This window comes from Desulfotruncus arcticus DSM 17038 (genome assembly GCF_900113335.1).
Classification (GTDB): Bacteria; Bacillota; Desulfotomaculia; order Desulfotomaculales; family Desulfallaceae; genus Desulfotruncus; species Desulfotruncus arcticus.
Genome location: NZ_FOOX01000025.1, coordinates 1 through 56,717 on the forward strand (window position 1 = coordinate 1; position 56,717 = coordinate 56,717).

70 protein-coding genes (1 of these 70 running past the window's edge) are annotated in these 56,717 nt (G+C 41.9%); 1 reads left to right on the forward strand and 69 read right to left on the reverse strand.

Annotated features, from left to right (window positions below):
• Positions 1-416: 416 nt before the first annotated feature.
• From BM056_RS23455 to BM056_RS23565, 25 genes are all read right to left on the reverse strand, one after another.
• Positions 417-827, reverse strand: coding sequence for a hypothetical protein (locus BM056_RS23455; RefSeq protein WP_092475310.1), 411 nt, complete (start codon positions 825-827; stop codon positions 417-419).
• 37 nt (positions 828-864) lie between these two features.
• Positions 865-1,329, reverse strand: coding sequence for a DUF6573 family protein (locus tag BM056_RS23460; RefSeq protein ID WP_092475312.1), 465 nt, complete (start codon positions 1,327-1,329; stop codon positions 865-867).
• 101 nt (positions 1,330-1,430) lie between these two features.
• Positions 1,431-1,784, reverse strand: a complete 354-nt coding sequence (locus BM056_RS26580; protein WP_174550005.1) for a rubredoxin-like domain-containing protein — start codon at positions 1,782-1,784, stop codon at positions 1,431-1,433.
• 65 nt (positions 1,785-1,849) lie between these two features.
• A complete protein-coding gene (locus tag BM056_RS26450; RefSeq protein ID WP_165613690.1) occupies positions 1,850-2,026 on the reverse strand; it encodes a hypothetical protein in 177 nt (58 codons plus the stop codon).
• Between the two features lie 32 nt (positions 2,027-2,058).
• Positions 2,059-2,376 carry a hypothetical protein gene (locus tag BM056_RS23470; RefSeq protein WP_092475315.1) on the reverse strand — a complete coding sequence of 106 codons (318 nt, stop codon included), beginning with the start codon at positions 2,374-2,376 and terminating at the stop codon, positions 2,059-2,061.
• 70 nt (positions 2,377-2,446) lie between these two features.
• Positions 2,447-3,175, reverse strand: a complete 729-nt coding sequence (locus BM056_RS23475) for an ArdC family protein (RefSeq protein ID WP_238456636.1) — start codon at positions 3,173-3,175, stop codon at positions 2,447-2,449.
• Positions 3,176-3,238: 63 nt separating this feature from the next.
• On the reverse strand, positions 3,239-5,107 hold the full coding sequence (ltrA, locus tag BM056_RS23480; RefSeq protein WP_092475321.1) for a group II intron reverse transcriptase/maturase: 1,869 nt from the start codon (positions 5,105-5,107) through the stop codon (positions 3,239-3,241).
• 692 nt (positions 5,108-5,799) lie between these two features.
• Positions 5,800-5,994 carry an ArdC-like ssDNA-binding domain-containing protein gene (locus BM056_RS23485; RefSeq protein WP_238456637.1) on the reverse strand — a complete coding sequence of 65 codons (195 nt, stop codon included), beginning with the start codon at positions 5,992-5,994 and terminating at the stop codon, positions 5,800-5,802.
• A gap of 114 nt (positions 5,995-6,108) precedes the next feature.
• A complete protein-coding gene (locus tag BM056_RS23490; RefSeq protein ID WP_092475324.1) occupies positions 6,109-6,303 on the reverse strand; it encodes a hypothetical protein in 195 nt (64 codons plus the stop codon).
• Positions 6,304-6,318: 15 nt separating this feature from the next.
• Entirely contained in the window at positions 6,319-7,023 is a 705-nt protein-coding gene (radC, locus tag BM056_RS23495) for a RadC family protein (protein ID WP_238456638.1), read from the reverse strand.
• 118 nt (positions 7,024-7,141) lie between these two features.
• Entirely contained in the window at positions 7,142-7,405 is a 264-nt protein-coding gene (locus tag BM056_RS23500; protein WP_131820830.1) for a hypothetical protein, read from the reverse strand.
• Positions 7,406-7,511: 106 nt separating this feature from the next.
• On the reverse strand, positions 7,512-7,994 hold the full coding sequence (locus BM056_RS23505; RefSeq protein ID WP_092475332.1) for a hypothetical protein: 483 nt from the start codon (positions 7,992-7,994) through the stop codon (positions 7,512-7,514).
• Positions 7,978-8,598, reverse strand: a complete 621-nt coding sequence (locus BM056_RS23510; RefSeq protein WP_092475335.1) for a CHC2 zinc finger domain-containing protein — start codon at positions 8,596-8,598, stop codon at positions 7,978-7,980. The genes BM056_RS23505 and BM056_RS23510 overlap by 17 nt, the downstream gene beginning before the upstream one ends.
• 98 nt (positions 8,599-8,696) lie before the next feature.
• Entirely contained in the window at positions 8,697-8,843 is a 147-nt protein-coding gene (locus BM056_RS26455; RefSeq protein ID WP_165613691.1) for a hypothetical protein, read from the reverse strand.
• Between the two features lie 132 nt (positions 8,844-8,975).
• A complete protein-coding gene (locus BM056_RS23515; protein ID WP_131820831.1) occupies positions 8,976-9,179 on the reverse strand; it encodes a hypothetical protein in 204 nt (67 codons plus the stop codon).
• Positions 9,176-9,643, reverse strand: a complete 468-nt coding sequence (locus BM056_RS23520; RefSeq protein WP_092475340.1) for a hypothetical protein — start codon at positions 9,641-9,643, stop codon at positions 9,176-9,178. Before BM056_RS23520 ends, BM056_RS23515 begins: the two co-directional genes overlap by 4 nt.
• 320 nt (positions 9,644-9,963) lie before the next feature.
• Complete coding sequence (locus BM056_RS23525; protein ID WP_092475341.1) at positions 9,964-10,209, reverse strand: LA_3696 family protein; 246 nt, start codon at positions 10,207-10,209, stop codon at positions 9,964-9,966.
• Between the two features lie 80 nt (positions 10,210-10,289).
• Positions 10,290-10,622: a single-stranded DNA-binding protein gene (locus tag BM056_RS23530; protein WP_092475343.1), complete on the reverse strand. Its 333-nt coding sequence runs from the start codon at positions 10,620-10,622 to the stop codon at positions 10,290-10,292.
• Between the two features lie 690 nt (positions 10,623-11,312).
• A complete protein-coding gene (locus tag BM056_RS23535; protein WP_131820833.1) occupies positions 11,313-11,915 on the reverse strand; it encodes a hypothetical protein in 603 nt (200 codons plus the stop codon).
• Positions 11,916-12,060: 145 nt separating this feature from the next.
• Entirely contained in the window at positions 12,061-12,705 is a 645-nt protein-coding gene (locus BM056_RS23540) for a hypothetical protein (protein WP_092475348.1), read from the reverse strand.
• Positions 12,689-13,663 carry a hypothetical protein gene (locus tag BM056_RS23545; RefSeq protein ID WP_092475349.1) on the reverse strand — a complete coding sequence of 325 codons (975 nt, stop codon included), beginning with the start codon at positions 13,661-13,663 and terminating at the stop codon, positions 12,689-12,691. Before BM056_RS23545 ends, BM056_RS23540 begins: the two co-directional genes overlap by 17 nt.
• A gap of 17 nt (positions 13,664-13,680) precedes the next feature.
• The gene (locus tag BM056_RS23550; RefSeq protein WP_092475350.1) at positions 13,681-16,122 is read right to left on the reverse strand and encodes a VirD4-like conjugal transfer protein, CD1115 family; all 2,442 of its coding nucleotides are present in this window, start codon (positions 16,120-16,122) and stop codon (positions 13,681-13,683) included.
• Positions 16,112-16,498 (reverse strand): hypothetical protein, encoded by a 387-nt coding sequence (locus tag BM056_RS23555; RefSeq protein WP_092475351.1) that lies wholly within the window; start codon positions 16,496-16,498, stop codon positions 16,112-16,114. Before BM056_RS23555 ends, BM056_RS23550 begins: the two co-directional genes overlap by 11 nt.
• Before the next feature lie 4 nt (positions 16,499-16,502).
• On the reverse strand, positions 16,503-18,863 hold the full coding sequence (locus tag BM056_RS23560; protein ID WP_238456639.1) for a DNA topoisomerase III: 2,361 nt from the start codon (positions 18,861-18,863) through the stop codon (positions 16,503-16,505).
• Positions 18,864-18,889: 26 nt separating this feature from the next.
• Entirely contained in the window at positions 18,890-19,360 is a 471-nt protein-coding gene (locus BM056_RS23565) for a hypothetical protein (RefSeq protein WP_131820834.1), read from the reverse strand.
• Between the two features lie 306 nt (positions 19,361-19,666).
• On the opposite strand from BM056_RS23565, the gene BM056_RS25940 reads away from it, so the two are divergent.
• Entirely contained in the window at positions 19,667-20,119 is a 453-nt protein-coding gene (locus BM056_RS25940; RefSeq protein WP_131820835.1) for a hypothetical protein, read from the forward strand.
• 332 nt (positions 20,120-20,451) lie between these two features.
• Here the strand turns inward: BM056_RS25940 and BM056_RS23580 are convergent, their stop codons facing one another.
• The 44 genes from BM056_RS23580 to BM056_RS23805 form a co-directional block, all read right to left on the reverse strand.
• Positions 20,452-21,594 carry a helix-turn-helix domain-containing protein gene (locus BM056_RS23580; RefSeq protein ID WP_165613692.1) on the reverse strand — a complete coding sequence of 381 codons (1,143 nt, stop codon included), beginning with the start codon at positions 21,592-21,594 and terminating at the stop codon, positions 20,452-20,454.
• Between the two features lie 147 nt (positions 21,595-21,741).
• Positions 21,742-22,056, reverse strand: coding sequence for a hypothetical protein (locus tag BM056_RS23585; protein ID WP_092475366.1), 315 nt, complete (start codon positions 22,054-22,056; stop codon positions 21,742-21,744).
• Positions 22,019-23,110 (reverse strand): ParM/StbA family protein, encoded by a 1,092-nt coding sequence (locus tag BM056_RS23590; RefSeq protein WP_092475368.1) that lies wholly within the window; start codon positions 23,108-23,110, stop codon positions 22,019-22,021. Before BM056_RS23590 ends, BM056_RS23585 begins: the two co-directional genes overlap by 38 nt.
• A gap of 426 nt (positions 23,111-23,536) precedes the next feature.
• Complete coding sequence (locus BM056_RS23600; protein WP_131820836.1) at positions 23,537-24,142, reverse strand: HD-GYP domain-containing protein; 606 nt, start codon at positions 24,140-24,142, stop codon at positions 23,537-23,539.
• Between the two features lie 77 nt (positions 24,143-24,219).
• Positions 24,220-25,893, reverse strand: a complete 1,674-nt coding sequence (locus BM056_RS23605; protein WP_092475376.1) for a hypothetical protein — start codon at positions 25,891-25,893, stop codon at positions 24,220-24,222.
• An 8-nt stretch (positions 25,894-25,901) separates the two neighbouring features.
• Positions 25,902-26,687 carry a hypothetical protein gene (locus BM056_RS23610; protein WP_092475380.1) on the reverse strand — a complete coding sequence of 262 codons (786 nt, stop codon included), beginning with the start codon at positions 26,685-26,687 and terminating at the stop codon, positions 25,902-25,904.
• A gap of 53 nt (positions 26,688-26,740) precedes the next feature.
• The gene (locus tag BM056_RS23615) at positions 26,741-27,976 is read right to left on the reverse strand and encodes a hypothetical protein (protein ID WP_092475382.1); all 1,236 of its coding nucleotides are present in this window, start codon (positions 27,974-27,976) and stop codon (positions 26,741-26,743) included.
• Between the two features lie 157 nt (positions 27,977-28,133).
• Positions 28,134-28,754, reverse strand: coding sequence for a CHAP domain-containing protein (locus tag BM056_RS23620; RefSeq protein ID WP_092475384.1), 621 nt, complete (start codon positions 28,752-28,754; stop codon positions 28,134-28,136).
• Between the two features lie 50 nt (positions 28,755-28,804).
• Entirely contained in the window at positions 28,805-29,341 is a 537-nt protein-coding gene (locus BM056_RS23625) for a TadE/TadG family type IV pilus assembly protein (RefSeq protein WP_092475386.1), read from the reverse strand.
• Positions 29,338-29,826, reverse strand: a complete 489-nt coding sequence (locus BM056_RS23630; protein ID WP_114319316.1) for a TadE/TadG family type IV pilus assembly protein — start codon at positions 29,824-29,826, stop codon at positions 29,338-29,340. The genes BM056_RS23625 and BM056_RS23630 overlap by 4 nt, the downstream gene beginning before the upstream one ends.
• Entirely contained in the window at positions 29,823-30,005 is a 183-nt protein-coding gene (locus tag BM056_RS23635) for a Flp family type IVb pilin (RefSeq protein WP_092475390.1), read from the reverse strand. The genes BM056_RS23630 and BM056_RS23635 overlap by 4 nt, the downstream gene beginning before the upstream one ends.
• 12 nt (positions 30,006-30,017) lie before the next feature.
• Positions 30,018-30,218, reverse strand: a complete 201-nt coding sequence (locus BM056_RS23640) for a Flp family type IVb pilin (protein WP_092475392.1) — start codon at positions 30,216-30,218, stop codon at positions 30,018-30,020.
• 25 nt (positions 30,219-30,243) lie between these two features.
• Entirely contained in the window at positions 30,244-30,942 is a 699-nt protein-coding gene (locus tag BM056_RS23645) for a type II secretion system F family protein (protein WP_092475395.1), read from the reverse strand.
• Positions 30,943-31,046: 104 nt separating this feature from the next.
• On the reverse strand, positions 31,047-31,961 hold the full coding sequence (locus BM056_RS23650; RefSeq protein WP_092475401.1) for a type II secretion system F family protein: 915 nt from the start codon (positions 31,959-31,961) through the stop codon (positions 31,047-31,049).
• Positions 31,958-33,178: a TadA family conjugal transfer-associated ATPase gene (locus BM056_RS23655; protein WP_092475403.1), complete on the reverse strand. Its 1,221-nt coding sequence runs from the start codon at positions 33,176-33,178 to the stop codon at positions 31,958-31,960. Before BM056_RS23655 ends, BM056_RS23650 begins: the two co-directional genes overlap by 4 nt.
• Complete coding sequence (locus tag BM056_RS23660) at positions 33,108-33,818, reverse strand: CpaB family protein (protein WP_092475405.1); 711 nt, start codon at positions 33,816-33,818, stop codon at positions 33,108-33,110. The genes BM056_RS23655 and BM056_RS23660 overlap by 71 nt, the downstream gene beginning before the upstream one ends.
• 50 nt (positions 33,819-33,868) lie before the next feature.
• On the reverse strand, positions 33,869-34,669 hold the full coding sequence (locus tag BM056_RS23665; protein WP_092475408.1) for a GGDEF domain-containing protein: 801 nt from the start codon (positions 34,667-34,669) through the stop codon (positions 33,869-33,871).
• Positions 34,666-35,352: a hypothetical protein gene (locus BM056_RS23670; RefSeq protein WP_131820837.1), complete on the reverse strand. Its 687-nt coding sequence runs from the start codon at positions 35,350-35,352 to the stop codon at positions 34,666-34,668. Before BM056_RS23670 ends, BM056_RS23665 begins: the two co-directional genes overlap by 4 nt.
• 81 nt (positions 35,353-35,433) lie before the next feature.
• A complete protein-coding gene (locus BM056_RS23675; protein WP_092475414.1) occupies positions 35,434-36,141 on the reverse strand; it encodes a TadE/TadG family type IV pilus assembly protein in 708 nt (235 codons plus the stop codon).
• Positions 36,142-36,162: 21 nt separating this feature from the next.
• Entirely contained in the window at positions 36,163-36,597 is a 435-nt protein-coding gene (locus tag BM056_RS23680) for a TadE family protein (protein ID WP_092475417.1), read from the reverse strand.
• Positions 36,560-36,979, reverse strand: a complete 420-nt coding sequence (locus BM056_RS23685; RefSeq protein WP_092475419.1) for a TadE/TadG family type IV pilus assembly protein — start codon at positions 36,977-36,979, stop codon at positions 36,560-36,562. Before BM056_RS23685 ends, BM056_RS23680 begins: the two co-directional genes overlap by 38 nt.
• Positions 36,980-37,421: 442 nt before the next feature.
• The gene (locus BM056_RS23690) at positions 37,422-38,759 is read right to left on the reverse strand and encodes a hypothetical protein (protein ID WP_092475422.1); all 1,338 of its coding nucleotides are present in this window, start codon (positions 38,757-38,759) and stop codon (positions 37,422-37,424) included.
• Between the two features lie 2 nt (positions 38,760-38,761).
• Positions 38,762-39,856 carry a stalk domain-containing protein gene (locus BM056_RS23695; RefSeq protein ID WP_238456640.1) on the reverse strand — a complete coding sequence of 365 codons (1,095 nt, stop codon included), beginning with the start codon at positions 39,854-39,856 and terminating at the stop codon, positions 38,762-38,764.
• Between the two features lie 72 nt (positions 39,857-39,928).
• On the reverse strand, positions 39,929-40,360 hold the full coding sequence (locus BM056_RS23700; RefSeq protein ID WP_092475430.1) for a PIN domain-containing protein: 432 nt from the start codon (positions 40,358-40,360) through the stop codon (positions 39,929-39,931).
• Positions 40,341-40,622 (reverse strand): AbrB/MazE/SpoVT family DNA-binding domain-containing protein, encoded by a 282-nt coding sequence (locus BM056_RS23705; protein ID WP_238456641.1) that lies wholly within the window; start codon positions 40,620-40,622, stop codon positions 40,341-40,343. The genes BM056_RS23700 and BM056_RS23705 overlap by 20 nt, the downstream gene beginning before the upstream one ends.
• A gap of 116 nt (positions 40,623-40,738) precedes the next feature.
• Complete coding sequence (locus BM056_RS23710; RefSeq protein ID WP_092475432.1) at positions 40,739-41,269, reverse strand: prepilin peptidase; 531 nt, start codon at positions 41,267-41,269, stop codon at positions 40,739-40,741.
• Between the two features lie 210 nt (positions 41,270-41,479).
• Positions 41,480-41,809, reverse strand: a complete 330-nt coding sequence (locus tag BM056_RS23720; RefSeq protein WP_092475436.1) for a DUF192 domain-containing protein — start codon at positions 41,807-41,809, stop codon at positions 41,480-41,482.
• A 72-nt stretch (positions 41,810-41,881) separates the two neighbouring features.
• A complete protein-coding gene (locus tag BM056_RS23725) occupies positions 41,882-42,040 on the reverse strand; it encodes a Flp family type IVb pilin (RefSeq protein WP_435050982.1) in 159 nt (52 codons plus the stop codon).
• Positions 42,041-42,122: 82 nt separating this feature from the next.
• Positions 42,123-42,947, reverse strand: coding sequence for a type II secretion system F family protein (locus BM056_RS23730; RefSeq protein WP_092475440.1), 825 nt, complete (start codon positions 42,945-42,947; stop codon positions 42,123-42,125).
• 17 nt (positions 42,948-42,964) lie between these two features.
• Complete coding sequence (locus BM056_RS23735; protein ID WP_092475442.1) at positions 42,965-43,807, reverse strand: type II secretion system F family protein; 843 nt, start codon at positions 43,805-43,807, stop codon at positions 42,965-42,967.
• Positions 43,804-45,147, reverse strand: coding sequence for a TadA family conjugal transfer-associated ATPase (locus BM056_RS23740; RefSeq protein ID WP_092475444.1), 1,344 nt, complete (start codon positions 45,145-45,147; stop codon positions 43,804-43,806). Before BM056_RS23740 ends, BM056_RS23735 begins: the two co-directional genes overlap by 4 nt.
• Positions 45,148-45,158: 11 nt before the next feature.
• The gene (locus BM056_RS23745; protein WP_092475446.1) at positions 45,159-46,049 is read right to left on the reverse strand and encodes a CpaE/TadZ family protein; all 891 of its coding nucleotides are present in this window, start codon (positions 46,047-46,049) and stop codon (positions 45,159-45,161) included.
• Positions 46,046-46,699 carry a CpaB family protein gene (locus BM056_RS23750; RefSeq protein WP_092475449.1) on the reverse strand — a complete coding sequence of 218 codons (654 nt, stop codon included), beginning with the start codon at positions 46,697-46,699 and terminating at the stop codon, positions 46,046-46,048. The genes BM056_RS23745 and BM056_RS23750 overlap by 4 nt, the downstream gene beginning before the upstream one ends.
• 19 nt (positions 46,700-46,718) lie before the next feature.
• Positions 46,719-48,746, reverse strand: coding sequence for a hypothetical protein (locus BM056_RS23755; protein WP_092475451.1), 2,028 nt, complete (start codon positions 48,744-48,746; stop codon positions 46,719-46,721).
• Positions 48,747-50,468, reverse strand: a complete 1,722-nt coding sequence (locus BM056_RS23760; protein WP_092475454.1) for a peptidoglycan DD-metalloendopeptidase family protein — start codon at positions 50,466-50,468, stop codon at positions 48,747-48,749.
• Between the two features lie 57 nt (positions 50,469-50,525).
• On the reverse strand, positions 50,526-51,485 hold the full coding sequence (locus tag BM056_RS23765; protein ID WP_092475457.1) for a hypothetical protein: 960 nt from the start codon (positions 51,483-51,485) through the stop codon (positions 50,526-50,528).
• Entirely contained in the window at positions 51,485-52,489 is a 1,005-nt protein-coding gene (locus tag BM056_RS23770; RefSeq protein ID WP_092475465.1) for a pilin, read from the reverse strand. Before BM056_RS23770 ends, BM056_RS23765 begins: the two co-directional genes overlap by 1 nt.
• 5 nt (positions 52,490-52,494) lie before the next feature.
• On the reverse strand, positions 52,495-54,315 hold the full coding sequence (locus tag BM056_RS23775; RefSeq protein ID WP_238456642.1) for a VirB4 family type IV secretion system protein: 1,821 nt from the start codon (positions 54,313-54,315) through the stop codon (positions 52,495-52,497).
• 58 nt (positions 54,316-54,373) lie between these two features.
• On the reverse strand, positions 54,374-55,141 hold the full coding sequence (locus BM056_RS23780; protein ID WP_092475467.1) for a hypothetical protein: 768 nt from the start codon (positions 55,139-55,141) through the stop codon (positions 54,374-54,376).
• 4 nt (positions 55,142-55,145) lie between these two features.
• A complete protein-coding gene (locus tag BM056_RS23785) occupies positions 55,146-55,472 on the reverse strand; it encodes a PrgI family mobile element protein (RefSeq protein ID WP_092475469.1) in 327 nt (108 codons plus the stop codon).
• Positions 55,472-55,831, reverse strand: coding sequence for a hypothetical protein (locus tag BM056_RS23790; RefSeq protein WP_092475476.1), 360 nt, complete (start codon positions 55,829-55,831; stop codon positions 55,472-55,474). Before BM056_RS23790 ends, BM056_RS23785 begins: the two co-directional genes overlap by 1 nt.
• A gap of 16 nt (positions 55,832-55,847) precedes the next feature.
• Positions 55,848-56,222, reverse strand: coding sequence for a hypothetical protein (locus tag BM056_RS23795; RefSeq protein WP_092475478.1), 375 nt, complete (start codon positions 56,220-56,222; stop codon positions 55,848-55,850).
• 1 nt (position 56,223) lies between these two features.
• Positions 56,224-56,460, reverse strand: a complete 237-nt coding sequence (locus BM056_RS23800; protein ID WP_092475480.1) for a DUF5683 domain-containing protein — start codon at positions 56,458-56,460, stop codon at positions 56,224-56,226.
• Between the two features lie 78 nt (positions 56,461-56,538).
• On the reverse strand, positions 56,539-56,717 hold the 3' portion of the coding sequence (locus BM056_RS23805; RefSeq protein WP_092475487.1) for a hypothetical protein. 142 nt of this gene lie beyond the right edge of the window; the window shows 179 of its 321 coding nt (coding positions 143-321); its start codon lies off the right edge, out of view; it ends in the stop codon at positions 56,539-56,541.

The following is a 56,717-nucleotide window of genomic DNA, read 5'->3' on the forward strand; positions in this document are numbered from 1 at the left end:
TTGCTATGTTTTTTCTCTACCAAAAAACAACATAGCAAAGCTGGCTTCTGCCGAAGCCTTTTTAAAAACCCTGCTTTCGCAGGTTTTTATTCGGGTGATCTCCGACACCCGGGACCGGCGGGCGGCGAATAGTGAGACCCCATCTTAAACCGTGTCCCTTTAAACGACCTCCATCACTACCGTGATGGCGCGTATATGGCGCGGGACCCTATGACGCCGTTGGTCCGGATGGCTTATGCCATCCCCGGATTATTAGCAGTTACCACTGCCACGGGTTCTAACGAACCCTCCGACTAACCTGGTATCTACCAAGTGAAAATTAAACGGCAACTTCGTTGCCCATTGATCACTATGATCACTTTCCCCTTTCGGAGTGGCCCGGCTTACGCCAGGCCAGTTAACTTACAATTCAAAACTTACTTTAGCCTTTCGGCAAAGTACATATAACCATTACCGTCAAAGCATTCTTTACAAGCTAAGCATCCATTGTTTGCGCATGCTGGGCAGGGAAAAAGCGGATCTATTTTCATGCTATTATAATTTGGGTCATGCTCCCGGATCCAACTTAACGCATCTTCACCAGTATAGGCATAGCCGTCAGCAACACTATCAATACCACCGATATCCTTGCGGCCCTTATGATAGATAGCTATGACACCTGTATTTAGATCCATCCAGTAACAACTATCTGGATGAAAATAAAAACTAATTCCGCCGGCCTCATACCAACCGGCAGCTTTAATAGTCTCTTCTGCCGTTTTCATCCGAATAGATTCTTGCTTAGATGTTTCTCTCATTAGGTCTTCATGGGTTAGCTTTTTGCCCATATGACCATCTCCTTGCTTTTTATTAAAATATCTTTATTTAATCCTCATCCGGCATCATAACCGTAATCACCGGTTCAAAATTATCGCCAGGGCCACATGAAGCCTTAAGGGTAATTAACTTTTGTTCCTGACGTTTATAGTGAATCACTTTACCTTTTACAATCTTTTGTTTTTTTACCAACATCCGAGCGTATAGTTGGAAGTGGATGATATCATACATTCCTTCATGGTAGCGCATAACTGGTCTAACTGTTCCAATAATCGCGCTCCGAAGCATCCAGACCACGTCCCACAATCGGCCCTCCTCAGATTGTCCATACCTTTCGCGCAGCACTTTTACCGGGACAATTAATTCAGACCATACCCTGTTTGTTAATGCTACCGGATGCTTGATTCCAGCTTCAACAGAAGTATTTGTTATGTCGACTAGAACCCCATCCTTGATGGCTTGGGCCCTCGTGTAAGTGGATATAATCTCATCTTTCTTAAAAAAGTTCATCATTTTAATACCGGCTCTATGGCCGGTATTCCCTCCCTTCGGATTATGAACTACCGGCCATTTGGCATGGTTATTACATATTTTTCACTACTTTAGAATCCCATTTAGATACGTATAAGCTTACTTTCACACAAAGGACACTTATCATTGACTTCCGTTAGAGTGAATATTTCACCACAATTTGAACATTTGTAGTTGCATGTCTGCTTAGCATTGGTTTTTACAGAATTCCAACACTCTAAAAGAGGTCCGGCAACATGCAAAATTTCATTCTCAACTTTCTGTATATCACCGCAACGCAGGGCACCAATAAGATGGCCCACGTGTTCTGCAACAATCACACCCCAATCCAATGGGTTGCGCTTATCGTCCGCTTCTGTATTGCCATGTGTTTCACGGTTAATCTTTTGCTGTGTCAAAACGGCTTGAACAAAGCTTTGAGCTTCTTGTAAAGTCATTTAATATACCTCCTTTTCTCTGACCCTTGTAGGGACGCCCAGCTTAAACGCTGGGCTATAGTTAATTAGTTACTTTCTTTCCGCTTCTCAGCTATTTCTTTGAAAATGCCACCGATAACGTTTCTTTGTTCCCATTCTTGACCACCAATGTGTTCTACAAAACTCTTTTCTTTTTCAGTTAAGTCCCTACCAAGTGCTCTTAGCACATATTCCATAAATTCTTCTGGTGTAATAATATTCACACCATTACCCTCCTCAGATGTTCTTTAAAATATTAAGCACCAAGGTACTTTGCACATGCCATCGCTGCTTTCGCAGCAAACTCGAAACCTTGATAAGTAACACCAAATAAGGCTACTTTCCTTATTTCATTAAGATTTGCAACTTCAATAAAGATATAATGTCCCTCATATCCAGTTGACGGGTAACATGCAATCCAGCTATACTCCGGAAATTTCTGTTTTGGGTCTACAGAAGGCAAAGTATCAAAATATTCCTCCGGAAAACAATTTTCGCTTCTAAGACGTTTTTCAAGCTCCATCATAACTTCTTTGATAGTTTTGTTTCTGATTTCAATTGGCTTTATATTCATTTGGTTCCCTCCAATATTCTGCGCCCAGCGGGCGCAGTTTCTATTTGCACCCACCGGGGGTATATTGGATTTAATTTTCTTCGTGCAGTAGTTCCTGCTCGGATTCATGGTATCCCAGGATATAGTCAGCAGCTTTCTGGGCTTGGCCAGCCGCTAAAACTACCATTCTGCTGTCTTGCTTTAGTACCCGGAGCCAGGATTGAATATAGGCAGCTGAGTTATCCAGGGTTTTGTTTTCAATACCTGCTTTTCCACAGAGCATGGCCGCGCCAATTTCTGCTACCAGTTCTTCTTTACTGTATGTTTCTGATCCGAAGGCTGCCATGTTTGTAAGTGTTGCTCGGTTTAATCTAGTTTTGTGACCGGTACTGTGAATGGCTTCATGAAATAAGGTGCTATAATATTCCTCCGGTTTCTGATAATCTTTTAACGCCGGGACGCTTATACTGTCCTTCAGCGGACTGTAATAGGCTTGTCCGGACGCAAAAGTTATTTGAGGTCTAGATGGATAACCTTCTATTATTTTTTCAGCCGCTTCTATTGGGTCATGGTCAAAGGTTTCAGCATCTTTTCTTTTACTCTCCAATCCTTCGGTTTGGCTAAGTTCAAATACACGATAGTATCGAAGCAAGGGAATTTTCTCTAACTCACTATTTTCTTCATTCTCTTTTTCTAGCAACTTCCAAAATACCACTAGGTGAGATTTTGCGCCCTTTTTAACTTTGCCCCCAGCTTCCTGAAATAGTGATAGGTAAGGACACTCTAACAGCATTACCTGTACAGGCTCCTTTTCCCCCACTTCACACCGGACATGAGACTTTCGCCTCATCCGGCGTTCCATCAAGCGAACCGTTAACTTAGACTAGAGGGTTTCCCTGAATTTTAGTATCTTTTTCCATGTTTTCTTATCAACCAGATTACTCAAATCTTTGCCATTGTGAATTAATACATGACAGTAATCGTGGGTAGATGCAAGATGGATTACTTTGTTAACTTGATCTAATGGTAAACTTGGGTGCGTATGGTGTGTTTCTAATTCGTAATCAGCTATAGGTTTACCACATACCCTGCATTTTCCCTTATCCCGGTTGAACGCATATGCTCTGTTCATTAGGTATTCAAAGTTATAGCGTGGATGTTTTAATCCTTTAGCTATTAATTCTGATAGTGTTAGGCTTAGTGTTAGATCATCTCTTGCTAATGATTTGGCCTTATTTGTGCGTTCTTTATAGATTTTCCTACCTTTCGGCGTATATGGTGTTTCGTCTGGATTCTTAAGATATGTCTTTTCCCATTTAACAAAGCCAAGGCTGGTGATGCCAATTGTTAAGCTTTCGTGTTGAATGGATGGTATTTGTGTCGTGTAGTTAGTATGTCTATTAATAAGATTGTTAACTTGATTGGCTGGTGTCCATTTGGCACCTTTATTTTTAATCGCCTTGTAGGATGTGTATTGAAGGGAATTGGCATGTTTATTTAATTCAGCACTAACCATAGTTGCCGGTTTGTAGTAATTACTAATTCCGGTGATAATGCTGTTTATAATATTAATTTGATGGATTAATTCTTTTCCGTTATATTTCAGAAGCCGATGAATTTTATTCTTTAATTCATACACTTTGGCTTTAAGACGTTCTTTATCTGGTCTGGTACGATGTATCCATCCTGTTCTGGATTTACCTTTGATTTGTTTACATCGGAAACCGAGGAAGTGGATTGGTTTTTTCCTGATATTTGTAATTAGTGTTTTAGTTGGGCTTAGTGTTAGTTTAAGATTGATGTCAAGGTATTTTTCAATTCGTTTTTTCCACTTCTCAGCGTTTGCTTTGGTGTTTGTAACTAATATCCAGTCATCGGCATACCTAATTAGATAGACAGGTTTGAGATTTGTTTTCTTTTTAAGCATTTTATTTTTAATGCCTTGTTGTGTGTATTTGTGTCTTGTTTTCTTTTCTTCCCATTCCCGGACTATCCATTGGTCTAACTTATGAAGATAGACGTTTGCAAGTAACGGACTAATGATGCCACCTTGAGGCGTTCCAAGTTCTGTAGTTTTTATTTCGTCTAAAACACCGGTTTTGAGCATTTTCTTAATAATCATTAATATTCTTCTGTCATGTATGCCCATATGCCAGAGTTGTTTGATTAATTTAGTATGATTGATGTTATCAAAACAGCCTTTGATATCACCTTCGATTATCCAGTGGTATCCTGTTTTATGGCAAACATTGGTTGTTCTACCTAGTGCCATATGTGTATCTCTCATTGGGCGGAATCCGTAGGAGTGTTTAAAAAATTGTGCTTCCATGATTGGCTCAATGATCATACGCAGGATTTCTTGAATAATTCTGTCCGTTATTGCCGGTATGCCTAATGGTCTTTTTTCTGCTTTACCTAGTTTGGGTATCCATACCCTTCTAAGAAGGTTTGGGTCGTAATTGTCTAGCAGTTGGTGGACCATATTAATGACTTCTGGATATTGTTTTTGTAAGATGTCGGCAATCATAACACCGTCAGTTCCTGCTGTCATACTGCCATGATTGGATTTAATTTTGTGTATGGCAGTGATGATGGCGACTTCTGATTTTGCTATTTCTAACAGGTTTTTAAATTTAGGCAACTCATTGTTTTCTATGGCCTGTTTGGTTGTTGCGTAAAGGTAATCCTGGATGGATCTTAGGTCGGATTCAGATTCTAATTTCGGGTAGACTGATTTTTGAGCCACAGGCATCCCTCCTTTTGGAGTAATGTGTGGGTTTAACCAGGTACGCACAACGGCTTCCCAGTCGTCTCAGTCCTTATTTCTGGTTCCTTGACTATGCCCCTTGGCTCCACACCTTATTATCAGTGTTTCATAGCTACTACGGGCTGCTGTCCCCCATATCCACCGGCCATTTCCTGCGCGGCTAGATTTCATTGCCTCGATTGGCTCCGTCTTATAGGGTTCCGTTGTTCCGTGTTTCCTAGCCTTACATACGATTTTAGCCGCCTGCTTTGACCCGGAGTTCAGCCTTAGTCCATAGTTGGCGGACTTGGCACGTTTCCATTTCGGAGAACGTCAGCTTTGGTAAACAAGAATACCTTAGCCGTTAACTCACATCCTTGGGATGCAACAAAGTTCAGTTTCTTTGTTTCCTTCTTACGAGCCGTACATACGCAGGTTTCTGGTGAGTCGGCATGATCGTTTTATGGCGACCCGACTACTTCCTTAACCACTTCTCAGGTCTGGTTTTCGTCGTCTTCACCGAGCTTCATACCCTAAAGTCACTGTCATTATCGAATTATCAGGGCATGTCGGAGTATTAGTCCTTCTACAAGGCCAACTTTCCTTGCGTCCGGGAATTGCACCCGATGATTTGGAAACACAGTTCATTAGGTTTATACCTAATGCCTAGTTTTATTAAGCATTACTACTTAGGTTGTCTAGGAACAACGCACACCTTGCTTGAAGGTTAGATATTCACCGGGGTCAAGAAGTATAGCATTGATTCCTCTATAGGGTTTTTGGGTCTTCCAATTGACCGCTCCGGCATCCCGCCATGGCTTCCGCCACGGGATGGTCCCGGCCTCCAGTTTTTTAATTATTTCATTTGTTACTATTTGGTAGACTGTCGCCATATGATTTCGCCGGGATTGCCCAACCGGGCAATTATTACCCGGCCGACACCTCCCTATTTATTTGTTTGGCTTAGTCTGACAGGCTCACAAAAATACTTGTTTAAGCGAATTATTCTAAAACATGGCTCTTATTTCCGCTATTAGTTCTTCATTTTCTGATTGTAAGGCTACTGCATATAAAGATAATAATTGACCACTACTATATCCTTCATAATAATCTGCATCATGCTTAGACTTTTTCATTTTTTGGTAATTTTCGCATACATTTTTGACAATACACCTATATACAAATTCAAAGTCTATCTCCATCTGCAACCTCCCCCCTTACATCAAACCTCTAGCTTTAAAGCTCACAAACTTTTTATCTCCGATCACCAGGTGATCTAAGACATTGATGCCGATAATATTACCAGCTTCAATCAAACGTTTCGTTACCTCTATATCTTGCTTGCTTGGCGTGGGATCCCCACTGGGATGGTTGTGCACCAATACAACCCCGGCAGCGCTGCATCTTACGGCTGCTTTATAAAGTTCCCTGGGATGAATAGCTGAAGAATTCAATGTGCCGATTGAAATGGTCTCCCGAGCCAATACTTGGTTCTTCGTGTTTAGCAACAAAGACCAAAAGTGCTCCCGGTCCAGGTAACGCATTTCTTCCATCACCAGGGCTACAGCGTCTTCCGGAGATTTAATTTGTGGTCTATCCTCCGGCATGAGCCTGGCCATACGTCGGGCAAGCTCAAAGGCAGCTGCAAGGCGTATTGATTTCTCTATACCAATGCCAGGCAAATTCAATAGTTCTTCAGGTGACATCTGGGCAAGTGCCCGAAGTCCTTTTTTTAATAAAAATTCCATTGTTTCGTCGGGCACTGGTCCAAGAATGCAACCCAGTACGCCAGACAGTTCACTCGAATCCACCCCATACCGAATAGCTTCTTCCCTGACTTGTAAGGATAGTGATCTCTGAACGCCACTTTGCACTGGTCTGTTATATTGCTCTAAAAATTCATCGTTCCATAATTGTTTCATAAACTTTTGCGCACCGGTCCGTATGGGGACCGGTACGCCAATCCCTCCTTTAATTTGGATTGGTTTACACAGGCCCTATGGGACCGGTACTTAGTTGTTAACTAAACATTGCGCTTTATTATATTTGCTTCCAGTAATCCGGATAATTTCTCAGTCGCCTTATGATCCAGAACCAACTAGCACACTCATATCGTTTTTGCAGTTCTGTATCGATGGCAAACCAGTATTCCCGAAATTTCATACTCTTAGCCCACTGGGCCATAAAATACAATACTTCTTCCTCGGATTTTTTCTTCTCATAGAATATCCTTATCAGCTTCTCAGCAAATTCCCTTACTAAATTGCACTTTTTCTCAAGCGTCAACCTTCTTCTCTTGCTCATTTCTTACGGACACCGTGGCCTTCCGAGCCCGGTATCCAATCCCTCCTTTCGGATGATTGGTTTACGGGCGCACGCCCGGTTAATTTGAAACGAAAGTTTTATCTCATTAACCATTGTTATTTTCTGTTACACCTTCACCCTGAATTACCTCACCGTCATAAATAACCGTCAGCCTATGCGGACTATTGAAAAAGGTATAATAAACGCCTCTCAGCTTTTGCCATACATGCTCCTGCAGATATTCCCTTTCATCCTCTATCTGCTCCCATACATACTTGTAATCATCACGAAACTCTTGCTCTAACTTCTGCCTTTCCTCATTAGTCATCTCATCAAGTGCATACCCTTTTAACTCTGATTTCACGTATTCATCTTTACTTACAAAGAACTCCTCGCCAAACTCATCCCGCAGCCGGCGTTCAACTTCATCATTCACCGCCTTATCAGCTTCATCTTTGTAAATATCCTCAAAATAGAAATCCAAATGGTCACACATCAAACTGCCATAATTCCTTTTCCACTTATATTGAGCAGCCATCATAATTTCCCAGGCGCACTTTTCCAGCTTGTTTTCAAGGATTACTTTCATTTGTGAACCTCCCACCTAAAGAAAAATCTCTATTGAAGCTATTTAAAGCCATTATTTGGATTTCAGCGTTATTGCTTAGCAAACACTCAATCAAGTATTCGTAGTAGTCAACTTTATGCAGCAGCCCTGCTAAATCACAATGTGATTTATAACCGCCGGCTGCAAGTGATTTATTAATTGTTCGCACAAGCAGCGACAGTGTTTCGTGGGCTTTATCCAATTTCTCGCGTAATATCCGTTCCTTTTCCCGCTTCTTGGCTTGCTGAATTATCTTCCGCCGAGCTGCCGGCGATAGTGGCTTTTTTGCTTCAATATTAAAATCTCGGGCAATCATTCGTGCAGCCTCAATTAGTTCTAAATTGAATATTTTGGCTACTAAATCGACCCCATCGCCATGCTCACCACAGCCGAAGCATTTCCATTTTCCATTTGGAAAAACAACAAATGACGGTGAGTGATCATTATGCAGCGGGCACCGAGCCGTCCAGCGCCTACCGCGCTGCTTTAGCTCGACAATGCTGTAGCGATTAATAACTTCTACAATGCTCAGTTGTTTAACCAGTTGGAATACATTGATTTGCTGTGTTACATTTGCAGCGCGCACATTATCACCTCACCGTACAAAAATACGATCATATTCCCGCTCCAATATACCCGGCTACCACCAAGCAGAAGCTTTCTCCGTTATCATCAAATTCCTAATTAATCTTCATCTTCCTCATACACTTCATAACCACAATGAATGTTATGGCAACACCAAACTTGCCTACCTTCTTCGTCATAATGTAAATACATTAATCCTCCGCATTCCTCACATTCAATAACGTCCTCCACTATATGTGGATTCATTTCAACACCTCCTACCCAAAAATTACGTTTAAAGCACAAAAGGAGAACGCACGGGAATATTTATCCCGCAATCGTTCTCCTAAAATTTCTGACCTTACGGTCTGTCTTACTTTATGCCAGCTAACTGTAAATTTATAGCTCGCAATCCGCTATAGATATGGCTTCGTTGCGTTTATCAACTTCTGCCACCAGGCTCCCCAATTGCATTAACCGTTCTCCCCGGGCTATTTCTTCGCGCACCGAAATTTCCCTAACGCTTGACATAGCCACTAAGTACGTATCACTTTCACCGAAATTTTGGGCCTCATAAACTCTATATTTCAGGTTTACCATCATTTACAACTCCCTTTATGCTGGAGTTGCATTGCTTTGATAGCGAACCATGTGATCCCATCTTTCATTATGTTGTACTCTATCTCAAACTTCTTGTTCTGTCCCTCTTGCATTATTTTTCCGACTCCGTTTTTGGCAATAACAATTTGTTCTTCTTTGCCGTCTACCTTGCATTTGGCTCTGGTATTGCCATTCGGCGTCTCTTTTACTTCCGTAACAATGACTTTTGCTACCAGGGTTTTCTTCTGCTTTTCCTGGGTACCATTTTCAACTTCAGTGCTAGTTTCCGTTGATGCAATGGTTTCGGTTTGAGTATTGCTGATCGCCGGTTGTGACGTAGCCACTTGAACGCCAGTCAAACCAGCGAACATAGACATTGCAAACATGCGGCAATCACTACCGTTCCAAGCCATGCACACATCTTGCAAACATTCGGTAAACCCTTTAAAAGGACACATTTTTTTCATTCTTTCAGATACGGGCTTCAGCCCGTATCCATTCACCTCCTAGTGTTTGGATTACGGGCATTAGCCCTATTTATCTTAATAATATTAGTGTTAGAGCCAAAACTAAGCCCCTAACCTCAACAAATCAGCCGATTTGTAAAGATAATAATCTCTCCGCCGCATTACCTTCTCGTTATAAAATAAAAAGGGCAAAAAAGTTATTTATCATAACCTCTTTGCCCTTGCTTTCTTGCCAACCATGCTTGCGTTATTACCGCATGCCCCCGGCCTTTGTCGAGGATGGTTGACTCATTATTTTTCGTTTACGCTCAAAAGCCTTTTTAAATTAACATTTTTAACATAGCGAACATAGCCGCCAGTTGTCCTACCCAAAATATAAACATCCACTTTATAATCTCAGTTTTTGTATCAGCTAACCTTCGCTCAATTTTTTCAATCACTATTTCCAATGTGCTCTCTTTTAAATCCTTCGTAGCCTGGTTAATAACTTCTATGAGACTTTTAGAAGCATCATCACCAAGTTTTTGCCTTAAAGCTTCCGGAAAAAATACAAGGCTCATATTCATTCACCTCTCACCTCCAGAGTATCACACCTTTATGTTCTTGAGAAGTGCGATAATGTCTCTTGCTTCCTGATAACAAAAATTTATGCATTCTCCTTAGCTTTGTCTAGGAATTTGACCTTTTCTGCCACCACTTCGGCGGCTTTGCGTCGGGTACCCTGACTATCATCGTAGGTGCGTATTTGCAACCGCCCTTTAACGGAGACCAGGCGTCCTTTGCCAAGGTGCTTAATGCAATTCTCGGCAAGTTTCTCCCACGCTATAATTTCTATGAAATCAGTTTCACGTTCCCCGTCAGTATTAGTATAATCACGATCTACCGCCAGGGTCATCCTTGCTACAGTTTTCCCGTTAGGAGTTTTCTTTTCTTCCGGATCTTTTGTAAGACGACCGATTAACCAAACCTCATTCATCATTTTAATTCCCCCTTATTTTTTTCTAAAAAATGCAAAAAACACCTAAGCATTTCGTTTTTAACAAAACACTCTGGTGTTCACATTTCTTGGCTTTCAAATTGTTCAATAGCTTTATCGGCCTGTGGCCATTTTATAATAGTGCTTTCAATATTTAGCCATATCACTCACAAAGCTTGCAAGCTTGGCTTTAGCTGCCTCTTTTGAGGTCACCGGATTCCTTACGAGTGGGCAAACGCCAGGCCGCCCGGTTAGCCTGTAGCGCAGCTTGGGACAATTCATGTTCGCCGGTCACGTGTCTCCCGCAGGGGGTCCAGCCTGCACACGCTTTTCTTGGACCGGAAGGTCCCGTTCTAGTGGAACCAAACAAGTTTACCCGTCTTTCTACGTGCGGGTTCGCTACGCCCTAAAAAGCTCAGCGCATTTTTTAGGAAGTGACGCCGCTCAGCGCAAAGCGCCCTGTTGTTTACGGTACACTCAGCTCAGCGCAAAAAGCTTTCCGTAAACCCTGGTCTTTCGATAAATACAAGCTTATCGCATTTTTGTACTTATCCCGGAGCTTCCATCCGAACCAAGCTGGAGTCGCTTGTTGAAAAACCTGACTGATAAACATATTCATTGCTTTATGGGAAAACTTGAAATATTAAATGTTAAGATTTAAGCTACTTCTTGGCTAATATATTAAATGGGTAACTATTTCCTGTCAATATATTTTTTTGTGCCAGTGTCAAATATGTTGGCGTTATAGCTGGTGATAATTTTATTAATTTCTCTTTCAACCTGCTTGACAAATCCTAATTTTTTTGCGATTTTCATGTCTACAAGAAATGTTGCTCCCCAATATTTTTCATCTTGCGGCATTCCCACTTGTTCTTCCAAAAGATAGAGTTTATCTGGCTCTTTATTAAAGTTGTTCTCCAGTAAGAAAATATTCTTTCTGTATATTTTTAGTCTCTGATCAAAGCTTAGTGTGTAATTCACCTTGTTATATAGAATTCCGGCTTCTTCAAATACAAAGATACCGCCGGTATCTACCAAATACAAATTAATATTTTCTTCGTCTTTAAAGTTAATAAAGTTTTCACAAAGAAGCCCCATGGTGACACATTCATCTAGTAATTTTTTAAATTCTATTTCACTGAGTCCCCCTGTTTTTATGTGTATTTGGTTTTCTTCAGCTACCAGCATTTCATTTACTATCTTTATTAATTCAAGATGCATCTCATTTAGCACCCAGGCACGGAAGAAACCGGCCATGGTTTCCTTATAAACGTATCCCCTTATTTCCGGTTCCATTTCCTCATCAAGGTCCGGTCTTATATTATATCTTCTACCTACTACTCTAATTAACTGGTTGCAATAATATATAGACTCATAGTTTCTAATAAGTTTCAAGTAAATGGGCAGCAGTTTATACCTGCTGCCCGTCACCCCTTTCATACTATTTTACTGGATCAGAAATTAACTTTTCAAACGGTATATCTCTATTGAGCAGTATATAATCCGCTGTGTATCTTTTTCCGACCGGCGTTAATGCTTTTGCTTCTTCTACGGTTGGGAATATGATAATATCCGCCTCCAGGTTGGGTTCCTCCCCTCTCCTCGGGGCATCAATAAGTAATGTTGATTTCTTTTTTTCCCCTGGCTGTAGATAAGTCATGATTGCGTATCTTTTCTTTGATTTATTACGTCTCTTGAGTTCCCATGTAAAACCGGGTAAGTTGCTTTTTGCCCTACCGTAAAATACACTTAATGCTGCAAGTCTGCAAGCCTCATTCGGCGATCTCGGCAGTAATTTATCTGAAGAGACCCATATTTTCAAAACACGCTCTGGGGCTGATGATGTTACAACTTCTATGCATTTGATTAAATGAGCTTTCCATAGTTTTAAAAGTAACTTTTGCGCTACCATTCTAGAAGAATTCAAAAGCATTGCGGCTGTTGTGGTTGTAAGCAACTCCACCTCACTAAAATATCTCGTTAACTCAACACATCTCCGGTTATCTCTTATTTCCATGATTCCTTCCGGAAATCTCAGATATCTTATGCCGATGCCAACTGCATAAGCACTATCTTTGTGCATCATCAGTCACCACCGTGTTAATTGTTTCTTGAACTTCACTCTCTTCATTATTGGAGTTAATACTTTTTTGCTCACGGAACCCGCCCAGTGTTTTAATATCGTTGCCGGTACCGCTCGATTGTTGCTTAATCCTTTTAGCTCTTTTTCTTGCGCGCTCCCTCCTTCTGTCAAATATCTGGCGGGCATCATAATATTTGAGCTTCAAACGGCGTGTTTCTTGGTTATAGTCCGAAACTTGCAGTTTAACATAGTCTCCTTCTTTGTAGTTGTCCGTTTTTTTGTAATATACACGGCCTATGATGCCAGTTTTGACCTTTATAAAAGCCAGGTTGTCTCTAATTTGCACAACCTGGCCGGATAGAACGTCACCTCTGTTATATAATTGCTGCCCCCACGGGTCTACGGGTTCAACTTCTATTGTTTGGTTTTCTTTATTTAGATAGGCAACTTCAACTTTGATAATATCTCTGGCGCTATATTGCACCTCCAGAGGCACACCATCAGACAAGCGTGCTTTCTCCTGTGGAATTCTGATTATAACTCCGCCACCTATGTCAACATAGGCATTTCTGTTGACTGCCCGAACCAAGGCGTTGATTATTTCGCCTTGCGTTAATTGCTTTATTAGTTTTTTAAGGTTTGATTCAACGATATCTTTACGGCTACATATTACGGCTGAGTTTTTTTTGTCTATTCTACTGACTATGCAAATAATTTTTTGCCCGGCAAATTCATTAATTGGTGTTCTTTTGGGCAGACCGCTTTCACTAGCAGAACAATAACCGATTATACCCGGTTTGTTTTCAAATATCAGTTCCCAACAATCTTCTTCGTTGGGTACCCTTTTAATCCCGCTTATTATTGCTTCCATGGGGATACCCCTTTCTTTAGAGTCGTAAAAATCCTCCCAAACATCCATGTCTCTTAATTTGATTCCTTCCGGTGCAATTTTGAATTCCATACTTTTCATCCTTTCTCTTAAAATAATGGTGAATCAACTTTAAAACCTTGACTGTCTATGTCTTCCATTTGTGGTACTGACTCGTTTTCCACTGCTGTTATATCAGGTTCTTTAGGTTCCTCCCGATCTTGTTCTTGGCTGTCAACTGTTTTTACCGAATAGTCATTATCCTGTTTAAGCCACAACCAAGAATAATCGTAACCGGATTGGTGAGTTGAATTAGGGGGGATACTCCCCCCGTTATTTTGGTTTGTTATTTCATCATTGATTTGGATGTTAAATTCTAATTGGTCAGGTTCTTCGACCGGATCGCTGGATTGTTTTTCGATTGACTTTACCTGTGTCTCTGATTTATTTTCTAAAGTTATATCACCTTCCTCATACTTTTTTAACTCCCAAAATAAAGAACCGGCTTCTTGTGAAGTGCTGGCTCTGTCCATTGTTTCTGTTGCTTCTGTTGATGGCAATTCTACTTCCAATGGTCTGGGTGGAATAAATATCGATACTGGTTGAATGCCGCATTTTTTGATTTCCTTCGCCTGGGGAAGTTTAACCCAACCCAGCTTTTTCATAAACATTGGTTTACTGGCCTGTACGTCGACTATACAGTATTTAGTTCTCATCTCCTTGATTTCGTATTTCTCCATAAGTTTTCTCTTAGCGATAACTTTTGTTTTTTTCGCAATTCCCAATTTATTTATTGGTGTTGATATATCTTTACGGTATTGTTTTATATATACCGCCGCTTCTCCCAGTTTGTCACTAAATAACTGTTTTGTGGTTTCATCATCCGGGGCTACGCCTAACAATAACGATATGGGCGTGCTGGCCAGTATGTTTTTGGCGTTTTTCTCTCCATATACATCATCCAATTGACTTCTCCCCTGGATAATATACTGTAACAATATGCCCAGGCTCCGGGCAGTGGATATCTTTTCTGAAAAACCGGGTACCCGGCCAATGTTAGCAAATTCATCCAAAATAAAGCGTACTTCTACTGGTAATTTGCCACCGTTTTTATCTGCGAGTTCATACAATCTGTTAAAGAGAAACATATAGAATACCGATAATATTGGTTTTAGCACCTCACTGCCTTTTAGCGGAAGTATACAAAATAAAGCTGTTTTCTTTTTACCTATTGATTCCATGTCTATCTCATGGCTTGACATTAGAGCGGCTAGTGATTTGGTGGTTACTATTTTCAGTTTGGCTGTTAAACCTGATTTAGCTTCTTCTAAGTTGGCTGCGCTTGTGCCGCGCCAGCGTTCATATATGGTTGGGCTTATCTTTTTTTCTCGAAATGCATTTAAAAATACCTGATCCAATTTTTCCCGTGTCCATGAAGCAAGGGATAATACTGCCCTTGGGTGTGCCTGCTCTATGCGAAATGCGTCTTTTAGCAGGCCGGATATAGCCTCAAATAACTGGATTTCTTTATTCATAAAGTAGCCGCTATTGTCATCGGCAGCGTTTTCAATCATACAATTGGCCATTTCTGCTATCTCTTCATCATTACGGCATTCCATGATTGGGTTCCAGCGGTGGCTGCATTCCGGATTAACCAGGTTAAAGACGCGAACTTCATATCCCTTGCTTTCGAGCCATGGTCCCATGGTTTCCAGCAACTCTCCTTTGGGATCTATAATTACCTCTGATTGCCCGTCCTCCACGCCAGCGATCATGTTGTTTCTGCCAAAAGTATATGATTTCCCGGAGCCGGTAACGCCGTACACTACCACGTGACCGGTTAATCCTAACTCATCTGCTCTGGTGTTTTTGCCTGGTATAATTCTAATTATTTTGTTGTCAAGCTTGCCCAAAACTATCCCACCAGAGCCTTTTCGGGGTGGGCCAAATTCGCAGAAATGGGCCACGTCGTCCGTGCCCGCCCACCTGGTGGTGCCATATGCAGGGTTATCCACTACTTTAAGGGCGTGTACGTGACGGGCATCGTTTTTATTGGCATACAGTTCTTGTAGCCACTTATTTCTGGCGTACATAAACAAGCTGGGAATTATTATTCCAGCATTTGTGTATAACCAAATCGTACGTATGGCAGGCATGGAAAGCTCCGCATCGGTTTTAGTCAGCCAGGACCATGAAACATTTATGGGATGCCTTATGTACCAGGACAGGTTATTTACTTCCGGTACCGGTTCACCGCCAAATATTGCTCTGGTGCTGTGCTTTATATTGACCGCAAAATCGTACAGAGCAGCAGACGCCGACCCTAGAAGCCAAACGTCGGTTACATATGCAACAGGTAGCATAATTGTTGCGGCAATAAGTAACTTTTTATTTTTTCCAAGCATTACTGCCAGCCTTTTTGGAATTTCATGAACATCAATAGGAATCTGAACAGCAGTTGTTTCGCTGGAAAAAAAATTACCGCCCTTTTTGAGCAGTAGCTTTACTTCTTGTTTAATACCGACGGGGTCTCGAATTTTATTACCGGGCAACTGTAGCACCTCCGGTTTCAGCGGCTGAGATGACTCGAACAGCTAGATTATCTTGCAGGCCCATATCCTCCAGGATGCTTTTACTAATGTAAATTTGGACCAGTTCCCCTCTTTCCGTGATATCCTCTACAAATCTGATTTTATTGGTCGTTGTCTTTTGGAATACAACCTTGGTAACATAGCCGCTAGCCGGTAAGTCCTTCTTACCCGGAGCCAGTTGCACAGTTATCTCGTCGCTAATATTCATTTTGTCCAGCAGCGGAAGAGGCAAATAAAGCTTGCCGACGCGATCTAAATTATCTTTAAAGCAGGCTTTGTTTCCCGTAGTTATTTTTAACAGCCGCATGAAAATTTCCATCGTTTTTTGGTTAGGCATTTGATTACTCCTTTGTATTAAATTTAAATTCTACTTTTCCACCTTGTCCCAGAATTAAGCCAGCTTCAAAACTTTTGCCGGCTTTTGACTTAAAGCCTTTAATAATAGCGGTTTTGCCGTTTTGTAACAAAGTCTGTGCTTGCTTGGCGGTAATCTTTTTGCCGGCGATCTCCTTCCAAACTACGAACTTACAGCCGCTGCAGCTGTACCCCCTGGGAGTTTCGATAATATCTTTACCACACAGCGGACAGCTGCCTAAAGACTGTTTGCTCCTTTCCGGAAAATCGAATTCTATTTTGCCGTTATCAGTTAGCTTTAAGGCAGCATCAAATTTATTACCTTTTTGAGAGGTAAATCCTTTAATAGCGCTGGTTTTGCCTTTTTCCAGCAATGTCTTAGCTTGAGTCTTTGAAATTTTTTTGCCGACAATTTCTTTCCAAATCACGAACTTGCAGCCCTCTTTATAGCCGATGCAGCCATAACCTTTTTGACCCTCAATTACTGCTTTGCCGCAAAGTGGACATTTGCCCAAAGGTTCATGTTCGGTCTGCACTTGGTTGCTGGCTGCTTGGTTATGGGCTATTTCAACAATCTCTCTAGTTAACTTTTTTATCTCGGTCATAAATTCTGCCGAATCAGCTGCACCGGATTCTATGTCGGCCAGCGTTTTTTCCCACCGTCCAGTAAGTTCCGGATTTTTAATTATATCCGGCACCAGGTCGATAAGCGTTTCGCCTTTGGTAGTGGGTAGTAAGGTTTTCTTTTGGCGCTCAATATATCCCACTTGAATTAGACGTTCGATGGTTGCCGCCCGGGTGGCCGGGGTACCCAGGCCGTGCTCTTTCATAGCCGCTTTTAATTCCTGATCTTCCACCAGCCTGCCAGCACCTTCCATGACCGCCAGTAAGCTGGCTTCAGTAAAGCGCTTGGGCGGTCTGGTTTCTTTTTCTTTGATTTCCGTATTTGTGATCTGCACTGCTTCGCCCTGGTTAAGGTCGGGTACAATTCTTGCTTCTCCGTCTTCACCCGGTTTATTTTCTACGGGCGCGTATACCGTTTTCCATCCCCTGTCCAGCTCCACCCGTCCGGTGGTGAGAAATGTTTCGCCGGCAGCTTCAGTTACCACTTTGGTTTGTTTATATTTAGCCGACGGGAAAAAGATGGCTAGAAACCGACGTACTACCAGGTCGTAAATTTTGCGTTCATCCGGAGGCAGGTTGTCCAAATTCGGCTTGACATTGGTGGTGAGCAGCGCGGTATGGTCGCCTACTTTGCTGTTATCCACATAACGCTTGCCCGGTACCCCGGCCGACTTTGCGGCAATAGCATAATGCATGTACTCTTCAGTGCCGGCCAGCGCCGTCAGGCGCTCAGGAATGGTTTTAGCTAATTCTGTTGTTAGGTGCCGGCTGTCTGTGCGGGGGTAAGTCAGCAGTTTCCTGGTCTCATACAGAGACTGAGCTAAATCTAATGTCCTGGCAGCCGACAGCCCGTATTTTTTATTGGCCTCCTTCTGGAGTTCGTTAAGGTTAAAGAGCAACGGCGGAAGCTCCGCTACATCCTTTTCCTCCACTTCCAGCACGGTGGCCGGCTGGCCGTCAACCCGGGCTTGTACCGCCCGGGCTGCCTGCGGGTCGTGGAAACGGTTTTGCTCGCCTTTAAACCATCTGCCCGCGTAAAGCTGCTTGTCGCTTTTAGTAAACTCGGCGTATAGTTCCCAATATGGTTCCGGCACAAAGTTTTTAATTTCGCGTTCCCGGTTGACGATGAGCGCTAGGGTGGGCGTTTGCACCCGACCGATGGATAATAAGGTGTTATGCCTTACTGTAAAAGAGCGGGTGCCATTGATACCGATAAGCCAGTCAGCCCGGCTGCGCGCTTCCGCAGCTGCGGCCAAACGGTTGAATTCTGTCCCGGGCCGTAGATCTTTAAATCCTTTCTTGACTGCAGCCGGAGTTGTTTCAGAAAGCCAGAGCCGCATGAAAGGTTTCCGACAACCGGCCAGGCGGTAAATATACCGAAAAATAAGCTCACCTTCGCGTCCTGCGTCAGTAGCACATATGAGTTGTTCGATATCTGGTCTGTTGGCCAGCTGCTTAACAATTTTAAACTGTTTTGTTGTTTTCGGAGCAGCTTTTAGCTTAAATCTCTCCGGTATTATGGGCAATGTATCCATATTCCATTTTTGTAGTTGTGTATCGTAATCTTGGGGCTCAGCCAGTTCCACCAGGTGGCCGATGGCCCAGGTAACCACATACTTGTTATTTTCAAGGTAACCGTCCCGGGATGTGAATTGGCCCAGAACGGTTGCTAAATCCCGGGCCACTGATGGTTTTTCGGCAATAATCAGGTTTTTGATTGGCATTTCAGCACACCTCTCTATATTTTGCTTTAGACGTAATAATATCGGTATTTGTCCGGGTATTTTTCTTTATATATCTTCTCATAAAGTTTCTTCATTTCGCCATAAGGTAGATATATTTCGAATGTACCTTTCTCCCAGGTATGGTAGTATTCAAACTCAACTTCCATGCAAGGAACACAATTGTCTAAATGGGCAAAATAAAACTCATGAAATTTTAATCCATAGATATCAAAATATTTTAGCAGTTCGTCTTTATAGAATACGTCATGCTTTTTGGGATTAAGTTCATCAATGTGCCTATAGACAACTGGAATGATATATTGTTCGGAATTTAGTATCGCTTGGTAGATCTCCATTTCGATAGTACCCGGTTTTAAAGGTCTAGGGTCAGGGAGATCAATTAACCTGGATACAATTTTTACGGCTTTTCTCCACCAATTCTTCTTGCCGATTTGTTTTTCGTAATTGCGATACCACCTTTTATCCAAGTCGACCAATGCGGGGAAATCAGTCTTAAACGGCACTACTACAGATTGCCTAAACTTTTTGTCAGTAAGAAAACGTAATACGTCTTCATGGGTATATTGTGGTATATTATTTTCTAAGAAGATTATCATACTGTTTGTTTGATTACAGGATGCATCACCGAGGTAATAAGACGAGTAAATGGCATAATTCTCATAGACTATTGGGTTGGGTATCATTTTTCATTCATCACTTCTTTCAGGAGGATTTACTAATGAAAAACGCTCTGTTACCTAATGGGGAAATAGTTAATGCTAAAGAGTACGACCCAATGATACATGGCGATAAAATATATTGCTGTGGTTGCAAAAAACCTGTTAGTCACTCCAGTGCGAAAAACAGCAACATTGAGCCGTATTTTAAAACTACCGGTAAAGGTGAATCAAAACACACCTGATTGTTCAGAAAAAAGAGAAGTTAAGCAAATTAAAACTATGAGAAAGCTAAACAGGTACACAAGAAATATAAGCAAAGTCAGCACAGGTGATTTCCATATCATAAAGGTACAGCTAAGTAATATTAATATCGATCGTATAACTCATGGAGAGGTAAATGAAGTAAGTAAAAATAACCCCAAGAAAAAACTTGGCTATACCCTCAGATATTCAGGTAAACATAATTACTCACTTGGTCAAATTACTTCTCTGTCAACTATTGCTAAACTTTTACATGTGTTTAGAAAACTTAAGCAAAACCCTCTTGGACTTGAACGGCCAAATGATTCCGATTAATCAGTTTGTTATTGATCAAAATAAAGCATTCGGAATTGCTAAGTCAGGTAATCTTTACATTCCATATTTTGTTGTTTACGGTAAAATTGGCTCTGTTAGAAAACTAGATAAAGTTATGTTTATCAATTTTGATCAACAAGATGGTTTAAAACCATTTGTAGCCTATATTTTCTCGGGTCATTACAAATATTAAACTTACACCAAGGAGCAGTTGGAAGGATATTATGTCCTTATCCAAGGGCCTATTAAGTTCAATAATCGCTACAATCAAACCGAGATTCAAATTAAATGGAACAAACAGCTATATATTATAAAATAGCCTTAGAAGCTTTTTATGACATATACAGGGACTTGATTAATTCTTTTTTGCTTTTTTTCTTGGCCTCATTTTTTATTACTTTGGTTTGCCCTTTCATGTCACTGTTTTTTACTCTTGGTTCCAAAATACCTTTTAGGTAAAGCAAAGGATCTTTTATATCCTGCACTGCTATGGACATGGATAACTTATTAATCGCCTCGTAAACTGCATTATAGCCGTGCTTATTATATAAGCAGCCGATAAAAGCATAATCCCCCTTTCTTTGTTTAATATCATCCAGCGATCTGTAATCCCGGACAAGTTCCGCTATTAATTCTTTGGCAGTGGGCATATTTATCAACTGATCATTTTTTATTTCTTTTTGTGCGATATTAGCTGCTGCATTTGCTTCACCCGCTTGTGGGTGGCTATCGAATATTTTATGATCAGCTATTTTTTTGTCATGGGTTGTGCCAACCGCAGGGGATAAAGCCTGAAAGGCGAGTTCCCTGTTGTTTATATTGTTAGATATAAACAACGTATTATCTTTATTGTTATCTGGGTATTGTTTGGGTGCACCTGGTGCACCACCGGGTGCATCTGGTGCACCACCTAGTGTACCTGGTACACCACCCCCCCTTGTTATTTCGTTACAGGGTGGTGCATCTGATACACCACCCCCTGTTATCTCGTTACAAGGTGGTGTATCTGGTGCACTACCCCTTGTTATTTTGTTACAAGGTGGTGTATCTGGTGCACTACCCCTTGTTATTTTGTTACAGGGTGGTGTATCTGGTACACCACCCCCATTTTTACAGTTATTTTTTTCTGATATATCAGATTTAGGTGGGTCACATAATACATAAATGTTGCTATCGTTCTCGTTAGTGTTTTTTCTCCGTTTATTTTTTTTTACCCACCCCTTTTCTTCGAGTTCATCTATTGCCTTTTGCGCTGTTCTCCTGCTAATACCGCAAGCTTTAGAAATTCTATTATATGAAGGCCACGATACTCTATTACTGTCCGCACATCTCGCCAAATATAGTCTTACTAGCTTGGCGTAATTGGATAAATCCGAGTCAAACACTTCATTGTAATCCCAAAACCAATTTTTGCGCCTTTCGTCTTTTAACATGCTTTCACTACTCTTTGGATTGATAAAGTCTTGAGTATGCATTATCATTGATACAATCCTTTCGTAATTGCCATGTTATTGTTGGTTTTAAAAAAAGCGAATGGCGCTTTGTTTTGTAAGGGGCATTACCCTGTAAAACAAAACGCCGGGATATCACCGGCAATACTGTTAGACATCGGGCCATTAAATTTAACTGTCTAATAACCCAAGTACCTTTTTATTTAGCTTGTTCTGAGGTTTTACCAACTGTTTTTCACTTTTTCCGCTACTTGTATTATTTGTTTCAGAATTTTCCTTCTGTTGCTCTTGCTCTAATAGCCTTAAGACTAAAGGATCTCCTGCTTTTTTTAGTGATTGCAGTCCCGCCTGTAAAAGTTTTCTGCCAATAGCCCCCTGCTGCATTTTAGGCAGTTTATTATAAAAATCAATAAGCTCCCCGTATTCCAGCTGGTGCGTAACCCCAAAACTAACTTGCCAATTGAATCTCTTCGATGATTCCGCCATTTTTATCCCGCACCCTTCCTGCTAGTATTAAACTCAGCATTGCTTTGTAGAAACCACGGGCATTTGAAAGCTGGGGGCTGTTTATTAAAACTTTCTCATAATCACCAAATTTTAAAAAATCAAATATAGCCTGGCCGGCACCGCCACCAGTATAAATGGTTTCCAAAAGGGATTTATCTTGCCATAAGCTTTGGGCCTCAGCTTTAATAATATTAGCCAACTCTGTTAAAGCCTCTTCCCTTACTGACTTAATATCTAACTCTTTAAAGATATCTTTTTTAAGAATAACCTCGATATCCCTGTTTTTAACAAATCTATTGTGGCTGCTTAAAAAATTTTGCAAACGTTCATGTACCTGAGCTATTCCAAAATTGATGCTATGGCTGAAATCCTTGGAGATATTGAGATCTTCGAACAAAATTAGGTTAGATGTACGGCGGCCCACGTCTATTAAAGCGTAAATAGCATCATCTGCTAATAGTGGGTGTGTATCTATTTGTAAGCCATCGTCATCTAATATCTGGTCAAAAAAGACGCCCAATCCCTGCGGATATACTTTGCAGGCAACAATATTGAAACTCTTAGTTTCGCCGGCTAATGGTCCTGACTCAAAGGTGACCTCATAACTACCGGGTATGGTGTTCTCATATGTTTTTTTAAGGGCTGTTTTATTGGCCTTATAGTCTTCCAATGGCAAACCTGTGGCTAAAACGAAGTTTTCATTTTCTTTTTTACACAGAAGGGCCAGAGCTGCCAGTGCAGATGCCCTGCCTTTTTCGCTATTCCACCGGTCCCGGTCCTCAAAAAAATCTGCATCGCTGCCGCTTGCGGAAGCCATTTTGCCTACCCAAAAATGTTTATTGGTGCCGTTAAAGGAAAAGGAGATATCCAAGTTATTAATTAACTTAGCTTGTCCCAAAACGTCATCCAATCCCTCGTCGGTAATTTCACGGCCTGGCGAGACTATGTTGGGGTATATAATGGGGTCATTCCCATATCCAAAAACTTTCATGTAACTATAGCCGCTGTCCAAACCAACTGGAGTTAACTCCATAATCATGCCCTCCTCTATATAATTGTATGTTTTCTTATTACAATGCTATAATTTACTATATATTTGCTGAATTTTAATATGATTTCCAATACTTTATTACAATGTTATTGCAACTGTATATTTTTTCTTTGCAATTATATTCTGTTGCATTAATAGTTTTTTAATATTACATAGGGACCCAATTTTTATTTAATTTTTCCTTTTCTGCAGGTGATAGCTGGTTATAACAGTTTTCACAGATTTCAATACTCTCATAGGGCAACCCGTTATCATCCAACTTGCAAAAAAAGTAAGTAATATCAGTATCAAAGTAATCCATAGGATTCCTTGATTTCCCGCATTTTGCACAAAACGGGACATTTAACTCAAAGGTAAATTCCATATAAACTCCCCTTTTTGATATTTTTTAAGCTATAAAGCACGGCTTTAAACCGTGCTAAGAACAAACTTATTATTTGTAAATACTTCCGCAACATTTGGATCAAACTGAGTGCCTGAACAACTGATTATTTCCTTAACGGCATCCTCTTTCGATAAAGCTTTTCTGTACGGCCTATCTGTTGTCATAGCATCGAATGCATCGGCTACGGCAATTATTCTAGCTATTAAAGGTATATCGTCTCCAGCCAGGCCATCTGGGTAACCAGTACCGTCCCATCGCTCATGATGATGAAGAACTGCCAAAGCTATAGTTGATGGCTTACATTTTTTACTACTTGAAATTTTAACTACTCTTCTCATAATCATGCTTGCACCCAACAGTGGGTGCAAGCGCATTACTTCCCACTCAGCCTCATCCAACGGCCCAGGTCTAAAAATAATTTTGTTGTCAATTTCGGTTTTCCCAACATCGTGCATTAATGCCGCTTCAATTACAATGTCAACCATGCCTTGGCAAATTATTTTGCCCATCTGGCCTGCGTAAAAGGCAACGTTATTTTGGTGTTTATCAAGATAATTTTCTTTTAATAATGTGCAAATCATATAAAACCCCCATCCATAATTTTTAAATCTCGCAAAAATGCCTGCCACTTGCCCATAAAAAAAGACGGGTTTTATAACCAGTCAAAGATTTTGAAATCTAAACTTGATAAAATGTAACCAGTATTTCAGAAATTCATTGTCCTGATGATTAACCTCCTTAGGATATTACCGCTTATTTTAAAATTTAGGATTATATTTTTTGAAACCCCACTTTTAGTTCCAGTTATTTGTACTTGATATACCCCATCATCAGGCCATACGCCAGTCTCAGTTTTATCCGGCACAATAAATTTATACTCCCAGTTACCCGTGTTATTGTTAAACACCATATTTACTTTTGTAGACGATTCCCCCGCTGGTAAAGCAGGATCACCATTTTCAAACGTAGGTAATGGATACTCAACCGTACAATTATCCAATGAGACTTCTTGGCCTGTCGATAGCTTTGTTGCCGATGCCAAGATAGTTACTTTGCTTCCCCTTTCTGCCGGCTGCGGATCAATGAAACCGGTGATCTCAAAATCCAGATCACAATTGAGTGTAACCCTGTATATTTTGGGTGTCATTTGGCTATCGGTAGTATCCAGATCAGCTTTTAAAACAAATCTGTTGCCAGCAGGCACAGCCGTCCATATTCCAGGGGTTATAGCCGTATACGTACTGCCTCCGTCTGATGAAACATAGTAGTTGATTGACGTTCCAATAGGTATGTTATCGTTAACTGTAAGATGTGCTGCTGTGCATGTATAAGGGGCATCGACAACTTTTGAGTAATAGGATCTTGGATGCGCATATCCACTGTTTAAAGCTTGTGCGTTTATCTCAAGATTGGTATCTCTGACCATCTTTCCAGTCGCATCGTCATACGCCCACCACTGCACATTACCGTCACCGTCAATTATTGCCTGCTCGTAAGTCCCCGGCTTTAGTGATACTGCCACTGGTTTATTTAATGGGCCTGGGCTGAAAACATCTACCTTAGATGCACCACCGCTATCATCGTTTATATAATAACTGGCATCTGTGTCGGTTAGTATTGAATTGCCTTTGTCATCACTACTAGCAGCTATTACATCTGAAAGCCCTGTTACTCTTTTAGCCGGGTCCGCAACATAGTTACTTTTATAATCGTCATAGGCAAAATAGTAGGAGGCATCTTTAGTAAAAAGCCTAAAATCGGGACTGTTGTTCACCATAGAAATTGCCACAGGGTTGTTTATGCCAGAATTAAAGGTAAGGCTCGAGTTTAAATTTGAACCAGCATCATACCTTGTTATCACAGCAGAATTATTAATGTTTTGCAATAACAATGACGAATCTTTATTTTTAAATGAGGCAACCGATAGAACATTAACCAAACCTGTTGTCTTTAAAGCTGGATCGTTACTCATCCCTGACCCGTTAAATTTAAAATAGGTCAGGCTGTCAGCTGTAGTTACCCACATATTAAGGTTATCCTGCCTCATTGATACGCCGGTTGCTTCTGTAAGCCAGGAGCACGAATATAGAGGGTTAATTGCTATCTTTCCACTGGCATCGTCCATCTCATATAACGTTACCCCGTTTTTACTCGCGACAGCGTAGCCGTATCCATTGTCAAGCATATTAATGGCATTGGCTAGGGATTGAAGGGGAAGTTGCACCCAGTGGTTAGTAGTATCAACTAAGGCGGTTGTTTTTGAAGTGTCAACCATAGTTGTATCTATAAACCAGTCATCCAGGATAACATCGGCATTGGCTGTGCCTGTATAAGTAATAACCCCTATGAGAATAAAGAAAGATATTAGTAGAACTCGCAAGACAGGTTTTACACCCCCTTAATACTTGCCACATCAAGTCGACTGATCTTCCATGATCCATTAACTTTTACAAAATCAACAATAGAAACTACTGAATAAACCTTGTCTTCTTTTGTTAAGTTTGAAACTACCCTGGCAACAGCATATTTGTCGGTTACACCAAGGCATTCTATTGATTTAAATTCTTCCGATGTTTTTGTCTTAACGTCATTGTCATTCGGCAATAGCTTAGCCCTTTGTGAGTCATTTAGTGCTTTGCCGGCCAGGTAAAGGTAATCTTGAGAACGCCTTTCATTAATCGAAAGATTAATGTACTGACAAATTGTTTCTTCAGCACCGTTTGGGATCCGCCCTAGCTGCAGCTCACCATGAATGTAGTCTCCCCACTCAGTTTTGTAAATCTTCCAACCGTTCCCTGATTTTTCAAGATAAAACTTATAAGCCAGGCGGTCAGTGTTTGTACTACCATCAGTTTCGGTAAAATCACAGGTTAATTCCACGGTCTTTACAGTTATGAATTCGCCTTCAAACTCTTTTGCAATAATCTGTCTCTTGCTTTTTACCCGATCCTTGTTCACTTCGGCTTGAATAAGGGCCTCACCCGATAATTCTTTTAATGCTTCCGTCCAGTTATTTTCAGCTGCATTGATAAGATAGTTTTCAACAATAGTTTTAGCTGGTTTTAATGTATCGTTATCTTTCGTGTCTATTGCTTTTTTTTCATCATCACAACCACCTGTTGTCAATAAAATAACCATACCCAAGCATATTAGTGTAACTATTTTGTTTTTCAACCGAATCACCCCTTTTAAAAAAGAAATCCCGGGAGACCCGGGGTAAGTGAAGTTTACAGTTTTCTAACTATAATTGTTTTTGATCCAATATTACCGGCCTCGTCTTTTACTCTGACCGTAATTGTATTAGGACCTGAATTGCTTACCGGAGCAGATACGATGCCGCTTGCGGGTAATGTTGAATAGGTTCCACCATTAATGCTGTATTGCAGGTTTGAGCTAACATTATCGGAAGCTGTAATAACAATTTTAATACTGCTTCCGCTGGTAGCCATGGCACCAGAAAGAGTCTTTACTCCTATTGTAGGCGAAACATTATCAGTAGTGGTAATATTATTAACTGTGGTTTCAAGATTAGCTATTTTGTTAGAGATATCCGGAAGTTGCGTATTACGTATATAACCTGCAACATCGGCCACACTTTCAGAGGAACCCCCATATTTCCCAGAGTACCAGGATTGTTTCTTAGCAGAATCTGCTAAGTTTTTTGCATCCCTTGCTTCCTGTAAGACAGTCCCGGAAGAATCACGCACGGCATCTACCGTATTACCATTTTCATTAGCGACAGCATTATAAATAAGAGTGTCTATAGGCACATTTATGCCACCTGATGTAAATGTCCTAGGATTACCGTAAGGGAATTTATATTGTACCTTATACTTATTTACTGCGCCTCTTACTGGTGCTACATCGTTGACAGAAAAAGATGAAGTAGTTACTCCTGATTTAGTGGCAACGGTTCTTCCATCATTAGCATTTATTATTGTGTATGTTAGTTTAGAATTAGGACTATTTTGGGTAACTGTTATTTTTACATAACCATCATCTGTATTGCTTAAAGCTACATTATCAACCTTATATTCATCAACCGTGATATAGTGTAGTGTAATTGGTTCATCATATTCTAATCCATTAAAATCTATATCTGAATAAAATTCACTTATATAGGAATTCGAAGTATCAAAATTCTTATTATGAGCTGAAACTGTTTGCCTATAGCTTCCATCATAATATTCATCAAAAAAAGTATATCCTGGACTTCCGTTAGCAAACAATCTTGCATAAACACCGCCTAACCAATTTCCTTCAAGTATCAACCTATATGACCAATTCACATTAACTATATGGCACCAACCATCTTTAAAAGAATAAAGGTTATCATACCCTTCTTCAGTCCAAGATTCTTCAATATTAATAGTCTTTGTTGTTTTACTTGCAAAACTTGGTTGAACGGAAGTAAAAAATAGCAAACTGACTAATAGTGGTATGATAATAAAGATTTTTTTCATTCCGTAAACCTCCCCAATCACAATTTTAAAATGCGACCTATGAATGTAAACTGCATCTTATCCTGGCCTATTCCTGTCAAACTTTCCTTATAGGAACCACCCCCATAAAAAAATGCCGGCATTGTTGCCAGCGTAAAAATTAATTCAATTAAAAAAATCACATCCCATTATTAACCTGATACCCCACAACTACCTTCCAGCGAAGAAAACACATATCTGGGTACACTATTTTATCTCCTTGCATGACACTATATCTATAGCTGCGATATAGACATTTTTCGTACATATTAGGGAAATTGTAATTGCTTGCGTAATTTGCACTTTCCATAACCTGAATATCAATATCAGTTTTAAAATCTTTATTTTTAACATCGAAGCTGCAATTTTGATTTATACCTGTAACAAAGGCCACATGCCCTCTAGAGAAACCAATATCTTTATCAGAAAAGACCACAATATCACCTACCTGGGGAGTTTTATCTTTAATCAATTTGTACATCTTTCCGTTTTGAGTTACTTTACTTCCTACTAAATCCACCCAGTCTTTTGCATCATATGCTCCTGGCACCTCAAACGTAACCGGCCAGAAAAGGTCCATCATATCCCATGCAAAATAAGCACAATTACCTTTTCCAAAAAGATCATAAGGATTGGAAAAGTGTTTTTTCTGATTATCTACTTGGATAGATGTTTGTTCTGCATATGCGGAGTTGGGGATTAAAGATACAAAAAACATGAATACTAATACTAACTTTTTTTGATTTTTTATTAATTTCATTAATATTATATATCCCTTCTTAATTGATTAAAAAGAAAGCTTACACCATTTCAAAACTCACCTATTTCTTGTCTTATTAACTGTGGTCCGGCTGTAACGTGTACAGTCATAGTGCACTGAGTCCCCGTACCGGTTACCTGTCCAAGCATGCCATATTTAACCGGAAATTCGATTATTGCTGTCACTGATGGCTGAGTAATCGTCTCAGTAAAAGAGCCGTAGCTATAAGTGTAGGGCAGTTCGTCATTGTTTATAATTTTTAAATAAGCCACTGAAACCGGCCCGTCAATAATAGAACCGGTCAGTGGGTGCAGGTTACTGTCCAGACGCAGGTTTTTCTCAAGAGCCTCGTAAAATTTCTGGCTGGCAGCACTTTCATCAATTACTATATTCTCGTTTGATAATTCCTCTATGTCGATTTGTCCCGCTGCCGCCCTCACCGCAAGATTAAGCATATGTTTGGCTGATATTTTGACACAGAAAAAGTTACCTATGTCTGCAACCATAGCACCAACAGCAATAATTACCGGTATTATAAAGAGGGTCAGTATGGAAACTGACCCTCTCCGGTCTTTAAATATCTTCATTCAATAAACACCTCGCTGGGTACCGAAGCGTTAACCTTTAGGCGCAAATCTTTTTCACTTACCACCCAAGAAGCCAGGGCGTCAGTTAAAAAGAACTTATAGTGCCAAGGGTAATCAACACTAATAGTAATATATTGCCCCCTTTGAACAGGGGTATTTTCATCGGTCCCGTAAATATAAACAGTGTTCAGGTCCTTAGTGCCCGGCGGCCCAGTCCCGTCTACAATATAAGTATAATCTTTACCATTCGCTGACCAGCTTATTATATCAGCTGCCAGGCTTTCTCGTAATGTACTGGTTAATTGCCCTGTTGTAGCTGCTTTCACCGCTGTGGTACCGCACTGATAGTTCAGCACCGCCCAATCGTATACCAAGAATCCCATTTCAACGATAAACGAAAAAAGCATAAACAGGAGGGGGAAAACGAACAACATTTCAATGAATGTTTGCCCCCTCCTGTCACGATGCAGTTTTAACAACATCATGGCGTTCCAACCGACCCGATTTTATCGCTCATATCTTGCAATTTTTCCGAGGTTGTGCCGCTTAATCCGGACAAAAAGGGTGCCACAGCAAATACTACAAGGATAATAACCAAGGCAATCTCAATAAAAGTTTGCCCTCTTTCGTCTTTGTGAAGTTCGTAAAGATTTTCTTTTATCAAAAGATCATCTCCTTAATTCAAGTCGGGAACCGTTACGCTTTCCAGTTGATCTGTGATGTCGTCATATTTCGGCTGAATACCTTCAGTTTGAAGGCTCTTTACAGCAGGGTACATGGCAATGATAATCAATATGATAATAAATGCCATTTCAATAAAAGTCTGTCCTTTCTCATCCTTATGAAACTTTTCGACCATTTTTTTAATAGCTTTCATTTTGATACCTCCGTGATTATCGTTTTTAGATATTGCTCATTTTACCTATAATGTCAGTATAAAAAGGAACAATGAACATAAGCATGAATATCCATAACAATAGGGCGGGCAGAATTGTTATCAATATCGGTTGGAGTTTTATCCAACGCTTTATTTTCCCTACCCTGCGTTGGTGCAGCATCTTCGCGTAACTGCTCAGCACCTTATCTACATTAACATCAGCGCCCATTCTTATCCCCAGTAGGACGATCTGTGTAAAGTACTCCGCTTCCTTGATACCGCACCGCTTGGCGAAACTGTCCAGTGCTTCAGTTAAGGGCGACATTTCCATGTCGGCGGATAAAAGCCTTAACTCCCTGCCCATTTCACCTTTAATGGTATAGGGTACTATTTTCATGGCCTGGTAAAGGTCAGCAGCTTTTGTGTAGATGCGCACCTGGTTCACCATAAAAGTAAAATCATTTACCAACTCCTTTCTTTTCCGCTTCTCCAGCAACTCCAGCAGGCGATATGACATTTTCCAGACCAGGTAGGCTATAATTAAAAGCATAGCGCCTATGGTAAGATCACTGGACAGAATTATTGCTCCGGCAATCAGCAGAATTGTTGTAACGGCTGTTTTTAATGCCGCAAACATTTCACCTGACACCGGAATATTTAAAGCCCTTAGACGCTTGTCCAGGGCTTTTAAACTCTCTTCCGTACTACCGGTCCTACTTAACATGAGGAATAATTCAATTGGTCGGGGTATTCTAACCCTCATTGAAAGCCAGGATATTACGGCCATTGATATTAGTGTTGCCGAAATAAGGGAAATTTCAGTGAATGTTAAAATTGTTCACTTACCCCCTTTCGTTTACTAAAATACCATGTTATAAATTCAGCAAGCAGGGCAAGGCAAACCAGGTTTTGTCCTTTGGCACTGTATAAAAATATGTCCCGGGCGGAGGGAGATTTAAATAATAGGATTATTAAGACTACCGGAACGGCTATTTGGAATATAAGAATTGTAGCGCTTCTACCTCTTGTCTCGTTCTTTAATTCCTCTTGCAACTCCCTGCGCTCCCGGATAATATCCGAAGTTTGCCTTAAAACCTCGTAGGTGTCGGTACCATAAAACAGAGATAATATAATCCCCCTGGCAAAGGTTTCTATATCCCTGTTATCCACCCTTTCGGAGAACTCCAACAGGCAGGTGTTTAAGTCCTTATTCATGTTATAGTCTTGTATAAATACTTCCATTTCCTCTTTAAGAGGTGATTTAACCGCTGGGGTCACTTGCCTAAAAGCTTCTATCAAGTCCTTTGTCACCTCATAAACTTCAGCTAGAAGTTGGAGGGCAAGCTCCGCCTGTTCGGCCATCGGTTCTTTCACTTTCTTTACATACACATCGTCAAGGAACTTATGAATTAATATCATCCATATCACCGCAGACAGGATGCCCAGCGCGGGGTTGTTCATAAAGAGTACACTTAAAAATGCCAGAATAACACCGATCAACCCGTTTATAATAAGAAAGTACCTGTATGATATGTTGTATCCCAACCGATGAAGCTTGAACTCAGCGTTTTTTCGGATGCCCGGCGTTGAGAAAAGCGCTTCCCGGGTAAGCGCCTCAACTTCAAGTTCCTCTCTGATTCTTTTTATCCTGGCCGTAAAAAGATCCTCGTTAATCGAAACGTAAATAGCCGCCACAGCAATGACAACTAGTATGGAAGGTAGTACCATAACAAACTTGCTCAAAACTCTCCACCCCCGAAGGGTTTTATATCCGGGAGATCGCTAACGAGGTTGTCCCGCAAGCGCTCAATAGTGTTCTCACTTAAGGTTCCGACCGCTATATGCTTCTGTTCCTGGCTGTCAAACTGGTATATATCGTTAAACCTGGGCTCACCGTTGTCGTTAATTACTTCTGCAACATTTACTACCCGCCTTGAACTATCTTTATAGTTTTTTATATATATAGTAAGGTCGATGGCACTTGTAATATGTTTAATCAGTTCCCGGTCGGACATGCCCGATTTGATCATGGCATTTATAAGCCTTTGAATGAGATCTATTTTTCCGGAATTGGCGTGACCCGTTGTTATCGATCCTTCATGGCCTGTGCCCATGGCCTTGAGTAGTTCGAATGTTTCCAGGCCTCTAAATTCGCCCATAATGATCCGGCTTGCCCTCATGCGCAGGGCATTGACCATTAACTCATAAACTCCGGCCTTGTCTGATGCCTCCAATGAAATGACATGGGGGTTGTCCAGGTTTAATTCTCTTATGTCTTCAATAGTCACGAGTCTTTCTTTTGCCGGGATGAATGTTGCTAGAAACCGTAAAAATGTTGTCTTACCAACATCCCCGGCACCACAGATAACAATGTTTAATTTTCCCTTAACGACATATTCAAAAAAAGTCAGCATTTCTTCGTTAAGGAATCCCTGCTTCAGCAACTCATCTGCAGTAAATTTATGCTGGATGAATTTACGGATGGTTATCACCGGATATAACGCATTGGGCATAATTACTGCGTTTACCCGGGATCCGTCCGTTAGGCGGGCGTTAACTATGGGGTTGGAAAAATCTACTCTGCGACCTGCCACCTGTACCATCCGCCGTAGTAAATCCATGACCTCATCGATAGATTCAAATTTAATATCTGTTAAAATATCTTCACCGTTTTTTTCAATCCACACTTCATCGGGTTTATTAATCATTATTTCGTTAATTGTCTGGTCTTTTATATAAGCTTCAATTTCACCAAAACCAAGCAGGTGTGACAAAACGTACTGTTCAATTTCTGTATTTTCTTCACCTAGAATTGCCCGGGTTTGTTCACGGATTACCTCTTCTTTTTTATCCTTGCCATCTTCGTGTTCAATAAAAATGTCTCCGTAGTTATTTCTTACCGCTGTTCGTACCTTTTTGATCAGTTCCTTGAGGTTGGATTTGTTCTGATTGTGGTTCATATATATCGACTCCTCCTTTTTTTTGCGGACTCTCAGGTAAAAATACCAACTTTTTTGCCTTTGCCAGTCCGGCCAGAACCGGACCTGTCTGAGTAAATTTCATGGCCAGGGTAATTTTGTCCTGATAATTCTGGATAGGCATAGTCTGCTGAACCTGTTCTTTTGCCTGCTGGATTATGCCGGGGTTTTTATCGGTCGCAGCTCCGGCACCAATCACCTTAAGATTTTCAGTCAATTTAGTTTCCTGGTTATTTAGATATGCCACCGCCGTAAGGGTGTCACCCACTTTCAATCCTTCCGGCCATTTGGCTTCGTTTGTGCCAAAAGTAATGTATGTCTCATCCGGAGCGAGATAACTGAACGCTCCGTTAACGGTACCCGGGTTGGCTGTTATTCTTTCGGGAATTATTTGTTCCCTGGGGTATAGGCGTACTTCGGCATACTTGCCCAACACCTCTTCAATGTCCGTGATTGCGTTTGGATACTTATCAATTTTACCAACGGTCTTTAATTTCACATCCTGGTCCGTTATAACGGCCCTGGCTTCTATCAACTTATTGGGCACAACGACAGCAACAGGTGTATACAGCAGGTAGAAGGCGTAATAGATAGAAGCTCCGGCAGCCAGGGTTAGAAACAAGGCTATCCAGAAGCTTAGTTTCTTTTTTGGAAGTGTTATTTTTTTAATTTTTAATCACCATCCTTTTCAACTTTATTTCTTCCGCCATTTTTAGCTTTATAGAGAGCCTGGTCAGCTCTTTCTTTTACAATTCCTGGCGTATCCCCCTCTCTAAATTCAGCGATACCTAGACTTGCCGTTATTTTGATTTCCCCCGCTGCAGTTTTGGCCTGGCTTTTCTCAATTGATTTCCTTATTCTTTCCGCCACCTGCGCGGCCTGTTCAATGCTTGCTTTGCAAACAACAATGAATTCTTCGCCACCATAACGGGCTAAAAAGTCATCTGGACGGATTGCTTTTTGGACCACCCTGGCGAAATGCCGCAGCACTTCATCACCCACCCCGTGCCCGTATGTGTCGTTCACCTTTTTAAAGTAATCAATATCCATCATGATTATCGACAGGGGTATACTTTTATCCGCTGTTTCCGTTAAATAAGCTTCCAGACGCCTTCTGTTTGCCACACCGGTTAATTCGTCAATTGTTGAGCTGAACATCAGCACAAGGGAATCACCGGCCTGTTTTGCCGCCTGGTCCCATTTTTCTAACTCCATATACTTAATTCTTTGAAAGAGGGCTTTAAGGTCACTTTCCACATTAGTGAATTCCTTTATTGATAGCGGGAAATTACCACCCAATCCTTGTATTTGCTTGCGCAAACTGCGTATCCACATGAAAACAACAACTATCAGCGTTAAAAATGCCAATAACCAAAGTATCTGCACCAGTATGGCTATTGACGGGCTAGCTCTAAACGCTAAACCTAAGAGAAATAAAGCAACTGCACCGATTCCTGCAAAAAAGATAGTCAACTGTTCCCACCCCCAATTATTTTGATCATTTGTTCAAGCGAATTAGTGATATTTGTATTCTCCCCCTGTGTTGTAACTAGCGCCGGTACCGTTCCCGGCCAGTCTGTTAGATAAAGCTTTCCCATATATCCTTTGCCGGCCAGATAGCTTTGCCCGTCTTGCAATTTGCCACCGGTTTGTACCGGGGTCCAACGTTCGCCAAGAGGATCAATTTGTATCAATTCGCTTATTGCTTTGCTGCAGGCGCTGCACTCGGGGTTAAAAAATAAAACCGGTTTTTGCCCGGTGTCAAGGTGAATATCGGAATGCCCGTCATTTACCGATATATAGCGTCCGATAGTATCTGTATTTATGTTCACTGCCTGTCCTGTCGGGGTGGCCAGGATAAAGACTATAAACAATATCAATGTCATGGTGGCAGCCAGACCCCTGGTCAGTAATTTAAATTTGCTTTTGTCGAATACAACCAGGTATACGGTACCGCATAGAATTAAGGCGTCGGATCTGAGACAATCCAGGCATAGATATGACAATGCCGCCTGCATTATTAATGATCCGGCAATCATTATTACGCCTACTGCAATTGACCAGTTGTATTGTTTTAATGTGGCCAACGCGGCACTTGTAGCGCATAAGAGCATGGCTGATAGAGTTACATAATCAGGGGGTTTTGATACGGCCATGTAAATTGCCGCGGCAATAAAAAAACTCCCTCCGAGGAGTCTGTGCATAAAATCATCCTTTCCAGATTAATGTGATTTACTTTAATCGCATCCCTCTTCTGCGGCCTTGTGCCAGCGCCCATTTAGGTCGTAATAAAATGAACCGCCCTGAGAGCATTTGGAGGCGTTTAAATAAGTAAAATCTACTCCCGGGAAAAGTTTATTCAATGAGTTCATCATTATCGTTTTAATTTTGCCGGTTGAACGTACTAACACTGAAGGGTATCTTGGATCACTTCTATTACTAAAGATCTTGATGTCATTTATGGCTGATTGGCCACCTTGGGCTGAGTTCATTTCTCTGGGTTTGTTTAAATTAAAAAACATTATGGCGGCGTTTTCTGCATTGTTTCCTTTATATTCAACCCACCTATCCAGTATCTTTACGCTACCGCCGCCACAATTGCACAGGTAATCCTTATACCCTTTCTGGTCTATTAACTCGCTTTCTTTACCGGTCACAGTAAATTTATCGCCACAGGATTTGCAGCACGGGTAACTCTTATGATTTCTGTGGCAGGTTGTTTTATACTTTCCGGGGTCAATTTCCAATTTTACATATCTCGTTGCGCTCATCGCTCCTGCTAAAGACGCAGCATCGCCGGCTGTCTGTAGTTTTTCCGCCGCTATGTTTCTTCTTGCGAAATCAATAGCTATTGCCGATACTGCAAACAGGATAATTATCACAACTGCCATAATCGGCAATATACTTCCCCGCTGATCTCTTTGGTACTTGGATATTGTTAGCATTTTTATCTGGGCTCCTTTTTTCTATGTGAAGTCTTGCCACCCAAATGTTGCCTGTGCGTTTATATTGAAGTCGGTAAGACTCGACCCGCCTGCAAGTTTCGGGAATGTTTTTGAGAACAGATTGACACGATAAGTTACTACGCACGTTTCCAGGTTGCGGTTACCAATACTATCCTTGCGGAACTTTACTGTGAGCCGGTTTGTGTCCATACCCCACAGCCAGGCTGTTTGCACGGCCGTATCGTATGCGCGGTCTATGTTGCCGGTTATACATGCTTCCCGGGCTCCCTCTCTGGCCACTTTTTGTATGTTAATGTAATCCTTAAAAATAAAAGACATCGTAACCAGGCCCAGAAAGAATATTAACAGAACAATAAAAGATAAGGCTGCTTCTATGATAATTACCCCTTTTTGATTTTTAATTAAATTCTTCCGGATGTCTGAAACGATATTCACTTACTGTTGTCGCCTCCTTTTTTATGGTTACCTTTCCTGTCCACCCGCTGCCGTCCAGTAGTTTTTTGAGGCCGGGAAGGAAAGTTTCCATTTCGATTGTAACTTTACTGCTTGCATTGGCTCCTTTGTTCATTACTTCGATATTTTTAATTTTAGATAGTACAATAGTTTTTTGCAGGTAATCCCTTGCTTCTTGTTTTGCTTCATATGAGTTGCCGGTCCAGGCACATTGTCTGGCGGCTATTCTGGCTGCCTGATCAGTTTGTGATGAATTATAGATCCATAGCCCGAGTATAAATAAATAAAAGATGAAAAATATAAGCAAAGGTGCTACTAATGCAAACTCTACAAGCACCTGGCCTTTTTGCTCTTGTAATTTCATTACTATTGTATAAACACCTCCACCTTGAATTTATAATCCTAAAAAAAAGACCTTCTATAAAAGAAAAAAACCGGACTTGGCCGGTTTGACTTTTACATTATATCGTTATATTATTTTATTAAATAGGGAATATTGGTAATACGGCGGGAATGCCTCGTCTGTCGGGGTTTCATTCGGTATAAGCCCCTGGAGTTGCTGCGAACAACTTCAGGGGCTTTCCAATGCTACCGCCGATCTATAAGTAGAACGACGAGGGTGAGCAAAAGAATAACTGCTATGACAATTTGTATTGTATCTGAAACTGAGATCATTATTGCCCCACCCCCTTTCGGGTTTTGTAAACCCCGGCAGGTGAGGCCCGTATCCCAATATTCCCTTATCGCATTGTACCACAAATTGCCTTATTTTTTGGCAATTTTTTTGTTTAACTCACACGTCAATATCAATTAATTCCTTCAACATGTAGTTTACTGTCTGTCGGTTCCGGCAGTTGGTAATAAATAACCTTTATTACCTCTGTATCTACGTTATCTTCCGGATGTGCATCCGTCCAACTGCCGTCAGACGGCCAGGCTTCCGCTTTAATGTTATAATTGCCGGTATTTGAAACTGTAAAGTTATATGGTCGGTTTTCGTATTGACCGGGTGCCAGGTTAAAGGTAAATGTCTTGTTGCCGGCCGGGCCCTGAACGGTTAACTTAACCGGCAGGTTGCCGCCGCTGTTTTCTTTGCGCGTAACACTAATTGTGGTTTCAACCAAATCCGGTAGATTATTGGTTTCCCAGGGATTCATTGACGGAAGAATCTCTACCATGATGTCATTCACTGGAACCAGTATTGAAGCTTCATCACTGTTATTTGACCAATCAGCGTCATTTGAGGCATCAGCCGGCCATACTTTGGCCTGAACAACGCTATTTCTATTTTGAACGGTTACGGTTATTCTGTATTGTTTTTGTTCACCTGGCTGAAATTCTATGACACTATCGTTATCAGGTGCGTCTTTGGGGTCAAGTGGCTCCAGAGTAACCGGATATTCCGCCCCAATAACATGAAAAGCACCCAGCTTGGCTTTCTCCGGTTGTGGGTGGTCATCGTTCAGTTTATATGTCGCTGTAAGTGTAACTTTGTCACCGGGGTCCATGTTTTTAAATTCATGTTTGTCTAAAGTAACGGAGAAATCAGGAGGCTGTAAGGCTTGCCTCGGCACTCCGTACCAGTTAATCAACACCGGTGTGTACCAGCGCCAGCCTTGGGCCAGGTCGGAGAAGTCCTGGTCGGTCATGACTAACTCCTCACGGACGGCAGGATCTTTGAGGTCAAGCAGCTCTGGCATCAGGTCAAGTGTCTTTTGAACGGTGACTGTGCCTTGGGCTAAATCCTCGCCGATTTTTTCTGCCTTGTACTTGTTGGGGAGTTTGGTTATATATTTTGCGTTAAAAATATCCCAACTTTCGCTGCGGCCAGCACTTTTAAGTTCCTCATTCGTTAGGGTGAAGTCGTATTCTATCTCTACTCTTGTAACGGTAAAACCGCTGGTGTATTGCGTTTGAGGCAGTGTAAAAACTTCCGGCTTTAATGTTTTATTTGTCAGGCCGTAAGGGTCCGGCTGGCCGCATTGGTCGGTATCCTGCCATCTGCCGTCGGTGTGCTGCCATACGTCAAAGTTACCTACACTTACTTGGCGCAAAAATAATTGCTCCTGGGGTTCGGCTAAGGCCGTTCCCGGGAGCAACAGCAGCAGGGCTGCAAGGAAAAGTATTAATTTGGTTAAACGCATTATTATTTGCTGCCTCCTTTGTAGAGAGGATTTTTAATTGCCAGTGCCTGGTTACTAAATAACAGCATAATGTGAGTGACATCTTCGATCTTGGTACCGCCTCCCGGGTCTGCTTCCAGGCTAACGTAGTATCCGTGGGTGAAGGGGTTGCTGCTATATTCTTTCAGCGTGTTATCTCTTTGCACCGAGACATCGTTGCCCTTGGCTAGTATTAATCTTGCCGGTATAAGTCCACTTGAAGCCTGCTTAACATAAAACATATCCTTTTGCACGTCCACATCATAAATAATTGTATCATTGTTACTACCCATCGCAACCGGCTCCTGCCGCAGTTCCTCCACGGTCATTTCCATGATGCTGGCACCTGGTTGTTTGAATTCGTAGGGAATGGCCTTTCTCTCGGCAACCACATAATCATTCGGATCAAGCGGCTTGCCGCTAAAGGTCCGGGTTTCCCCTGCCGGTATTTCCGGATTTGCTTGCGGTTGTTCCTCAACCGGTTGTTGTACCTCCACTGGTTCCTGCGGTATTAATTTCCGGCCGATATATTCAATTACACTGCTAACATCCGGCTTCTTTGTCCCTTTGGGCCAGCATAGCACTATATTGTTTTCCGGCAGCCACTCAACCTGGTAACCCAAGGCCTCGGCCACGAACCGGGCCGGCAGGTATGTGCGGCCTTGCCTTAAAAGGGGAGTAACATCCATCGTTGTAGCTTTGCCATCACTCTTAATGGTTTTACTGCCCACGGTCAGCTCCACTACCGGAAAATCAGGTTCATCTAGGGTTACTTTAGGGCTTTCCCAACCAATGTACTTATCGGTTACGCCCAAGGCGTTAGATAAGTAACGAATCGGCACGAAGGTACGGCCTGTTTCAATGAACGGCTTGGCGTCCATTTTAACGCCGGGAGTTTCGTTGTTTACGAAGTAATGGTCATTGCCCACTACGAATACCACTGATTTAACCAACTGATTATCTTCATACACATTCACCTGCTCTTGTTCCTGAGCATTGGCACCTGTTATGAAAGGTAGGTTGATAACCAGCATGGCCAGAACCAGTATCAGACCGAAAAATAAAGCAAAACGCTTCATGTAATAATCCCTCCTTGTTTTAGTCTTTAATACTTAGACACCCGAACATATGTTTTTGTTCCATATTTTTCTTTAAAAGTAAGGCAACGTTTGCAAAAATTCACCAGGCGAACTAATCTTAAATCCAATTTGATCTTCCATGTTCACTTTTAAAAAATGTTTGTCCAGGCTTAAAAGCCAGTCAACTTCACCAGTTATAGCCGCTGCCAAAATGGGCGCATCTTTGTCGTTAATTAATTTTTGGGCTTGCTCGATGTCTTCTTCGGTTGGATCTATTAATTTAAACGGTAGTCTTTTAAACAGCGTATATACATGCGGCATACCACTTGGAAGTTTCTTTTGCACATTGCGAAATACTTCGGTAACAACGTTTTCACAAATACACGGTGCTATTATTTTTAATTCAGCCAGTACCAAGACTTCATGGGAACCGCCCTTATTTGATGCCAGCCCCGCTATAATCACACTACTGTCAAAGAAGACCTTAGTCTGTTTTATATTCATGATCGCCTTCCCTCAAATCCCGAAGCAATTTCTCCAAATCTACATTATCCTTTAACATTTCTTTTTGAAAGTTATCGGCGAGCTCTTTTACAACCAACCTTTCAGGTGTTGCAATGATGGCTTTACCGACCTGAAATATCTCCAGATAAGTATTTTCCTTAATATCTAATTTTTCCCTTATTTCAACCGGTATTGTTAGCTGCCCTTTTCCCCACACCCGTACTTTTTTAGATTTAACGGGTTCCATGTTATTAATTGACATACGTCTTTCCGCCTTTCCGAGATTCCGACTTTTTTATATTATACAACGGAAAGGAAAAAAATTCAAGCTTTGCCTCAAAAATTACCACCTTCTCTCAAAAATATTTTTCATTTTGATTAGTAAAAATAATATTGGTATACAGCAACCAATACGCACATAGGTCCTAGCAGGTATCCAAAAGCTACTGGTTTTGCACTTGGTAATTTTGCCGTGGCCATATAAAGGACCGAAACCGGGCTGCCTGTAGCTCTCCAAATTTTAACCCCGTGGATTACAAGCAGTAGTATACTCGCCAATACGGTACCTGCCAGAACTGGAATATGGCCGATAAATAACGCCAGGGCAACCGACAGTTTAACGTCACCGCCGCCAATCGGTTCTTCATCTCCCGGCAGGGGTATACCCCCGAGCATTACGGTGAGCTTGGCCAAGGTGTTTTTTGCCGCGTAAATAAAAAAATAGAAGGCGAACACAATACCGCCGCTTAATAGTAGGTCATACCTTTGTTGCACCACAGCCAATGCTACGCCCAGTAAGAGAAAAGGGAAAACATGTTTATTATAGATTAGCTCATCTTTCAGGTCGGTATATGAAGCCATTGTTGCAAGCACACCTGCTAATACCAGGTTGAAAATTGACAGATCCATTCTACTACCCCCCTTTCATAGAAAATAAAGCAAATAACCGCAATCAGAATTGCGGCTATAATACTTGACTTAACATAGGGCATTCCGAAGTCCAACATGTAGTATCGTATTAATCTGAAAAAACTTCCAAATAATAATGCTAAGAGCAAGGCTAATCCAATCAGGAATAGGTTATTTTCAATCAAATCGAAAAACCCGAAAAAATATGTTCTAATCACTGCGCAACACCTCTACAAGTTCACCCGGTTTTATCCCGAAGTTTGCAGGAAGCTCTATGACGTACTTTGCTTTTATTGCTGCCGCAAACCTAAAAGGGGCCATATTCCTTACAACCTTAACAACTTCATTGTTTTTGCCGATAAAAAGCACATCAATGTTAAACCGCATGAAACAGGTGTGTATGGAATTACACGGTTTTATGACCATGGCCTGTCCCTGTTCCATGCATGTTTTACCTAAAAGCCCTTTTAGACGTGTAAAAAGGTTGTCGGCCATGAATACCTGATCCGCTATTAGCCTTTTGCCAATATAGATTTTCATTGCAACACCTCCCCTAAAAATAAAAGCCCCCTACCATCAATTATTAGTGGTAGAGGGCTTTTGCTGCACAAATTAATCAAGTGCTTCGTTTACATCTCCAAATTTATCATTAATGCGATTCCCTATAAGAGTTAAAGCTCCAATTACTACAACCGCGATTAAGGCAATAATTAGCCCGTATTCGGCCATCCCCTGCCCCTTTTCGTCATGGTGCAACTTTTTAAGTGACATTAACATGTGCCCCACCTCCTTCCTTTGGCATCAAGTTTATTTATAATAAATCCCTGACCTAACGCCAGGGAAGGCTTTAGGCTTAACCAAAAGCAAACCAAAGGTGCCACATTACCGGGAAAAGCAAGAAGCAGATCAGCGGACCAAGGAAAAACACAATCATTGGCAGCAATAACTTTATAACCAGCTCACCGGCTACCTGTTGGGCTTTATGGCGTTTTTGCAACCTGATTTTATCTGCCTGGTGTTTAACCATTTCAGGTAATTTTTCGCCGCCGTAACGTATGGCCTGATTGATTTTCCTCACCAATCCGGACAGTTCAGGTACCCCACACCTTGCTGCCAGTTTATTAAAAGCCACCGCTTTACTGTCACCGGTTACGATATCAGAAAGTGTTTTATTAATTTCTTTGGTCAATTCACCTTTCATTGATGACGCGACTTCTTCAGCAGCCATCAATAAATCGGCACCGCTTTCCATGGCCGAGGATAGAAGATCACAAAAATCAGGTACGTCCGCTCTTATTGCCTTAACCCGTTGCTCCGCTTTTTTATTGATCCAAATACGGGGTAGAAAATAAAGAAAAATAGTAGGCAATATAACCCAATAAATATCAATCAGACCAGCCAGCATAAAGGGCAGAAATACTGCCAATAACAGTACCGGTAAGGCTATTTGCAGTCCAACCAGATACTCCGGTTCCATGTTATCGAGGTCAGCCTGAACAATTCGTTGTTTGAGTAAACTTTTAGTAAGTTCATTGCTAAAACGGTTACCTGTTCTTAACAGTATTTCTTCTGAATTTCCTTTTAACTTCATACCGCCAGGCAGGTTAAATCTACGACCGGCCACACCAACCAGAACAGATGTTGCAGCTAAAGTGGCGGTCATCATGGCTGTATCCAAACAATTTCACCCCCAAGCTATATATTTTTCCCCAGGGCAGAGACGACCATCTTTTCAATAAAAATGTTTCCGATAATTATCCAGCTGGTTAATATAATAAAAACCACACCGCCTTCAAAGGTATTGAACAGCGGTGCGGTAAAAGCCGGCGCTATAGTCCTTGCGGCCCCCAGAACTAAAAAAGGCAGCGCGGTTAGAAGTTTTACCGAGAACATGTTCTGTGCTATTGAGGCTTTTATCTGCCGTCTAAAGCTGTCCTCATCTTCATATGATTCAAGTGCCGACCGGCAGATTTCTCCCATATTACAACCGGTCCTGCTGTACAGGTTCATAGCAATGGAAAGCACCCTTAGCTCTTCCCAGCCGGACTCTTTACGTACAGCTTCAATAGCCTGCGCTAGCGTATCTCCTGAACGTGTATGCCTAAGTATTTCATAAAATATATCTTTAGCCGGCCGGGGCATCTCCGGTACCGCATCTTCGATTGCCTGGTATGGATTTAGCCCGCCGTATAGCGCTGATTCTATTTGCCCCAACACTTCGGCAAATTGTTCTTGCAGTAGTTCTTTTCTTTCCCGCTCTTTCTTGTTGTGATACCATTTCAGCACCAAAAAGCCGCCGGCCAGAGCGATTGACGTGAAAATAAGATTTCCCGTTATCGCATACGTTACACCGGAACTTAGCACACTTCCGGCCAAGGTAATGATTAAATCATTGGATGATTTTTTTAATGCCTTGGTTTCCAGCCGCTGGTCTTTAACCCGCACAGATTTAGATTTGTTGCTGATTATTTTAGGGCCTAATAAAAGATAGATGACCGCCAATCCTGCGGCCATCGCAGTGAGGTAAGTGATAATCATGTTTTCCAGCCCCCTTGTTCCACCAGCCTTTCACAACGATGAAACTTCTCAGCCACAAATTCGAAGGCGTCTTTTTGAGGGTTATATCTCCATACCGGATTAAGATTCACATTTAATATACCTTCGTTATTTTTTTTAACTCCAACCACTTCGCAAATATGATCCAGTCGGCGCCGGCCGTTTTTATCCTTTTTAACGTGTACAAACAGGTCTACGGCATCGGCAATTTGTTCGATAATTGCCTCGTAGGGCAGCTCCATTCCGGCCATCTGGACCATATTCACAAACCTTGAACGGCAGTGCCAGGCCGAGTTTGCGTGACCTGTGGTTATAGATCCTTCATGGCCGGTGTTCATTGCCTGGAGCATGTCGAAAGTTTCACCGGCACGGCACTCGCCAATTATTATTCTTTTCGGGGCCATACGCAGTGAGGATTGAACCAGTCTTCTCTGAGTGTATTCGGTTTGCGAATTGGCTTCCATGGGCCTAACGTTGGGATGCTGTAATTGCAGCTCTGCCGGTTCCTCAATGGTGATTATGCTTTCGTTGGCCGGGATGAACGAGGCCAAACAATTTAAAACCGTAGTTTTTCCCGAGCTGGTGCCACCACTGATCACAATGTTCAGCCTGCTAATTATTGCTGCCTTTAAGAAGTCCAATACTTCCTCAGAAACAGCTTTTCTTTTAAGCAGGTTTTCAACTGTCATATCCATTCGAAACCTTCTGATTGTAATCATGGTGCCCTTAACCGCTATGGGCGGGATTTGCGCTATAAGTCGCGAGCCGTCAAACAGCCTAGCGTTCACTTCCGGATTATTTAAGTCAACCTTTCTTCCAGTAGGCGCAATCATTCGTTCCAAAACATCCCTGATGTGCTGCTCGTCTCTGAAATGTACACCTTCGGCCGCATTTTCAATACCGTTCTTTTCAATATATACAATATCCCTACTGGCCTTTATCTCAGTCACTTCCGGGTCATAAAAATATGGTTCTATCGGGCCAAAACCCAAAAGGTCATTACCAAGTTCTTCAACCAGTGTTTGTGCCGCATAATCCCCCAGTGGTATAGAGAGGTCAAGCAAAGCTCTCATGACAATGCTTTTTAACTGTGACCTTACTTGTGGATCACGGCTTTTTGATCGGTCCTCCGGTCTAAGTCGCTTACTGAGCTGTTCCTGCACATGGCCCCTGATATTTAAAAATTGCTGATGGGTCATGCCCGGAATATTTTCAGCTGCTATAATCAGTTCTTCATCTGCTGATTTAAGTAATTCATCATTGACCACAAAACCTAAACAATTTTTTGCGAGGCTTTCAATTAACGCTACGTCTATTCCCATGTTTGCACCACCTAACTAATTAATTCACTAACCAGTTCATTTATTGCCTGGCTGAACTGGTCCTTGGGCTTTGAATGGCAGATTAGCTTTCTTCTGTTGTTTTCTTCGTTAACGTTTACGGAATAAGGCAACACTGCTGCTATGCCGATATCAAGCTCTTTGTTATTAAGCAGGTCGGCTGATCGTATCCCCCCGGGTATTGCCGATTGATTTAAAACGGTTATATACCTTTCACCACAACCCAGCCGGTTGGCGTATGACTTGTTTTCCGGATAGTGGTCGATACTCGTTCGGTCGGGCTTTAAAATGCTTAACACGATATCTGATACTATTGCCGCTGTCCAGGTGTTATTGGCTTGACCGAGGGGTGGGCAATCCAGCACGATTACGTCAAAATTGTTTTTTAATATGGTGAGTGTTTTAAAGATAAGATCCGGGCTTACTTTTTTTATATGGTCATAGTGAATGACTCCCGGGACCAGCACAACGCCTGACGTATGAGAATACATTGCCATGGCCATGTCTCTTACCCCCTGGACATCCTCCCAGTCAAGTATGTTAATCAGGCATTCACTGGCTAATAATCCGAAACGGCTCCTGACGGAACCATACCCGTCCAAATCAACCAAAGCTACTTTTTCAGGATTCCCTTTTGCCAAGCTGGCGGCAATGTTCGCTGCCACTGTAGTTGCTCCATCTCCGTGTTTAGCGCATTGAACGGTGATAATTGTACCTTCGCCCTGTATAGCCTTCGGGCTAATAGGTATGTTATATAAACTTGTAACGTTTTCTTCAACGTTTTCCTCTTGGCTGTTCGATTGATCGCTGCTTTTCCAGATTATCGTGCTTTCTTCATCTTGCTTATTTTTATTTCTCTTGAAAAGTTTACTAATACTAATCATTTTTTCACCTCTGGCGATAGCAGGGTAATTGAAAACTTTTTACCTTTTACGATACCATTGTTTACGTTTTCAGCTTCTTTAGGCTGTATCGCTACAACATAGGCCCCTTCTACATCCACGGGGCCACTTGCATCTTTATTCCCGCCCGGGACTTTAAGGATTATTGCGCCCTGCGCCACTTTAGTGGTTGTTGTGGCCGCTTTGCCTTGATCGATAAAATCAACTTCACCGTAAATATCTACCTTATCTCCTACCGCAACTCCACTTAGTCCGGTTGCGGTACCGGAAGGTAAATCAACGGCTTCTCTACCCGGAGCGAGGGTATTTAACAAAGCCACAAGACTGCCTGTGTTATCCTTTACATGCTGCAGTCTTATAATGTCGTCCTGCAGTACCGGCCCTTCAAACACCGTTTTCCCTATAACCTGGTTTTTGTCAAAAACAGCATCGTCAGGTACGGCAATTTTCGGGTATTTTTCAATTTTAATATTCTGATTCGTGATGACCGTTCCGATGGGCAGTTTTTCCCTTGCCGTAGTAACCGGTACTGTGGGAGCGTTAAGATTTATCATGTAAAGAACGCCGTAGCCGGCCGCAGCGGCTAATATTATGGCCAGAATGATATGCATATATTTTTTAATAAGGTTCATTTTTACACATTACTCCTTTTCATTTAATCCAATGTAATTCAGCTTTATCGGTTATCTTTAATGACATAACCAGGGCGTCAGCGGGGTTATTGCGAATCGTTACTTTAGGCTTAATTCCTTCGGGTATGGCCGGTGGAGCTCCCCTTAAATCAATGCCTGTAATTACGTTTTTCTTACCTTCTTGTAAGGCTTTTAGCCAGTGTATAGTAGTTTTGGTTTCAACCGGGTCACCACCGGGCACGATTACCAATAATACTGACCATCCATGAAAGGCAGCTTTTTGGGCAGAATTTATGTCATCTGCAAAATCTATAACCGTATAAGTTGCTTTTTTACGAACAGACTTGACCAGTGCCCATAGTTCTTCATCATAATTACTTTTTAAATTTTTCACCGGGTCTACGGCATAAATTTCTATATTGTCCTTTTCCACCGGTGCTTGCGAGCCGGGCACCCTCCAGTCGGACATAATAAGTTCTTCATCTGATATATCAAGCCACATTGAACCTGTGCTTAAGCTTGACGCTCCGATATATGCAACTATTGAATCATTAATGTCTGCCAACATCTTTACCGCTTGAGCGCATAGGCGACCGGCCAGGCCCGGTCGCCAGGGTGATACAACAGCAAATAAACCTCCTGGTATTATTGCGTTCGAATGACTAATTTCAACTGCATCGTCCTCTTTGTCTACGTTGCTATCGTCTAATGAAATACCTTCTCTTAAATTTGCCTTACCCTTGTGTTTCTTTTTGTGTTTGATCTTTAGTTGATCGTTATTATCTTCCTCTTGGGAACTTGTCTTTAAGATGCCGCCTAACCTGCTTACACCTTTTTTAAATACGCTAAGGTTATCTATGACATCTTTTTTATCTTGGTCTGTATCTTTATCGTTATTTTGTGCATTAATATCCGTCTCGTTAAGTTCTTTTACAATGTTATGGACATGAAAAACAAGTTCCTCTCCGGAAATAAATCCGCCTTCCTGACAGGTAAGGATGTGCCTTACTCCTGATGATTCAACTTGTTTCACAATCCTTTTACCCTCATCGTCAAGTTCACCAGCAATATATAAAACCGCCGGTACTTCTTTAACGGACCATTCTGCAAGTTGCTCAGACTCGGGAATACCGCCCATGGGTCCGTTTCGCATTAGAATAAGGATGTCCGGTTTATTATCATAGATATGTTGTTTTATTTCGTCATGACTTATTGATTCGATTATCTTAATATTAACTAATCGTGAGAATGTGGTAGTAAACCACTTATGCAGATCCTCGCTGTTGATTGCCAGGGATAAGGTTATTGTTCCTGTTCTTTTTCTAGATACAGGTTTGCCGTTAGACTTTGTATTACCGTTCTGAATCGGTACCGGCACTTCTTCTATTACCGGTAGTTTTTTATTATCCGATATTTTTTTTAAGCTGGAAAGCATTCCTGTTATATTTCCGACTTGCTTTGCTATTGCTGATTGTTTATTTTTATTGTTATTTTGTCTAATATCGGTACCGTCACCAGTGTCATTTTGAACTGAATAAATATCATTATCAACATCTTCAGTTGATACGTTGTCTTCTTCAACAATCTGGGCAGGTTTTTTATTATGTTCAGAATTTAGATTATCACTGTTCATACCCTGTAAATCTATGGACATCTCGGCGAAAGACTTTGCAACATCGCCTAAATTACCGGGATTTTTTAGCCTGTCAATAACATCTTTCGGGCTAACTTTATCGTACACAAAGTCATAAATTCCATAGGGTACCAAAGCTTTAACCAGTTCAAGTGTTTGGGGTAAAAAAGGGGAGCCAGGTAAAACTATAACCCTAATTCCCTTTTCCCTGACTGACCGGATAAGGGCTATTAGATCATTTTCACCGCTTAAAGCAGGTGATATTACCAACGTATCTATACCGGATTCATTTATCACCTTGTGTAAAACACTGCGATGAAAACATTGACCATAAGCTTCTATATCATTTTCCGGCATTAATCTTAAAAGGTGCTCGTCTAACTTTTCTATGCCGGTGGCCACAAGTACTTTCAATCAATTTTCCTCCTTCCCCCGCAGCACCAACATGGGGTCTATCCAACCTTCTTTTGCCAGATCCCATATACCCAGGTGTAAGTGTGGTCCATCCGATAGGCCAGTACTACCTACTTCACCAATTTTCATACTGGGTTCTACGGATTGCGAGTCGGCCACGGAGATTTTCGATAGGTGCGCGTAAAGATATCTATGCCTGCCGTCCTGTATAACTACTGTTAGACCATAGTCTGACATATTACCTGTGTGCGTTACCACTCCTGAAGATACAGATACAACTGTTTGTCCCATTGGGGCGGGAATATCAATCCCATCGTGATCCCTCCACGTATTTAAGATTGAGTGCAACCTTGGCCCGAACGGTGAGGATATTTCATAGTAGCCCGGGACAGGCCAAATAGCGGAATCCATAAACCGGAAGTTATCCGCGTATTCCCAGATGGGAGTTGCGTATTCCTCCCTGCATCTTTCTGTAGCGTCGCTACCCCTAAAGCCGCCGTAAAACGTTAAGACGGCTAGTGTTTGTTCCTTCCACTCACCGTCCCAATCGATGTTTTTTAGCCCAAGTTCCCTTAACATATAAGCTCCACATAATATTTGCGCTCGCGGATTTTCCCTGTCTACTATCGGGTCAAATCCCAATAATACTGAGTAGTGGTTCCAGTTTGAAGGTGTGAGTTGCATTAAGCCGTAACAATGTGTGCCGGTGTTTTCCGCCCGGGGGTTAAAGGAGCTTTCCTTGAATGCCACTGCAGCCAGGAACCACCACGGTATCCCGAATCTTTCTTCGGCTTCTTTAAAATATGGGATTAATTCAGGCGGTATCATTGCGATAGAAACAAAATCACCAATGTCTTTATTTTTAATTAGCCAGCGCAGCCACTCTTTTCCCTCGTTAAATCCCTGACCAGCCTCCCATACCGCTGTACGTGCCAGCGGTACATCATCGACCTTATTTAGTTTATATTCATTTACCAGCCAGTCCTCCAGACGCTGCCACTTATTGGGTAACAATTGATGGGTATCTTTGAGTTCCTCCTTTGTTATTGTCACCTTGTTTTCACCGCTGCCATGTGTTTCTGTCACCCATTTGTAGTGAAACTGATAATGTCCCTCAATGGTGAAGGCCTCTACCAGGAGGTATTGTATACTTTTTTCAGTTTCGCTGTTTCCGTCTGTGTAAACATAAGATTGCTTATAATAAAAGTATGGGTGCAACCCTTTGGTAATCTCTTCTTTATGGGTTATTTCCTCTTGACCGAAGTTATAAGCCCTGTAGAGGGCTGCTGCATGCACCTGGCCCCATTTAAGAGCCAGCGCTTTGTCGGAGCCGTAAGGATCAGGCAGAACGGTAAATTTTCTTATCCCCTGGCCCGGGTAAAAAGAGTCATCCGGACTTGCTTCGTACTTTTCACCTCCTGGTTCACAAGGGGCATCATTAATCAACCAGGCGTCCTCAAGGTTATATCGATCACACAATGCCTCATACTCCTGTTTTACCTTTTTATCCTCATCCGAAGGGTTTACCCCGCCAAGTGCGCCGGCCTCCGGCATGGCCGAGTATACTGAAGCTACCAACATAGCAAGGATCATAAAAATGAGGATAACAATAATTAAATAAGGCAAAAACGGTTTTATAGCTTTAAAAAGAAGACGTTTAAATAAATGCGCGATTTTTTTTGCCCCTTGCATGGTTTCTTTTTCAATCCTGTCTGCGTTCACTGTCTCACCCCTAAAAAAACAGAACTCCGGCTATTCAGTGCCGGAGTTCTGAGTTAACTAATTATTTTTCTTTATTCCGTTAATGTTCGGAGTCATTGCCCTTCCAGTCATCGACGCCCCCATTGACGCGGCCCTGCTACCCATGGGTGACATGGCCAGCGCCATGGCTACCTGTGTGGTGGCAGCCACATTGTTTTGTGAGCCTGTGATATCACGCATCGACTGCAAAAATCCCTGGCCGTTTGCTTTACGTGCCCTGATTTCACCGGCCAGGTTATAGGCTGTTGAGGTAACCCCTCCCATTGCTTTACCGGTGGCGGCGTATATGCCGGCTACCGCCGGAGCCGCCTCGGGCACGGCGAATGATGAGGCAGCCCCAAATTTAGCTGCATTGCCAGCGGCTTTGTTTCCCGCCTTACCGGAAATATTGATAATATCGTTCAGGTTACGCTGACCCATCGGCGGTGGTGTCGCAGCACCACCCTGCTCGAATGGCTGTGCACTGTTGCTAATACCTTCCTTTGGTGAAACACCCGCCGCAGTTGCCTGATTAGATACCCCACCGCCAACCTGATTGAATAACTGTCCTTGCATGCCATTACCGTTGTTATTTTGACCGGTTGTATCGGTTGTGAAAGTGTTATAACCTGATTCATTAAAACCGGACATATTTGTGGTTTGGCCTGACATGCCGGGTGAATTTGCATTAAAATTGGACAGGCCCGGCCCTACCGGAGGTACCGGTGGGTTTGGCGGAGTTATACCAACTCCACCTGTCGGTGGTGGCATGTTGTTGCCTCCCCCGAAAGCACCACCTGTAAGACCGCCAAGCATACCGCCTTTTTTCATTAAACCAAAGGTAGCCCCAATTGCACCGAGCCCGATCATAGCCCATCTGTCTTCATCAACGGTCCCAACCCGGGCCACAAGATTCATGAATATAGAGCTTAGCATTTTACTTACCGGGATAACCGTTAATAACATAAAAAATACTTCCCATACCGTTATCTTTTCCATTAACCTACCCCCCATGAGCCGGACAGAAGGATAGCCAAAAAAGACGCTATAGCAACACAAAGCCCCAGGATACCCAGACCGATTAATGCCTTAATTAACCCCTCTTTTGCCTCCGCTCTATCCTTTTCCGCCCGTGCCGTGATAATTCTAATACCCATGATTATCATAACAGCTACACAAATAGACCCGGCGAAACCTGCGAGGAATACACCGATTTGTATAAATCCACTTGAAAACCATTCAGTATCAATTACTCCACCAAGCGATTTTCCTGTGCCGGTAGCCACGCTCATAAATATCCCCAGTGAAAGTGCATGCGTTGTCTGCATGAATATAGTTTGGATAATTTCACCCACCCATATTTCCAGCACCTGGCGGTTAGCGGTTATGGCCCAAGCCCATGCAATGATCGGCGTTGCCACCAGGTTAGCTGTGATAACCCAGCGGCGGATGGTATATACAGCGTTGAAGTAAACGTCGAAACCTACCATCGAACCGTTTATGGTAACGTTTGCTATAGGGTTGCCCGTATCTACGCTGGATAGCAGTGAACTGCCAAATATATTAGTCTGGCCATTAAATATCAGTTCATCCAGGCTTTTAAGACCGAATATCTTATTGAACATATTAATAATTGAGTTGAACGGGGCAGCTATGATATTTTCAAACATGCCCACAGCCTGGTCCATCAGAGTTTCTTCAATTTCCGGCTTGTCCGCAAAATGATTAAGCAACTGGCCGAATAACCACACAAAACCATCGTTTATATCAGATAATAGGGATATAAAAACAGGCGCAAGAACGATAAGTACCATTGTTAAAACAGCACGCTGTACATCCTCTATAAACGAGGCCCTGACACCGGGGTTAAGCGCCGAATTCATATAACTGTACCCTGATTTAACAATACTAACAAGAAGAAAGCCCCCGCCGACAGAGGTAAGGACCACGTACCAGAATATTATGATCGACCACTGGCCATCCGTAAATATCGAAGGATGCATAATCGTTACCTCGCCAGAACTGCTTCGGGGTCAGATTTTAAGAAGTATTCCTCGAAGTGAAAACCTTTAAAACTAACAATCGCGCTTTCAAGGCCGGCCCTTAAAATGCCCTGACCGGGTTGAAAGGTTTCAATTCTGTTTATTACGCCCTGGGGCAGTTTAAATATCTCACCAAGTTCCCGGGCATCGTTGTGCTGCATCTTAAGGAAAAACTTTGTATCACACTGCGCCATTAGCACCTGACCTTCCTCCGTGGTAAACTCCCTGAAACTTTGGGATGCGACCATAGTTGATGTGTTGTATTTAGCCCCACGCCGCGTCAGATCGGACAAAAATTTTGCGGTGTCTTTATGGCGCATCATGAGCCAGGCTTCGTCAACCACTACCATCTTGCGTTTCTTGGATTTCTTCACAAACTTTTCCCATACCCAAGACAGCATTACGTACATGGCATACGTACGCTGAAACTCAGTTTTTAGGCTGGATACGTCGAAAACTACAAGATTGTTATCATAGAACGAGCCGATGCTTTGACCATCGAAGAAACCCATACCACCGCCCCTGCAAAAAGGCTGCATTATGTTGGCTAAGCGCGTGGCACCCATATTTCCCAGGCGTTTCACATAACTTGTTATGGTGGGCATTTCCTTATATGATTGGCCTACATAGACGCCTTCCTCCACCACCCTGCCTCCGGGAAGATAGATGCTTTCCTCGTCCTCAGTAATTTCCTTGGAAAGATACTCATCCCGGACAGCTTTCCCCGCCAATGCTCTTTCCTCGGCGGTTATCTTTTCTCCAGTCTGGGCCTCTATGATGGAGGAAATTAGTTGACATATATCCTCTGATTTACCGGCAATATCTACATACCGCCTGCCTGTTTCTTCATCTTCGTCCGGCTCAATATCAAATATATTGAACATGGGTTCCATGTTTGGCTTGAATTTAACCAATACCCCGCCCAGGGATTTAACCAATTTCCGGTACTCTCCCTCGGGATCTATGATTACCACTGAAATACCATGGGCCATAGACCTTGAGGTGATACCTTTGACCGTGTAACTCTTTCCGGTTCTGGTGGCACCAGTGATAAACATGTGCATACCGAAAAGCCTTGGAGGACCTATAAAAAGGTCTAGTAATGCCGGACTGCCCGTCTCATTTTTACCAAAGTATATACCTGAAGGGTGAGTAAAGTCGCTGGAAAGCAGTGGTGAAAGACACGCCGCGTTAGCTACTGTTACATCGTGCACTTCCTTTAGGTCGGCCCGTAAAAAAGGGAGGGTATTAGTAAACCCTTCCAACTGGCGGTCGTACATGGTTATCACGCCGGTAGCGCCAAGTATATCTTTAACCTGATTACACTTGTGAACCATCTGTTCATATGTGGGTGCCGTGACCTGTACGGTTACAGTAGCAGCCACGAGGTTGTTTCTGCGCAAATTGATGTCGGTTAATAACTGATAATAGAATGCGTACTTGGTTTCCAGTTTACCTATTTCGGTAGTCTCGCCGCGTTTCCTGGCTAGATGTAAGTCAGAGCCGACTACGGTCATGTTTCTGGCAACCTGATTATTGGCCTCTTTTTGGGTATACGGATACAGAGTCACAGAAACAGTTACTCCAGCCATAGAAGTTACGGCGTTGAACCAGCCGAAACATAGCAACTCCGGTAGTATTTCCACCACCAGCAACCGGCAGTACATGTCGTCTATCCTGATATGATCCTCATACTCCTTAACCCGATCCGGCGCGAAAAGCTGAGATAATGTCGGGACCCGTGCCGGGGCAATATCCTCTTTGTCTTTTTTATCTTTTTTAAACAAGATAAATTTGATAGTAATCACCTCCATTAAAAATACCCGGGTGTTAACCCGGGCATTTTTAAGCCACTTCGATATCAATTTTCTCTATTTCCCTTATATTAAACTTTACCGGTGCAAGACCGCCAAGGGCTATCATGTCCGAGGGTCTGGAAAGCTTTTCAGGGAGAATCATCTGTTGAATTGCGTCCACAACTTCCTCAGTTAATTCAAGCGGAGTTAATATAATTCCAACTCTGGAACGAAAAGATTCATGTAATAATGCCATCTTCTCCTTAATACGTTCCACAGGATTATCCTCTTCTGTACCGTCGTCCGAGATAACCAACCAGGATACCTGTGTCATAGCCTGACGGTTTCTTTTCATTTCCTCCAGCTCCGCTGCATATAGGTTGTTATATCTTACCTGTAATTCGTTATTAAAATTTGTGTTTGTCGACCGAATTTCTCTGGCAATAGCATCGGTGTCCGTCACTACAGTGCTGGTTATGTACTGCACTGGATATTTAATTTGGTTCTGGATACCGATAAGTGCTTCTTCCCTGGTATCCTGCTCGCCATCCGAGAGTACCGAAAAATTGGTGCCTCCAATGCGGGCAAGCCCCATGTATTTACCGTCCACATAAAAGATACCGGGGTGCACAAATTCAACTTCAAAGAGTTCATCAATATGCCTTCCGGTCGGAATTGACTGTTTTTTATTGGTTTTTATAGTAACGGGGTTATTTTTACTTTCTGGTCCGGTAGGTGCGCGATTTAAAAACAGCAGCATAACCAGAGCTGCTATCATTACAAAAATGATAAATATTACAACAACAGCAATAAGCAATTATTTAATCCTCCCGTCTAAAGTTTAAATATGTGTGCGGTCTGTACTTGTACTTAAGTTTTTTTATTAAATGCCTGTCTAGTGTTTCATATCGATCATCTTCCTTTACCCTTTTCCGGGCAAGGTAAAAAGATAGTCCCACAAATGGAATCATTACCGGTAGGCAAAGTATCAAGTACTGCAGTTTAGCGCCTATGGGCACAAAGATTATTAGAGCTATAACCAGACCGACTATGATACCGGCACCAATCCAGAGCATTTCTCTGACGTATAAACCGAATATGAACGGTGTTTCTTCTCGGGCCGAAAAAGGAACCGGGTAATACTTCATTATACCGACGCTCCTTTAATCAGGAAGGCAGCAAAGCCTACAATCATAACTGCCAGGCCGGTAACGCCTAAACCGATAAATACGTACATAATGTGTTCTTTGGTATCAGAACGGGATCTCTCGTTCCCAGTTTTTAATTTGAAGCCCAAGTAAATCAGCATACCCGCAGCCACAGCTCCTGATAATGCCCCGACACCCACCGCGATTAAAATAAACTTATCAGCCAGACTTTTGGCGTCAACCTGATCAAGACCGGCTGTAATATCCGGGTTTTCAGCCGCTAGCGAAATACCCGGGTAAAGAAAATAACTGAATATCATTACACAAAATAACGTTATTATTAAGTTTTTACTTACCATTTTAATTACCTCCCCATTATACCGTTTTTAAAAATTCAACAAGCCCTATAATTTCCGGAGCCCAAAGAATTAGCAACATAGCAATAATCGCCCATAAAATCGCAGCACGTGCCGATTTTATTAGGATACCAAGTATGCCACCGATTACTATTATTAGCAGCGTTAGATATGGCGATATCTCAACAGCTGAATTATGAATACTTATCACAATTCTCTTAACTTTATCTACTGCCTGCTCCGGCGTGACTGTGGGTATACCGGTATCTATGGCCGGAATATCCGCTGCAAGTTGTAGTTCTCCAGATTGTACGCAGTAGCCCGGAATGGTTGATGTTAGTGATAAAAATATAAATACTGTTACAAGGACTATCATTACCGGACCCATTTTCATCCTAGTCCACCCGCTTTGCTTGTTTGTTTATGCTATTGGCTGTTTTATAGGCGTCGTAAATACCGTATAGCCAAATAGCCGGAAGCAAGATAAAACCGATAAGGATTGTTGTTAAAAAACCGCTTATTATTGCTCCGCCAAACAGCAGTAACCCTTTTCCTATCTGGCCGTTATATATTTGGCCGAGACCGCAGATGAGGAAACTTAATACTGCTGCAACACCTGGATTTTTTTGCATTTAACCAACTCCTTTGTTTTTATAAAGGCTCTTGGAGGCCCCTTAATAAAACAAAAACCGGGCAGCTGCCCGGCATGTTTAATTGCTCAATAGTGTTAATTTACTTAAATCCATAAAACAACACTCCTTTGAAATATCTAACTGTTGCGTTTCATGGTTGGAATACGTAGTAACTGGAATCAGAGTAAAATGGTCAACAATCCAAGTTTTTTCAGCCATATAAAGTTGACCATCACAACGAGCAATTATCGGACGAT

Excerpts from the sequence above, each read along its gene's own strand:
- BM056_RS23505 (WP_092475332.1), bottom strand. The coding sequence starts at position 7,994 with ATGAAAGTAATCCTTGAAAACAAGCTGGAAAAGTGCGCCTGGGAAATT.
- BM056_RS23515 (WP_131820831.1), bottom strand. The coding sequence starts at position 9,179 with ATGATGGTAAACCTGAAATATAGAGTTTATGAGGCCCAAAATTTCGGT.
- BM056_RS25940 (WP_131820835.1), top strand. The coding sequence starts at position 19,667 with ATGGCGATAAAATATATTGCTGTGGTTGCAAAAAACCTGTTAGTCACT.
- BM056_RS23765 (WP_092475457.1), bottom strand. The coding sequence starts at position 51,485 with ATGGAAAAGATAACGGTATGGGAAGTATTTTTTATGTTATTAACGGTT.
- BM056_RS23675 (WP_092475414.1), bottom strand. The coding sequence starts at position 36,141 with ATGCTAACAATATCCAAGTACCAAAGAGATCAGCGGGGAAGTATATTG.
- BM056_RS23490 (WP_092475324.1), bottom strand. The coding sequence starts at position 6,303 with ATGGAGATAGACTTTGAATTTGTATATAGGTGTATTGTCAAAAATGTA.
- BM056_RS23710 (WP_092475432.1), bottom strand. The coding sequence starts at position 41,269 with ATGGATCTGTCAATTTTCAACCTGGTATTAGCAGGTGTGCTTGCAACA.
- BM056_RS23800 (WP_092475480.1), bottom strand. The coding sequence starts at position 56,460 with ATGCAAAAAAATCCAGGTGTTGCAGCAGTATTAAGTTTCCTCATCTGC.
- BM056_RS23725 (WP_435050982.1), bottom strand. The coding sequence starts at position 42,040 with ATGTCACTTAAAAAGTTGCACCATGACGAAAAGGGGCAGGGGATGGCC.
- BM056_RS23740 (WP_092475444.1), bottom strand. The coding sequence starts at position 45,147 with ATGGGAATAGACGTAGCGTTAATTGAAAGCCTCGCAAAAAATTGTTTA.
- radC (WP_238456638.1), bottom strand. The coding sequence starts at position 7,023 with ATGAAACAATTATGGAACGATGAATTTTTAGAGCAATATAACAGACCA.
- BM056_RS23745 (WP_092475446.1), bottom strand. The coding sequence starts at position 46,049 with ATGATTAGTATTAGTAAACTTTTCAAGAGAAATAAAAATAAGCAAGAT.
- BM056_RS23590 (WP_092475368.1), bottom strand. The coding sequence starts at position 23,110 with ATGGAGTTAACTCCAGTTGGTTTGGACAGCGGCTATAGTTACATGAAA.
- BM056_RS26455 (WP_165613691.1), bottom strand. The coding sequence starts at position 8,843 with ATGAATCCACATATAGTGGAGGACGTTATTGAATGTGAGGAATGCGGA.
- BM056_RS23520 (WP_092475340.1), bottom strand. The coding sequence starts at position 9,643 with ATGAAAAAAATGTGTCCTTTTAAAGGGTTTACCGAATGTTTGCAAGAT.
- BM056_RS23720 (WP_092475436.1), bottom strand. The coding sequence starts at position 41,809 with ATGAAAATCTATATTGGCAAAAGGCTAATAGCGGATCAGGTATTCATG.
- BM056_RS23560 (WP_238456639.1), bottom strand. The coding sequence starts at position 18,863 with ATGCCAATCAAAAACCTGATTATTGCCGAAAAACCATCAGTGGCCCGG.
- BM056_RS23530 (WP_092475343.1), bottom strand. The coding sequence starts at position 10,622 with ATGATGAATGAGGTTTGGTTAATCGGTCGTCTTACAAAAGATCCGGAA.
- ltrA (WP_092475321.1), bottom strand. The coding sequence starts at position 5,107 with ATGCCTGTGGCTCAAAAATCAGTCTACCCGAAATTAGAATCTGAATCC.
- BM056_RS23695 (WP_238456640.1), bottom strand. The coding sequence starts at position 39,856 with ATGAAGCGTTTTGCTTTATTTTTCGGTCTGATACTGGTTCTGGCCATG.
- BM056_RS23770 (WP_092475465.1), bottom strand. The coding sequence starts at position 52,489 with ATGCATCCTTCGATATTTACGGATGGCCAGTGGTCGATCATAATATTC.
- BM056_RS23500 (WP_131820830.1), bottom strand. The coding sequence starts at position 7,405 with ATGAGCAAGAGAAGAAGGTTGACGCTTGAGAAAAAGTGCAATTTAGTA.
- BM056_RS23485 (WP_238456637.1), bottom strand. The coding sequence starts at position 5,994 with ATGGCGACAGTCTACCAAATAGTAACAAATGAAATAATTAAAAAACTG.
- BM056_RS23750 (WP_092475449.1), bottom strand. The coding sequence starts at position 46,699 with ATGAACCTTATTAAAAAATATATGCATATCATTCTGGCCATAATATTA.
- BM056_RS23535 (WP_131820833.1), bottom strand. The coding sequence starts at position 11,915 with ATGGAACCGGAAATAAGGGGATACGTTTATAAGGAAACCATGGCCGGT.
- BM056_RS23790 (WP_092475476.1), bottom strand. The coding sequence starts at position 55,831 with ATGGTAAGTAAAAACTTAATAATAACGTTATTTTGTGTAATGATATTC.
- BM056_RS23705 (WP_238456641.1), bottom strand. The coding sequence starts at position 40,622 with ATGTCAATTAATAACATGGAACCCGTTAAATCTAAAAAAGTACGGGTG.
- BM056_RS23700 (WP_092475430.1), bottom strand. The coding sequence starts at position 40,360 with ATGAATATAAAACAGACTAAGGTCTTCTTTGACAGTAGTGTGATTATA.
- BM056_RS23540 (WP_092475348.1), bottom strand. The coding sequence starts at position 12,705 with ATGATGCACAAAGATAGTGCTTATGCAGTTGGCATCGGCATAAGATAT.
- BM056_RS23525 (WP_092475341.1), bottom strand. The coding sequence starts at position 10,209 with ATGAATATGAGCCTTGTATTTTTTCCGGAAGCTTTAAGGCAAAAACTT.
- BM056_RS23545 (WP_092475349.1), bottom strand. The coding sequence starts at position 13,663 with ATGGAATTCAAAATTGCACCGGAAGGAATCAAATTAAGAGACATGGAT.
- BM056_RS23455 (WP_092475310.1), bottom strand. The coding sequence starts at position 827 with ATGGGCAAAAAGCTAACCCATGAAGACCTAATGAGAGAAACATCTAAG.
- BM056_RS23795 (WP_092475478.1), bottom strand. The coding sequence starts at position 56,222 with ATGAAAATGGGTCCGGTAATGATAGTCCTTGTAACAGTATTTATATTT.
- BM056_RS23555 (WP_092475351.1), bottom strand. The coding sequence starts at position 16,498 with ATGCCTAACCAAAAAACGATGGAAATTTTCATGCGGCTGTTAAAAATA.
- BM056_RS23670 (WP_131820837.1), bottom strand. The coding sequence starts at position 35,352 with ATGGCCGTATCAAAACCCCCTGATTATGTAACTCTATCAGCCATGCTC.
- BM056_RS23735 (WP_092475442.1), bottom strand. The coding sequence starts at position 43,807 with ATGATTATCACTTACCTCACTGCGATGGCCGCAGGATTGGCGGTCATC.
- BM056_RS26580 (WP_174550005.1), bottom strand. The coding sequence starts at position 1,784 with ATGACTTTACAAGAAGCTCAAAGCTTTGTTCAAGCCGTTTTGACACAG.
- BM056_RS23685 (WP_092475419.1), bottom strand. The coding sequence starts at position 36,979 with ATGAAATTACAAGAGCAAAAAGGCCAGGTGCTTGTAGAGTTTGCATTA.
- BM056_RS23690 (WP_092475422.1), bottom strand. The coding sequence starts at position 38,759 with ATGCGTTTAACCAAATTAATACTTTTCCTTGCAGCCCTGCTGCTGTTG.
- BM056_RS23625 (WP_092475386.1), bottom strand. The coding sequence starts at position 29,341 with ATGAAGATATTTAAAGACCGGAGAGGGTCAGTTTCCATACTGACCCTC.
- BM056_RS23645 (WP_092475395.1), bottom strand. The coding sequence starts at position 30,942 with ATGTTAAGTAGGACCGGTAGTACGGAAGAGAGTTTAAAAGCCCTGGAC.
- BM056_RS23620 (WP_092475384.1), bottom strand. The coding sequence starts at position 28,754 with ATGAAATTAATAAAAAATCAAAAAAAGTTAGTATTAGTATTCATGTTT.
- BM056_RS23460 (WP_092475312.1), bottom strand. The coding sequence starts at position 1,329 with ATGATGAACTTTTTTAAGAAAGATGAGATTATATCCACTTACACGAGG.
- BM056_RS23470 (WP_092475315.1), bottom strand. The coding sequence starts at position 2,376 with ATGAATATAAAGCCAATTGAAATCAGAAACAAAACTATCAAAGAAGTT.
- BM056_RS23585 (WP_092475366.1), bottom strand. The coding sequence starts at position 22,056 with ATGGCGGAATCATCGAAGAGATTCAATTGGCAAGTTAGTTTTGGGGTT.
- BM056_RS23655 (WP_092475403.1), bottom strand. The coding sequence starts at position 33,178 with ATGAACCACAATCAGAACAAATCCAACCTCAAGGAACTGATCAAAAAG.
- BM056_RS23615 (WP_092475382.1), bottom strand. The coding sequence starts at position 27,976 with ATGAAAAAAATCTTTATTATCATACCACTATTAGTCAGTTTGCTATTT.
- BM056_RS23630 (WP_114319316.1), bottom strand. The coding sequence starts at position 29,826 with ATGATGTTGTTAAAACTGCATCGTGACAGGAGGGGGCAAACATTCATT.
- BM056_RS23580 (WP_165613692.1), bottom strand. The coding sequence starts at position 21,594 with ATGCATACTCAAGACTTTATCAATCCAAAGAGTAGTGAAAGCATGTTA.
- BM056_RS23785 (WP_092475469.1), bottom strand. The coding sequence starts at position 55,472 with ATGAAGTATTACCCGGTTCCTTTTTCGGCCCGAGAAGAAACACCGTTC.
- BM056_RS23640 (WP_092475392.1), bottom strand. The coding sequence starts at position 30,218 with ATGAAAGCTATTAAAAAAATGGTCGAAAAGTTTCATAAGGATGAGAAA.